General features: G+C 45.1%; 32 protein-coding genes. 11 read left to right on the forward strand and 21 right to left on the reverse strand.

The window, feature by feature from the left end:
• Positions 1 to 294 precede the first annotated feature (294 nt).
• The 3 genes from CIK89_RS05685 (at position 295) to CIK89_RS05695 (ending at position 2,956) form a co-directional block, all read left to right on the forward strand.
• On the forward strand, positions 295 to 858 hold the full coding sequence (locus tag CIK89_RS05685) for a LemA family protein (RefSeq protein ID WP_094390435.1): 564 nt from the start codon (positions 295 to 297) through the stop codon (positions 856 to 858).
• A 9-nt stretch (positions 859 to 867) separates the two neighbouring features.
• Positions 868 to 1,881, forward strand: a complete 1,014-nt coding sequence (locus tag CIK89_RS05690) for a M48 family metallopeptidase (RefSeq protein ID WP_094390436.1) — start codon at positions 868 to 870, stop codon at positions 1,879 to 1,881.
• A gap of 202 nt (positions 1,882 to 2,083) precedes the next feature.
• Entirely contained in the window at positions 2,084 to 2,956 is an 873-nt protein-coding gene (locus tag CIK89_RS05695) for an aldose 1-epimerase family protein (protein ID WP_094390437.1), read from the forward strand.
• A gap of 226 nt (positions 2,957 to 3,182) precedes the next feature.
• Here CIK89_RS05695 and rsgA read toward each other — a convergent pair whose 3' ends face one another.
• Positions 3,183 to 4,118 carry a ribosome small subunit-dependent GTPase A gene (gene rsgA / locus CIK89_RS05700; RefSeq protein WP_094390438.1) on the reverse strand — a complete coding sequence of 312 codons (936 nt, stop codon included), beginning with the start codon at positions 4,116 to 4,118 and terminating at the stop codon, positions 3,183 to 3,185.
• A gap of 4 nt (positions 4,119 to 4,122) precedes the next feature.
• Positions 4,123 to 4,683 carry a ribosome recycling factor gene (gene frr / locus CIK89_RS05705; RefSeq protein ID WP_094390439.1) on the reverse strand — a complete coding sequence of 187 codons (561 nt, stop codon included), beginning with the start codon at positions 4,681 to 4,683 and terminating at the stop codon, positions 4,123 to 4,125.
• 155 nt (positions 4,684 to 4,838) lie between these two features.
• Here frr and CIK89_RS05710 point away from each other — a divergent pair, with 155 nt between their 5' ends.
• From CIK89_RS05710 to nhaD, 3 genes are read left to right on the forward strand one after another with little or no spacing between them, the layout of a single operon-like run.
• On the forward strand, positions 4,839 to 6,005 hold the full coding sequence (locus tag CIK89_RS05710; RefSeq protein WP_094390440.1) for a glycoside hydrolase family 88 protein: 1,167 nt from the start codon (positions 4,839 to 4,841) through the stop codon (positions 6,003 to 6,005).
• Between the two features lie 28 nt (positions 6,006 to 6,033).
• Entirely contained in the window at positions 6,034 to 8,646 is a 2,613-nt protein-coding gene (locus CIK89_RS05715) for a glycosyl hydrolase (protein WP_094390441.1), read from the forward strand.
• 36 nt (positions 8,647 to 8,682) lie between these two features.
• Positions 8,683 to 10,014: a sodium:proton antiporter NhaD gene (nhaD, locus tag CIK89_RS05720; RefSeq protein WP_094390442.1), complete on the forward strand. Its 1,332-nt coding sequence runs from the start codon at positions 8,683 to 8,685 to the stop codon at positions 10,012 to 10,014.
• A 685-nt stretch (positions 10,015 to 10,699) separates the two neighbouring features.
• Here the strand turns inward: nhaD and CIK89_RS05725 are convergent.
• The 7 genes from CIK89_RS05725 to CIK89_RS05755 all read right to left on the reverse strand — a co-directional run bounded on the left by CIK89_RS05725 (position 10,700) and on the right by CIK89_RS05755 (position 23,127).
• The gene (locus CIK89_RS05725; RefSeq protein WP_158214977.1) at positions 10,700 to 13,471 is read right to left on the reverse strand and encodes an ATP-binding protein; all 2,772 of its coding nucleotides are present in this window, start codon (positions 13,469 to 13,471) and stop codon (positions 10,700 to 10,702) included.
• Between the two features lie 29 nt (positions 13,472 to 13,500).
• Positions 13,501 to 16,260 (reverse strand): histidine kinase dimerization/phospho-acceptor domain-containing protein, encoded by a 2,760-nt coding sequence (locus tag CIK89_RS05730; RefSeq protein WP_158214978.1) that lies wholly within the window; start codon positions 16,258 to 16,260, stop codon positions 13,501 to 13,503.
• Positions 16,261 to 16,430: 170 nt separating this feature from the next.
• Positions 16,431 to 17,378: a cysteine synthase A gene (gene cysK, locus CIK89_RS05735; RefSeq protein ID WP_094390445.1), complete on the reverse strand. Its 948-nt coding sequence runs from the start codon at positions 17,376 to 17,378 to the stop codon at positions 16,431 to 16,433.
• A gap of 20 nt (positions 17,379 to 17,398) precedes the next feature.
• The gene (locus CIK89_RS05740) at positions 17,399 to 18,691 is read right to left on the reverse strand and encodes an O-acetylhomoserine aminocarboxypropyltransferase/cysteine synthase family protein (protein WP_094390446.1); all 1,293 of its coding nucleotides are present in this window, start codon (positions 18,689 to 18,691) and stop codon (positions 17,399 to 17,401) included.
• Between the two features lie 287 nt (positions 18,692 to 18,978).
• A complete protein-coding gene (locus CIK89_RS05745; RefSeq protein WP_094390447.1) occupies positions 18,979 to 20,229 on the reverse strand; it encodes an L-rhamnose isomerase in 1,251 nt (416 codons plus the stop codon).
• A gap of 16 nt (positions 20,230 to 20,245) precedes the next feature.
• Complete coding sequence (locus tag CIK89_RS05750; RefSeq protein ID WP_094390448.1) at positions 20,246 to 21,727, reverse strand: rhamnulokinase family protein; 1,482 nt, start codon at positions 21,725 to 21,727, stop codon at positions 20,246 to 20,248.
• A gap of 98 nt (positions 21,728 to 21,825) precedes the next feature.
• Entirely contained in the window at positions 21,826 to 23,127 is a 1,302-nt protein-coding gene (locus CIK89_RS05755) for a glycoside hydrolase family 28 protein (protein ID WP_371593287.1), read from the reverse strand.
• Positions 23,128 to 23,352: 225 nt separating this feature from the next.
• On the opposite strand from CIK89_RS05755, the gene CIK89_RS05760 reads away from it, so the two are divergent.
• Positions 23,353 to 26,886 (forward strand): DEAD/DEAH box helicase, encoded by a 3,534-nt coding sequence (locus tag CIK89_RS05760; protein WP_158214979.1) that lies wholly within the window; start codon positions 23,353 to 23,355, stop codon positions 26,884 to 26,886.
• A gap of 125 nt (positions 26,887 to 27,011) precedes the next feature.
• Here the strand turns inward: CIK89_RS05760 and CIK89_RS05765 are convergent, their stop codons facing one another.
• The 9 genes from CIK89_RS05765 to CIK89_RS05805 form a co-directional block, all read right to left on the reverse strand.
• Complete coding sequence (locus CIK89_RS05765; protein WP_094390450.1) at positions 27,012 to 28,490, reverse strand: L-fucose/L-arabinose isomerase family protein; 1,479 nt, start codon at positions 28,488 to 28,490, stop codon at positions 27,012 to 27,014.
• A gap of 62 nt (positions 28,491 to 28,552) precedes the next feature.
• A complete protein-coding gene (locus CIK89_RS05770; RefSeq protein ID WP_094390451.1) occupies positions 28,553 to 30,139 on the reverse strand; it encodes a ComEC/Rec2 family competence protein in 1,587 nt (528 codons plus the stop codon).
• 34 nt (positions 30,140 to 30,173) lie between these two features.
• A complete protein-coding gene (glf, locus tag CIK89_RS05775; protein ID WP_094390452.1) occupies positions 30,174 to 31,319 on the reverse strand; it encodes a UDP-galactopyranose mutase in 1,146 nt (381 codons plus the stop codon).
• Positions 31,320 to 31,679: 360 nt separating this feature from the next.
• Complete coding sequence (locus CIK89_RS05780) at positions 31,680 to 32,834, reverse strand: ROK family protein (RefSeq protein ID WP_254046625.1); 1,155 nt, start codon at positions 32,832 to 32,834, stop codon at positions 31,680 to 31,682.
• Between the two features lie 395 nt (positions 32,835 to 33,229).
• On the reverse strand, positions 33,230 to 35,005 hold the full coding sequence (locus tag CIK89_RS05785) for an LTA synthase family protein (protein WP_144007359.1): 1,776 nt from the start codon (positions 35,003 to 35,005) through the stop codon (positions 33,230 to 33,232).
• Positions 35,006 to 36,160: 1,155 nt separating this feature from the next.
• Positions 36,161 to 37,228, reverse strand: a complete 1,068-nt coding sequence (locus tag CIK89_RS05790) for a transposase (RefSeq protein ID WP_094390455.1) — start codon at positions 37,226 to 37,228, stop codon at positions 36,161 to 36,163.
• Positions 37,170 to 37,580, reverse strand: coding sequence for a hypothetical protein (locus tag CIK89_RS05795; protein WP_094390456.1), 411 nt, complete (start codon positions 37,578 to 37,580; stop codon positions 37,170 to 37,172). Before CIK89_RS05795 ends, CIK89_RS05790 begins: the two co-directional genes overlap by 59 nt.
• A gap of 72 nt (positions 37,581 to 37,652) precedes the next feature.
• The gene (locus CIK89_RS14020) at positions 37,653 to 37,886 is read right to left on the reverse strand and encodes an acyltransferase family protein (RefSeq protein WP_094390457.1); all 234 of its coding nucleotides are present in this window, start codon (positions 37,884 to 37,886) and stop codon (positions 37,653 to 37,655) included.
• A gap of 322 nt (positions 37,887 to 38,208) precedes the next feature.
• Complete coding sequence (locus CIK89_RS05805) at positions 38,209 to 39,486, reverse strand: ATP-binding protein (RefSeq protein ID WP_094390458.1); 1,278 nt, start codon at positions 39,484 to 39,486, stop codon at positions 38,209 to 38,211.
• Positions 39,487 to 39,672: 186 nt separating this feature from the next.
• Between CIK89_RS05805 and CIK89_RS14025 the strand changes: the two genes are divergently transcribed.
• The 4 genes from CIK89_RS14025 (at position 39,673) to CIK89_RS05830 (ending at position 45,072) form a co-directional block, all read left to right on the forward strand.
• The gene (locus CIK89_RS14025; RefSeq protein WP_144007360.1) at positions 39,673 to 40,023 is read left to right on the forward strand and encodes a cellulase family glycosylhydrolase; all 351 of its coding nucleotides are present in this window, start codon (positions 39,673 to 39,675) and stop codon (positions 40,021 to 40,023) included.
• Between the two features lie 458 nt (positions 40,024 to 40,481).
• Positions 40,482 to 41,744, forward strand: a complete 1,263-nt coding sequence (locus tag CIK89_RS05815; RefSeq protein ID WP_094390460.1) for a sialate O-acetylesterase — start codon at positions 40,482 to 40,484, stop codon at positions 41,742 to 41,744.
• 1,364 nt (positions 41,745 to 43,108) lie between these two features.
• Positions 43,109 to 44,092, forward strand: coding sequence for a cellulase family glycosylhydrolase (locus CIK89_RS05825; protein WP_094390462.1), 984 nt, complete (start codon positions 43,109 to 43,111; stop codon positions 44,090 to 44,092).
• Positions 44,089 to 45,072 (forward strand): acyltransferase family protein, encoded by a 984-nt coding sequence (locus CIK89_RS05830; RefSeq protein ID WP_094390463.1) that lies wholly within the window; start codon positions 44,089 to 44,091, stop codon positions 45,070 to 45,072. The genes CIK89_RS05825 and CIK89_RS05830 overlap by 4 nt, the downstream gene beginning before the upstream one ends.
• A 3-nt stretch (positions 45,073 to 45,075) precedes the next feature.
• Here CIK89_RS05830 and CIK89_RS05835 read toward each other — a convergent pair whose 3' ends face one another.
• The 3 genes from CIK89_RS05835 to CIK89_RS05845 form a co-directional block, all read right to left on the reverse strand.
• The gene (locus tag CIK89_RS05835; protein ID WP_094390464.1) at positions 45,076 to 46,266 is read right to left on the reverse strand and encodes a glycosyltransferase family 4 protein; all 1,191 of its coding nucleotides are present in this window, start codon (positions 46,264 to 46,266) and stop codon (positions 45,076 to 45,078) included.
• 7 nt (positions 46,267 to 46,273) lie between these two features.
• On the reverse strand, positions 46,274 to 47,197 hold the full coding sequence (locus CIK89_RS05840; protein WP_094390465.1) for a DUF6625 family protein: 924 nt from the start codon (positions 47,195 to 47,197) through the stop codon (positions 46,274 to 46,276).
• Positions 47,198 to 47,201: 4 nt separating this feature from the next.
• Positions 47,202 to 47,985 (reverse strand): glycosyltransferase family 2 protein (locus CIK89_RS05845; protein WP_094390466.1); only part of this gene is annotated, 784 nt, incomplete at its 5' end.

Genomic DNA, 47,985 nt, shown 5'->3' on the forward strand with positions numbered 1-47,985 from the left:
TTGAAAGTATCTCTGATGGCAGAATTAACTGTGCCAATGCTAATAGTCCTTGATTGTTCATGGTGCAAAGATATAAATTTTCTGTAGAATCAAAGAATATTCCCCCCTAGGTTTATCGGGTGAGCCCATGTACCTCCCATCTTTCTCCTATATAAATTTGCTGTATCTCCTATAAATTATCAGTAAAGATGTAAACAAAGCTTAATTTTTTTGTCATTCTGCAACTTTGGCAGTATCTTTGATGTCTATAATAGAAAAGAATTATATTCATTTAATAGATTAATAGAAAAAACTATGAGTACAACACTTGTTATTATCTTGGCAGTGGTAGGAATTGCATTGATTCTTATCTTCTTCTACAACAATCTCGTGAAACTGCGTAACAACCGTATCAACGCCTTTGCCAATATCGATGTACAACTCAAACAACGATTTGACCTCATACCGCAACTCGTGGCAACGGTTAAGGGATATGCAACCCACGAGAAGGAACTCCTGCAGCGTGTAACCGAAGCCCGTTCTGCTGCCATGGGCGCACAGACCATCAACGACAAGGTACAGGCAGACAACCAGCTCTCTGCCGCTTTGTCAGGTTTGAAAGTTTCCCTTGAGGCTTATCCTGACCTTAAGGCCAATCAGAACTTCCTGCAACTGCAAGGTGAGATTTCGGATATCGAGAACAAACTTGCAGCATCACGCCGTTATTTCAACTCAGCCACTCGTGAACTCAACAATGCCGTACAGACATTCCCAGGCAATATCATCGCCGGCATGTTTGGCTTCCATGCTGAACCCATGTTTGAAGTACCCCAGGAACAGCGTGCGCAGTTTGAGAAAGCTCCCGAAATCAAATTCTAAGTGAGAACGATGAGATACGTTGGTATTCAGACACAAATCCAGCGCAACAATTTTTATACCCTCTTGTTGCTCTTGCTGTTTCCCGCCATTCTTTTAGGGATGGTATGGATCTTTCTGGCATTGGTCAGCTATTTCGGCACATATTATTATGACGAATATGGCAATATGGTCAATGTCTTCGATGCAGCAGTAGTCAACGACTATTTCCTACAAACCATTCCTTGGGTCATTGGCGGTGTGGCCGTATGGTTTCTCATTGCCTATTGCTTCAACTCGTCTATGGTCAGACAAGCCACAGGCGCACGCCCTTTAGAGCGCAGGGAGAATCCGCGGGTATATAATATTGTGGAAAACCTCTGTATTGCAGGAGGTATGGACATGCCAAAAGTGTGTGTGGTTGACGATCCGCAGCTCAATGCCTTTGCCAGCGGTATTGACCGCAAGAGCTATATGGTCACCGTCACCACCGGACTGCTGAAGGTACTCAACGACGAGGAACTGGCTGGTGTGATAGGTCACGAACTGACCCATATCCGCAACCATGATACCCGCTTGCTTATCACGAGCATCATCTTCGTAGGTATAGTATCGGCTGTGATGAGCATGGTGATGCATGTCATACAAAACATATTCTGGTTTGGCGGCGGCAACCGTCATGTAAGTAGTGACGACGACAATAAGAACAGCGGACTCTCCGTCATCATCGTGCTGCTCATCGGCCTGCTTTGCTCAGCCATTGCCTATGTCTTTGTACTGCTGACCCGTTTTGCCATTTCGCGCAAACGTGAGTTTATGGCAGATGCCGGTGGTGCCGAACTGTGCCAGAATCCCCTGGCCTTGGCTTCCGCCTTGCGTAAAATTTCCAATAATCCAGGCCTCGGACGTGTGGAGCGTGAAGATGTAGCCCAACTCTTCATTATCCATCCCCGTCGTCACGCACAGAGTGTGATGAGTATGATTAACGGCCTCTTTGCCACACACCCCAGCACCGAAGAACGAATCCGATTGCTCGAACAGTTCTGATAGCGGAATCTTCCCGCCGAACCATCGGTTATCGGTTACAACCGCAGTGTAGAGATTGTCCTTTGTGACATCCTACGCTGCGGTTGTTGTTTCGTTAATTTACACTAAAAGACTTACAGAAAGTTTGTCAATATCAAAAGTTTTTGCTACTTTCGTCATTCCAAACGAATAATGAAACATATCTAAAACAAATAACAACAATATGGTAGAACTTAAAAACGAACGGATAGCCATCAAGGTGGCACCGCTGGGAGCCGAACTCCAAAGCATCACAGACAACAACGGAAGAGAATACCTCTGGCAGGCAGATCCTGATTTCTGGCCGAGACATTCACCCATACTGTTTCCTATTGTTTGCAGCGTCAACAACGATACCTATACCGTTGATGGCAAGCAATATCATTTGCCACGTCATGGATTTGCCCGTGATACCGAGTTTACGCTGGTGAGACAATCCAAAGACCGCGTGACGTATGCCCTTCATGACAGTGAAGAGACCCTGAAGGTCTATCCCTATCATTTCAATCTCGCCATCAGCTATCGTCTTGATGGCAACAAGGTTGTTGTGACTTGGCATGTGGAGAATACTGACACCCAGGAGATCCATTTCCAGATTGGCGGTCATCCAGCTTTCAATGTGCCAGGCATGAAGAAAGGCGACGAACTGAAAGGTACCCTTGTATTGGACAACGCTCAGCCGATGACCAATCTGAAGAGTTTTGCCGATGGTAGTCATGAGATGACAGAGATTCCTGCAGAGACCGATCAAGGTGTGATTCGTTTCAACGATGAATATTTCAAGGACGACTCCGTTAAGTTCCATCGTTGCCAGACCCATCGTGTGTCTTTGCTCGACACCGACGGTCGTCCTGCTGTAACGCTCGACTACAAATGTCCGGTGATGGCTTTCTGGAGTCCCTATCAGAAAAAAGCCCCGTTTGTATGTCTTGAACCATGGTATGGATTGGGTGACCCACGCGGATGGGAAGGTGAATTTAAGGACAAAGTCTTAATGAACCATCTGCAGCCCGGTGCTTCATTCATGTCACAATACACCATTACAATAGGTGAGTAAAATGTGATATTTCAATATACCGTCAGTCGCTGTAGTCTCTGGGTTGCAGCGCCTGATGCTTTTTGGGGTATGCATGCCTGCTTCATCCCAAAGAACCAAGTCGTTAGTCAGTACTCTAAAACCTTAAAAACACGACACTCCATTGGAATATCGTGCTTCGATAGGTGTTATCTGGTGTTTGTCTGTAAGCGAGTGGGGGCAGAAGGCTTCTCGATAGCGAGTGGAGTCAGAAGGCTTCGCGATAGCGATTCTCATCCTTATCGTCAAGCATAGAGAGATAACTCTGATAACGGCTTTGCGCAATGTAGTGATCCTCTACCGCCTTGATAACGGCACATCCCGGCTCATGGGTATGTGTGCAGTCGCTGAATCGACACTGTTTGGAGTACTCGAAGATTTCTTTGAAATAACTGGTGAGCTCTTTGCGCTCCATGTCGAAGGTGCCGAACCCTTTGATGCCCGGTGTGTCGATAAGCCAACCGCTCTGATCGGGCAGACGGAGCATCTCGCTGAAGGTAGTGGTGTGCATACCCGTGTTGTGTGCATCGCTGATTTCTGCTGTGCGCAGATTGACATCCGGAAGGATGCAGTTGATGAGGGTTGATTTTCCTACGCCGCTGTTGCCGCTGAGCAGGGTAATCTTTCCAGTGAGCTTTTCGGTTAGTGCAGCTACCCCGTCACCTGTTGCAGCCGAAATGGCATGACACTCATAGCCCACAGTTTCATAGAGGCTGATCATCATCTGCTGGTAATGCAGTTCATCGTCAGCCAAGGTGTCGGTCTTGTTGAATGTCAATATCACAGGCACCCGATAGGCCTCTGCCGAAGCCAGGAAACGGTCGATGAAGGTAGTGCTTGTCTCCGGTCGTGCCACGGTAATGACCAGTAGAGCCTGATCCACATTGGCAGCGAGGATGTGGCTTTGTTTGGAGAGATTGATAGACTTGCGGATGATATAGTTGCGTCGGTCTTCAATCTCGGTGATGAAGGCAGTGCCTTCCTGATTGGTGATGATTTCCACGCGGTCACCCACCGCCACCGGATTGGTGGAGCGAATCCCCCGTAGTCGGAAATTCCCTTTGATTTTACAGTCAACAGTTGGTCCATCGTCCGTAAGAACGGTGTACCAACTGCCGGTGTTTTTTATGACGAGTCCTTTCACGGGCTTATACTGTCATGATTTCCTTGTTCTTGGCCTCCATCAAGTCGTCGAGCTTTTTGATGAACTTGTCGTGTAATTTCTGCAAGTCGTTCTCGGCATCCTTCTCCAGGTCTTCTGAGAGTCCGTCTTTGATAGCCTTCTTCAGTTTGTCTTTGATGTCGGCACGCACGTTGCGCACTTCCACCTTGGCTCTTTCAGCAATCTTGTTACACTGCTTCACCAAGTCGCGACGACGCTCTTCGGTAGGCTGTGGGATACCCAGACGGATGATTTCACCGTTGTTCTCTGGTGTGATGCCCACATCCGAGTCCATGATGGCTTTCTCTATTTCGCGAATCTGCTTTTTGTCCCAAGGCTTGATAGCTATGGTGCGGGCATCGGGTGTAGAGATGTTAGCTACTTGGTTCAAGGGTACTTTCGAACCATAGGATTCTACACGCACGCCATCGAGGATGGCGACGTTGGCGCGACCGGCACGCACGCGGCTCAGTTCTTCTTCTAGAAACATGGTTGCCATCTCCATGCGCTCTTCGGCTGCGGATAATGTCTGCTTAACGTCTATCATATTATATACTGTTATCGTTTGTTTCGACAAAGATACGGAGAAATTCCGAAATGACAAACAATATAGGAAATAAAATTTTGTATTTCGATTATAATGTCGTACCTTTGAACCTTGAAAACAAACAAAACTACTGATAAAACCAATTTAACATGAGAATGAAACGATGTACCACAGGGGTGGTCTGTGTCTTCCTGGCACTGACTGCCGCACAGTCCCGTACCTGCGAAAAAGCAGAAACAATGCAGGTTTTGCGTCGCGTCAACAACTATTTCATGGGACGCTATGCCGACCCGACGTTGCCTACTATGGTGAAACGCAGCCGCACGAGCAATCTATGGACCCGTGCCGTATATTATGAAGGACTGATGGCGCTCTACGAGATAGATCCCGATGCGCGCTATGCCGACTATACCGACCGCTGGGCAGCGTCCCATCAGTGGACTCCCCGCTATGGTGTGACCACGTGCAATGCCGACGACCAGTGTTGCGGTCAGACCTACCTGATGCGCTATCTGCAGGTTGGAGGCGATGAGAAGATCAGTAAGGTGAGAGAGAATCTCGACCTGCAGATGAAAACCTACAATCCTAAAGCCAACAATGCGCTCTATGGCTGGTGGACATGGATTGATGCTATTCAGATGGCCATGCCGCTCTATTTCCAGATGACAGCCATCACCCACGATCAACGTTACCAGCAACATGCCATGATGATGTATCGTTGGAGCAGAAACATGCTGGCAGGCGGACTCTTCAATGCCAAAGACGGATTGTGGTGGCGCGATGCCGACTATGTGGCGCCCTATCATGAGCCGGATGGTAAACCCTGCTATTGGTCGAGAGGCAACGGATGGGTCTATGCCGCATTGGTGCGCTGCATGCAACAGGTGTCGCCGAAAGACAAGGTCTATAAGGAACTGAAAAAAGATTTCCTGGCCATGAGCCGCGCCTTGCTCAACTGTCAGCGTGAGGATGGCTTTTGGAATCCCAGTCTGGTGTCCACCCATTATGCCATGCCCGAAACAAGCGGTACTGCGCTTTTCCTCTATGGCATGGCATGGGGCATACGCCAGGGACTCCTTGACGAACGTAAATATGAGCCGGCATGCCGTCGGGCATGGCAGGGGATGGTGCAACAGGCGGTTCACAAGGACGGCTTCCTCGGATGGATGCAAGGCACGGGCAAAGATCCTTCTGCCGGTCAGCCTTTGAGTTACGACCGCGTACCCGATTTTGAAGACTACGGCACCGGATGCTTCCTCCTTGGCGGAGTGGAGTATTACCGCATGATCACCAGGGACGAATTAACCCCGTGTGTGATATGAACGATGTATATGATTAAGGTGTGAAACAATGAAAACAAAATATATCCTACTGCTGATCGCCATGATGACTGCCATTGGCACGACCGCACAGACATGGCCTTCACCCAAACCCGAAGCACGTCCAGGCACCCGATGGTGGTGGCTGGGATCTGCAGTTGACCACCAGGGACTGGAATGGAACATTGGCGAGTATGCCCGTGTGGGCATTGGGGCAGTGGAAATCACACCGCTCTATGGCGTGAAGGGCAACGAAGCCCATGAACTCCCATTTCTCTCTCCGCAGTGGATGGCGGCATTGCGCGACGTGCAGCAGATTGCCGCCGCCCATCATATCGAGGTAGATATGAACTGCGGAACAGGATGGCCCTTCGGAGGTCCTGAGGTCACGATAGACGAGGCAGCCTGCAAGGCCGTGTTCGTTGACAGCATGATCACCTCCGACAAGCGCCCGTCCGACCAACACCGACTGGCAGTGCCTGCCAAGGAGCGCCCCTATGCCCAATGGCAATGCACCAGAGTCTATCCCACCAGTCAACCACGACAGTGGCGCGTCATCAGCGTCTATGCCTCACGCACGCGTCAGAAGGTGAAACGCGCTGCACCTGGTGGTGAAGGACTCGTCATCGACCATTTTGACCGTCAGGCGGTGGCACATTATCTCAATAGGTTCACCCAAGCGTTTGAATACACCAAGACTCCTTATCCCCATACCTTCTTCAACGACTCCTATGAGGTGTATAAGGCCAACTGGACCCCTTCGCTCTTCGACGAATTTCTCAAACGCCGTGGCTACGACTTGCGCGACCATCTGCCCGAACTTCTTGACGGTGGTGACGGTAATAAGGCGCTCCACGACTATCGTGAGACGTTGAGCGACCTGCTCTATGAGAACTTCACCCAGCAGTGGGTGGCTTGGGCACACCGCAATGGGGTATCGGTGAGAAACCAAGCCCACGGTTCTCCTGCCAATCTGCTCGATCTTTATGCCGCCGTAGATATACCAGAGATAGAAGGTTTCGGACGCTCCGAGTTTGGCATCCGCGGACTGCGCAGAGACCCCGGCATGACCCTCAAGAACTACAGCGATGTGTCGATGCTGAAATACGCATCGTCGGCAGCACATGTGATGGGAAAGCCGCTGACCAGCAGCGAGACGCTCACTTGGTTGACCGAACACTTCCGCACCTCCTTGTCGCAGATGAAGCCTGACATCGACCTGATGTTCTCCTGCGGCATCAACCACATCTTCTTTCATGGCAGTTGCTACACCCCGGAGCATGATCCATGGCCCGGATGGAAATTCTATGCATCGGTCGATATGAGTCCCACCAACAGCATTTGGCGCGATGCCCCTTTCTTGATGCAGTATATCGAACGCTGCCAGTCGTTCCTGCAAATGGGACAGCCCGACAATGATTTCCTGGTCTATCTGCCCGTCCATGACATGTGGCGCATCCGCGGTCCTCGCAATGATGATGCTAAGTCGGAGAGCAAAGACCGCAGGGGCGGGGAAGACCTCCTCATGCAGTTCGACATCCATACCATGGACGAGAAATGTCCGCAGTTTATCCGGAGCATCCTCCGCATCGACAGCCTCGGCTACGATTGCGACTATATCAGCGACCGCCAACTGGCACAGGTCAAGGTCGATGGCGGACAGCTCGTCACCCCTGGCGGCACACGCTACAGGGGAATCATCATCCCCACAGGTACCACCGTTGACGACAGACTTCAGAGCCTGTTACAGAACCTCACACCTTATATTATTTATGGTGAAGACCGACAGGCGATGGCGCATCTTGCCAAACCCGAACCATGGCGAATGAATCCCGGTGTGCGTATGATCAGAAGAAAGACAGACGACGGCTACATCTATTTCGTTGTCAATCTCTCGCCCCGCGACTGTCGCTTAAACGCAGCATGTCTCTCCGTACCTACGCAACACATCGTCTGCTACAATCCCATGACGGGCGACGTGAACCGTCTGCCTATGGTTGCCGACGCTCCTGTCGTCTGTCTTCAGTCGGGAGAGAGCATCATCCTGCAAACAGGAACAGCTGCCGACCGTCCCCTGTCAACAGGCCAATACGGTATGACATTAGCGACAGAGACCCTGCCGCTGGACGGCCCCTGGACCCTGTCGTTCATCGACGAGACTCCACGCGTCAGCGAAACCTACACCATGCCGACTCCGCAGACCTGGGAGACGCTTGGCGAATCCGCCTCGGTGACCATGGGCACTGGAGTCTATGAGACCGCCTTCTGCCTGACCAGAAAGCAAGCCGCCCAGGCCTGCATCATCTCGCTGGGCAAAGTCTATGAGTCGGCACGCGTATATATCAACGGCAAGTTCATCGGCTGTGCATGGGCAGTACCCTTCCAGCTCGACTGCCGCGACGCCTTGCGCAAGGGCAAGAACACCCTGCGCATCGAAGTGACCAATCTGCCAGCCAACCGCATACGCGATCTCGATAGACGTGGTGTGGAATGGCGAAAATTCAAGGAAATCAACTTTGTAGATATCAACTATAAGAAGACACGCTACGACGGATGGCAGCTGATGCGCAGCGGACTGCAGGGCGCACCCCTGTTGCACTTCTATCCCCAAACACCCTCCGCCTGGCCTTCAAAAGAGGAATAAACAATATAAAACAATAAATAGAACTATTACATCAAAATGAGTACAATTACAATGTTCATCATCGTCGCCTTTGTTGCAGGCTACCTCTGTATAGCCCTTGAAAGTCTGACGAAAATCAACAAGGCAGCCATTGCTCTGCTCATGTGTGTGGTCTGCTGGACCCTGCTGATGGTATCACCTGGAGCATACTATCCCGATGTAGCCTCTGACGGCGTACTCCACCACATCTCCGAAGTGATCGAACACCATCTGGGCGATGCCGCAGGCACCCTCTTTTTCCTAATGGGCGCCATGACCATCGTAGAGATAGTCGATAGCAACGGCGGATTCAATTTTGTGCGCGACATCATGAAGACACGCTCCAAGCGCAAACTCCTGTGGCGTGTGGCTATTGCCACCTTCTTCCTCTCTTCCATCCTCGACAACCTCACCGCCTCCATCGTCATGATCATGGTACTCCGCAAACTGGTACAGTCGCGTGAAGAGCGTCTCATCTATGCCGCATTGATCATTATCTCCGCCAACTCAGGAGGCGCATTCTCGCCCATTGGCGACGTCACCACCATTATGCTGTGGATCAAGGGAGTGATCACCACTCAGGGCATCCTTACTGAAATCTTCATCCCCTCGTTGGTATCGATGTTGGTGCCCGCCTTCATCCTGCAATATTCGTTGAGTGGAAAGTTTGACAAAGAGCAGAACCTCGTCACCGCCGAAATCAGCCAGTTCACCAAGGTGCAACGCAACATCATCTTCTGGCTCGGCGTAGGCGGTTTGGTCTTTGTGCCCATCTTCAAGAGCATCACCCATCTTCCTCCGTTCATGGGCATCCTCCTCGTGCTCGGCGTACTGTGGACCGTGACCGAGATTTTCCATCACAACACTAGCGAAGACGACACTATGGCAAAGCGCGTCAGCGACCTCCTGTCGCGCATCGACCTATCCACCATCATGTTCTTCCTCGGCATCCTCATGGCAGTAGCCGTGCTGCAGGAGATCGGCGTCCTCACCGCCTTGGGCACCGGACTCAACGAAGTCTTTGTCGGCAACTACTATGTCATCAACGGCATCATCGGTGTCCTCTCCAGCATAGTCGATAACGTGCCCCTGGTAGCAGGCTGTATGGGTATGTATCCCGTAGCCGAGACAGGTGCCATGGCCATCGACGGCATATTCTGGCAGTTGCTCGCCTACTGTGCCGGAGTAGGCGGTTCGATGCTCATCATCGGTTCTGCAGCCGGTGTTGTTGTCATGGGCTTAGAGAAAATCACTTTTGGTTGGTACTTGAAGCGCATCACGTGGATAGCCTTCGTCGGCTATCTTGCAGGCATTGTGACCTATTGGTTGCAACAGGCATTGCTGGCATAACTTCCAGCCCATAAGTCCACACTGTCCAATGCTGATATTGGATGATACCTCATCAGTTGCTGTAGCCAATGTGGTGCAGCGTCTGATGAGGTTTATTTATGATTTTCAAAAATATTCGACCACTCGACCACCGCTGAGACATAATGCGCTATTGCGCAATGCTTTAAGTGGTGGTCGATGACTTTATATTTACGTGTTTCGACCACACTTCGACCACCAGAGAATATCTTGCCCATGTTTATCAGAACTTTTGCCGATGCCTGATAAAAATATTATCCAACGTTTGATAAAGGTGTTATCTAACGTTTGATAAAGGTGTTATCTAACGTTTGATAAAGGTGTTATCTAACGTTTGATAAAGGTGTTATCTAACGTTTGATAAAGGTGTTATCCAACGTTTGATAAAGGTGTTATCCAATGTTGATAAAGATGTTATCCAACGTTGATAAAGGTATTTTCCAACGTTTAGCAAGTGTATTCTCTAACGTTTGGCAAAAGATATTGCCAACGCTTGGTATCGATGTTGACAAAGAGTTTGCTTGTATATGTGGCCGATAATCTAATAATCGACCGCTCTATAATAATCTCTATGTTAGTAAGTTACGTGGATACGTGGTCGAGTGGTTGAAATACTGTGAAAAACTATAACTTTGGTATATGAGAACGGGGTGAAGCGCCCTTACCTCTATTCCTTTTCAATAACCTCCACAGGAATCCAGAACCAGAATTTAGAACCATTATTCACTTCGCTCTCTACGCCGATGTCGCCATGGCAGGCGGTGACGATGGACTTGCAGATGGAGAGGCCGAGGCCTGTGCCCTGCACAAACTCGTTGAGCTTGACGAAACGATCGAAAACTGCTTTTTGTTTGTCGTGGGGTATGCCCGTTCCGGTGTCTTCGCAGAAGGCATAGATGCCCATCTGACCGTTGCGCTTCTCCAGGCGATAGCCTACCCAGATGCTGCCCTTCTTCGTGTATTTCAATGCGTTGCTCACAAAATTGCTGAATATCTGGCGCACGCGACCGATGTCGATCGATACTCTGAGCTTCTTCAGGGGTTTGGAGGTGACAAAGCGCAGATGGTGGCGCTGCACGCGGATCTCGATGGATTGGCAGAGGTATTCAAACTCTTCGGCAAAGTCAACTTCGGCGGGCTTGACGTCCATCGGGTTGTCGTTGATGGTGGAGGCTTCGAGGATGCCGTTGATGAGACGCACCAGGATGTCGCAATGGGTGCGGATGATGTGGATAAAGCGTTCACGCTCCCCGGCTGATTCTGCATATTTCAGCATGTCGGAGAAGCCTACAATGGAGTTGAGGGGCGTGCGCAGTTCGTGGGTCATCTGGGCGAGGAAGACGCTCTTCTGCTGGGCGCTGTTCTTGGTTTTCTCGCTGATCTCGACCACTTCTTTCTTGATATTCTCCAGTCTGGTGACGTCGTGGAGCATGCCGCTGTAGCCCAGGGTGGATCCGTCGTCGCCTTTGCGCAGGCGACCGTAGATGTCGTGGGCGCACGGACCTTTGCTGAATGCGGAGGAGTTGAGCTGCCGCTTCACGTGGAATGGTCCTTGGAAGAGGCCGATGCTCTCGTCGCTGATCTTGTATTCGTCGTAGAGTTCCGGGGGCAACTGTCTGAGGTATTTCTCAAACTCGATGACGTAGTCTGCATGTTTCAGCGTGTGGGAATAGTAGATCATCTTATTGCGTAGATCGAGATCCCACATCGTCCAGTCGGAGTGATTCAACATGAATTTCAGTCGCTTCTCGTTATAGTCGATGTATCGCTGGAGCGTATCACATTCGTGCTGACACATGATGAGATGGTGGTAGGTGTCGCTCTGGGCTTTGATGTCGTAAGCCATGAGGAGGTAGTTGGAGACACGGCCGAAGTAGTCGAAGAGTGGGACGACGTTGTATTCCACGCATGCCTCGCGACCCTGGTCGCTGTCTGCGGGGGCAAGGTGGCAGAGGAAGATGGGGTCGTGGCGACTCTCGTTGAAGGCGTCGGCAAACATCGGCATGTCGAAAAGTGAAGTCTTCTGCAGCAATCGTGCGTTTTTCGCATCAGCTTTACAGATGCGTTTCATCTCTTCGTTGCTGTTTTCTATCCATCCGTTTTGGTTATAGACTGCCATGGCCACCTTTGAGAATTGGAAGAACTGCAGGAACTTCCGCTCCATCTTGTTGGCTTCGTGGATCAGTCCTACGTTGTGGGTCTTATCGACTATGGTGGCATAGATGTTTACTGGCTGTCCGTAGGCATCCTGCTCGACGGCGAAGTGGCCGCGCAGGTGTTTCCATATCGGCTTGTCTTTAGTGCCGGCATTCCATCGTCCACTCAGTTCCACGTGTTTGTCCATGCTGCCGTCTCTCAGCTGTTCGAGCCGTCTCACCCAGTTGTTGCGTTCGGCAGGGTGGAGGCGCTGGCTGAAGTCGAACCACGACATACCCTCGTCGGGCAGCAGACTGCCGTACTGATTGACCAGTATGCGCGAGGTAAGGTCGTACTGAAATACGTAGTGGTAGCCCATCTGCAGGGCACGCGTCATCATGGCATCGAGTTCGCTGTTGCGCTGGCTCTTGGCGCGCACCCTCCCTCTCGCTATGCGGGTGCCCATATAGCACATCAGGGCAAACATCACCGCGCCAATCATCAGATACCCCCACATGGGGATGGTTTTCTTACGGATGCGCTCTGGATGCAGCCATTTGTCGTTGATGAGTGCCACCCGTCCGCGCTGTTTCAGTTGGGAATAGACATAGTCGATGTCTGCGATGAGTTTCGTATCGCGTCCGATGACATGGATCTCGCTGACGGGTATGCCCACATCGTTGAGGATGAGTCCCGACTTGTCCATATTGAGTTGTCTGATTTTCCATTTCAGCGGCTCTTCACCCCATACGTAGTATTTGAAGTCGTGTGCCAATACGCCCATAAGGGCTGTCTTGGGCGACTGAAATTCCAATTGGCTGAGATAGGATGAGTCTTCTTCAAGAAAATAATGTTCCGTATAGTCGGCTGGTTTCAATACCGTACCGGCTTCCACCAGTTCTTTGAGTGAACTGTTGGACGATGTTGTGCCGCAGGTGACTGCCACGATGCGGTTGTAGTTGATGATGTTGCGGGTATAGCAAAAAGGCGGTTTCCTGTAGCGTCCGACATTGGCAAGAATCAGGTCTGCATCGCCACGTTCGAAGGTCTTGAGGGCATTGGCCCACTCTTTCAGTACGAATTTATAAGGGATGTCGAGTTGGTCTAATATTTCTGTCATGATCTCAACATTGGTGCCGGCAGGCCTGCCCGTGTCGTCTTGGAATTCATAGGGCGGCTTGTCCCAGTCGCCCACAATGATGACGGGGTGGGCAGCGTCGTATCGGCGCTGGTACTGCGTCTTCTGTCGCGGTGCGTCTCCCCATGCCGTGCTGACGGTCAGCAGGGCAGCAATCAATGTCATGATATGTCTCAGAAAACTAACTTTCATGGTTAAATGAACTTCTTACGTTTGATAAGTGATGCCTGACAGGGAATGCTGACCCATACGATGGTGCCCTGTCCTGATTCAGAACTGATTTCCAGTGTGCCGTTCATCATCTCTGCCAGTTGCTTGCAGACGGGCAGACTGATGCCGATACGCTCGTCGATGCTGCCGCCGGTATGCTGCTTGATGAGTTGGAGTTCGCGGTCGCTGATGCCGTCGCTGGTATCTTCTACGGAGATGATGAGACGGCGACCGATATAGTCGAAACGCACTCTGACAAAACCGTGCTTCGTGTTGAAGGCGGCATTGCTGATGAGCGATGTGAGCAGATGGGCTATGTTGTAGCCGTCGATATTGAGAACCAGTTGGTCGTAGGGTATTTCCATGATGAAATTGACACCGTTGGGGTGTGCCATGTCCCATCCCCGCTGACAGTTTGTCTTGAAGAGTTCGGTAAACTCAGTGGGTGTCGGGGTGATCTTCACCATGTCGGAGTCGATGCGCGAATAGAAGAGTATCTCGTCTATCAGTCGCAGGAGGTGGTCGGAATTGTCGAGTATCTCTTTGGTGAATACATGCTCGTCCTCTGGGGTGATGTCGGTAGAGAGCATTTCGGCAAATCCCACAACGGCGGTCAGCGGTGTGCGTATCTCGTAACACATATTCTTGAGGAAGCTGTTTTTGGCATGCTCAATCTCGCGAGCGGTGCTGTAGGCTTCGTCCAGACGCAGTTGGTTGGCTTTCAGTTCGCTGATGTCGTAGCAGATGCCAAAATAGGCGTCTTTCTCTTCAATATCATCATGAACAGGTGTCATGCAGAATCTGAGCCACAACGGGTTCTCGCCCGAACGGATGACGGTCATCACCTCCATGCAGAAAGGTTCCTGCGAACGGTTGTCCATCTTGCTCAACAGGTGCATGACGCGTTTCTGCGAACGCTCGTGAACCAATGTCATGCAACGGGTCTGGGTCAGTTCGTACTGCACATGGCTGAGATTGTCTTTGACACACAGCGTATGGGTTTCTGGAGAATAGCGCACTATGCGCATGCCGCTGACCTTCAAGAGGTAGTTGGTATGGTCGATATAGTTGTCGAGCTGATGCTGCAGGTCTCGTTTCCTTGCCAATTTATCTTTCCATTGCTTCTTGATCTCGATGTGCTGGCGGATGTCCTCTACGACCACCAACAGATTGTTGGCGTGCTCGTTGGCTTCGTCGCAAGCCACCATCATGTGAATCTCAAAGATCTGTGTGCCGCTCTGGTTGATGATATGGCCCAGCTCCTTGCTGGTGAGATGATTGTCGAAGTCCACCTTCCGACACATCGATACACCGTCCAACGCTTCGATGTGATCCTCTTCGAGTTCGAAAAGTGTACGGAAAGAGGGCGACTGGCGGATGATGTCTTTCTTGTCGCACTGGAAGAGGCTGCATGCCTTTTCGTTGATATTGGTGAGCTGTCCTTCTGCGTTGAACACGATGATGCCGATCGTCGAACTGTCGAAGATGGTCTTGTAGCGAATGAGTCGCTCTTCGGCATCCTGCTCCATGCGGAGTTCGTCGGTAATGTCTTTCTTCGTGCCAAGAATGACAATAGGGTTGCCTTTCTTGTTGCGCTGCAGGACGGAGAGCTGTATCTGGAAGTCGTGTTCCTGATTGTCGCCTGTTTCGGCATCCATCGCCTTGATGTCAAGCGATACCTGTTCGTCGGTGATGCTCCCGTCTATGAGTTGCTCGATGACACGCATCAGACGGTTGAAGTCGCCAGTGTAGTAGCGGTGGGAGAATTCTTCAGCAGGATAGGTGATATAGTTCATGCTGTCGCGATCATACCAGTTGAAGGACTCGGTGTGGACGTTGTAGGTCCACATTCTTACGCCGCTGGCTTCAAGAATCAGCGACATACGCTGGTTCTTCAAGTCGTAGGACTTGGCAAGCTGCCTGTCTTTGCGACGGAAGTAGTATAGGCTATACAGCAATGGTATGGTCAGCAGTGTGGCAATGCCCATCAGCCACCATGCCCATGCCGGCATCTGCCATTCGCCACGATCGGGGTAGAACCATTTGTTCTGCAGCGGTTCGAAGCGGTCTTCGGAATTGAGCAGGGTATAGACACTGTCTATCTGGTTTAGTAATTGCTGGTTGTGGGATACAAAACGCGCCTCACCCAGGGGGATATCGACATCGGTAATCTGGATGTTGTCGAGGTCGTACGTCCGCTTCAGATACTCCAGCGACGGCTTGTACCAGATGACCTGCCCCTGTTCGGTATCGCTCACTCTGAGAATGGCCTCGTTGATGTCTTTCACGGGGATGGCATTCGCTCCCCATTCGTAGTCAATCATCAGGCGATGCACCATGCCGCTGTCGAGGACAGTGACCCGCTGCTTGCTCAGGTCGCTGAACGTATGGATGTTGACGGGTTTGTCGATTGGTGTTGCCAGACTCATGGTGATGAGTGATATGGAGTTGCGGCTATAATGGCCGAAGCGACTGAAGAATCCTGTTGATCTGACGACGATAAGGTCGGCATTGTCATGGTTGAGGTCTGCCTGGTTTTGTGTGGCTGGCTTTAATACAATGGTATAAGGGATTTTGAGCTTCTCAAAGATCATCTTAATGACCTCGATGTTGTAGCCGTCGGGCTTGCCCTGCTCGTTAAGAAAGGAGTAGGGGTACATATCCCAACAGTCTTCATAGATCAGCGGATGTTCGTTGGTGTATGTTCTTGTATGATTGTTGGAAGACGAAGCATTGGCAGCCATAGTGCTGAAAAGGACTATGGCTACCAATGTATATATGAACCTTTTGTTTGGTTTTCTTTGCATCTGTTGCTGAGAATATCTTTATAGTTATTCAGCCACAAAGATAACCAAAATAGGTTACATTACAAAATTTTATTATTCTTTTTTATCAAATAACGTCAATATGAAGCTTATAGTGGGTATTCGTCGAAAGCATAGAGCACAGTAGAGAGGTATCGCTCACCGGTATCGGGCAATAGGGTGACAATGGTTTTCCCTGCGTTCTCCGGGCGCTTGGCCAATACCGAGGCGGCATAGGCTGCTGCTCCAGAAGAAATGCCTACCAGAAGACCGTCCTGCTGTGCCAGTTCGCGACCTGTGCGGATGGCATCGTCGTTGTCGATGTCGAGCACTTCGTCTATCAGCGAGGCATCATAGGTCTTGGGCACGAAACCTGCACCAATGCCTTGAATCTTATGAGGACCGCTCTGACCACCGTTAAGAACAGGCGAAGAGAGGGGCTCTACGGCAACAATCTTTACGTTGGGATTCTGCTCCTTGAGGTATTTGGCAATACCGCTGACGGTTCCTCCTGTGCCTACACCGGCTACGAAGATATCTACCTTTCCATCGGTGTCCTGCCAGATCTCAGGACCGGTTGTGGCATAGTGGCGTGCTGGATTGGCACCGTTTTCAAACTGCTGCAGGATGACACTGCCTGGTATGCTGTCGCGCAGTTCTTCGGCGGCCTTGATGGCTCCTGCCATACCGTCCTTGCCACTGGTCAGCCGAACCTCGGCACCGTATGCCTTCACCAGATTGCGGCGTTCGATGCTCATTGTTTCGGGCATGGTGAGGATCAGTTTGTAGCCTTTTACTGCCGATACCAATGCAAGGCCTACACCAGTATTGCCACTGGTCGGCTCGATGATGGTTGCACCGGGTTTGAGGATTCCCCGCTGTTCGGCATCTTCTATCATCGCCAATGCGATGCGGTCTTTTACACTGCCGCCAGGATTGAAATATTCCACCTTGGCAATGATGGGGGTCTGCAGTCCATGGGAAGCAGAGAACTTAGTGAGTTCGAGTAATGGGGTATGGCCGATCAGTTCGGTCAGTTGTTTTGCGATTCTTGCCATAGTTATTTAGAATTTACGGTTTATATTTTGTCGAATGCCTGGGATAGGTCGTCGATGATGTCGTCGATATGTTCTGTACCGATGCTCAAGCGGATGGTGCTGGGGGTGATGTGCTGCTGTGCCAGTTCTTCGGGACTCATCTGTGAGTGTGTGGTGGTATAGGGGTGGATGACCAGACTCTTCACGTCGGCAACGTTGGCGAGGAGGGAGAAAATCTCCAGTGAGTCGATAAACTTCCATGCGTCTTTCTCGTCACCCTTGATCTCGAAGGTGAAGATGCTGCCGCCGCCTTGAGGGAAATAGCGCTTGTAGAGCTCGTGGTCGGGGTGTGAGGCGAGCGAAGGATGGTTGACCTTAGCCACCTTGGGATGCTTGCTGAGGAATTCTACCACTTTCAGCGCGTTCTCTACATGGCGTTCTACGCGCAGACTCAGCGTCTCCAGACCTTGCAACAGGATGAAGGCATTGAAGGGAGAGATCGTGGCACCGGTGTCACGAAGAATGACGGCACGGATGCGGGTGACGAAGGCTGCTGCTCCTGCAACATCAGCAAATACTGCACCATGGTATGAGGGATCCGGTTTGGCCAGTGTGGGATATTTATCGGCATTGGCTTTCCAGTCGAATTTTCCACCGTCAACGATCACGCCGCCAAGACTTGAACCATGTCCGCCGATGAATTTGGTGGCTGAGTGAACGACGATGTCGGCTCCATGTTCTATAGGACGGATGAGGTATGGGGTGCCGAAGGTGTTGTCAATGATGAGGGGGATGTTATGGCGGTGTGCCACTTCTGCTACTGCTTCGATATTGGTGACATCGGCATTGGGGTTGCCAAAGGTTTCGGCATATACTGCCTTGGTATTGGGCTGAATGGCAGCTTCAAGTGCATCAAGGTCGTTTACATTGACAATCGTGTTTGTCACACCTTGGTTGGCAAGTGTATGGGTGATGAGATTGAACGAACCACCATAGAGGTTATCGGCAGCAACGATGTGGTCACCGTTCAATACGATGTTTTGCAGTGCGTAGGTTACGGCAGCTGCTCCACTGGCTACAGCCAGTCCTGCCACACCGCCTTCCAATGCGGCAACGCGGTCTTCGAAGACTCCTTGGGTTGAATTGGTCAGTCGGCCGTAGATGTTTCCTGCGTCACGCAGACCGAAACGGTCGGCAGCATGTTGTGAGTTGCGGAACACGTATGATGTAGTCTGGTAGATGGGTACGGCACGTGCATCGGTTGCTGGATCGGGTTGCTCTTGACCTACATGCAGTTGGAGTGTCTCGAAGTGAAGTTTCTTGTTGTTGCTCATAACTTGTTTCCTTTCTTTTTAGTTTGTGTTTATATTGTTTTTTATTTTGTGTCGTTCTCTGTAACAGGTGATGGAATGTTATGCTGTCGCTTCATCCTGTTTGTCTGATTGACGATGCAAAGGTACGGCGAAATCTGCATACCCGAAATACCCTATATGGGGCATTCCGCATACCATGTTTGTGGTATTCTTCAAAAACAGCCTATATAAATAAGGTGAAACCGCCTCACTCTGATGCAGGGGGAGGCGGTTTGGGGTGATTTTTCGTGTTATCTCTGTGACAAATATCAGCGTTTTGATGTCACGTCTTTCTCGTATTGTTGCACGCAGGCCATATACTCTTCACCTACGGGCACGTTGTTCTTCATGTTGAAATAGTCGAATACTGCACCAAAAGGCATTGATTTGGCTTCTTCCATCAGGGCAAGGCGCTCGAAGTACTGGCCGTTGTCTTCATACTCACGGAGCAGGGCTTTGGGTTCAAGCAGTGCCTGGAGAATACATTTCTGTGTGGCGCGAGTGCCTACGATATAGGCGCCGATGCGATTGATGGAGGCATCGAAATAGTCGAGGCCGACGTGTGCACGGTCGAGCGCGTCTGAGCGAACCAGTTCTTTGAAGAGGTCGAGCGTCTGATCGTTCATGATGGTCACGTGGTCTGAATCCCAACGTACAGGACGGCTGACATGGAGCATCAGTTCGGGCACGTACATGAGAAGGGTCGATACAAAGTCGCTAACGTTCTCGGTCTGTTCGTAGTGACCGGTGTCGAGGGTGTACATCTGTTTGCGGGTAGCACAGTAGGCGGTATAGAAGTCGTGTGATCCTACAGTATATGATTCCAGTCCGATGCCGAAGAGTTTGGCTTCGAAGCAGTTTTTCACTCCATCGAGTTTCTCTGCCATGATTTGGTCGAGCGAGTCAGCCAACAGTTCACGGTATTTCTTACGCTGTACAGGAACATCCTTGCTACCGTCATGAACCCAGATGTTCATGATGCAGGGGTCGCCCTGTGCCTTGCCCATGGCATCGGCAATACGGCGACAGCGCTTGGTGTGCTCTATCCAGAAGTCGCGAATGGCTTGGTCGGGGTTAGACAGCGAGAGACTGCCGCTCTTGGGATGTGAGAATGATGTGGAGTTGAAGTCGAGCTTCATATTGTTGGCTTTTGCCCAGTCTATCCAACTCTGGAAATGTTCTACACCGCATTGGTCACGGTCAACGAACTTTCCACCGAAGTCACCATAGATTTCATGGAGGTTGAGACGATGGTTTCCTGCTATCAGGGTTTTTACAAATTCGATGTCCTTTCTGACCTCGTCAATGTTTCGGGCTCTTCCTGGATAGTTTCCCGTGGTCTGTATGCCACCGCTCAAGGCATCGTTGCGCTCAAATCCCACTACATCGTCAGCTTGCCAGCAATGTAGTGAAATCTGTTGCTTTTCGAGTAGTGCAATAGCCTCGTCTGTATCTACACCGATGGCAGCGTAGCGCTCTTTCGCTACGGCATAAGCCTTTTCTATCAGATCTGTTTTCATTGTTTTGTTAGTTTTATTATTGTTGTTTTGTAATTTTCAAGAATTTCGAGTATGCGGCATCCCATGCGTCTTTGTCTTTAGGTTCGTAGCGTTGCATCTCGATGGAATCGGCTATGATGCGTCTCATCTCCCAGATAGTAGTCACACCTCCTGTTGCTTGGGCTTGCATCATGATGTTGCCGATGGCTGTACCTTCCTGCGGTCCTGCTATAACGGGAATGCCTATGGCATTGGCTGTCATCTGATTCAGATGCTTGTTGAGTGATCCTCCGCCGATGATGTGGAGCACGTGGATAGGACTTGTCGCAAAGTCTTTCAGCCATCCGAATACCTGTCGGTAGCGAAGTGCCAGAGAATCGAAGATACAACGGCAGATCTCTGCTGGGGTTTGCGGTATGGGTTGGTTGGTGTTGCGGCAATAGTCCTGTATGGCTGTGGTCATACTTGTTGGGTTGGCAAACGAGGTGTCGTCCGGATTGATGAGCGAACGGAACGGCGTCTCTTTCATGGCCAATGCCTGCAGTTGGGCGTGTCCCATCTGTCTGACCTCTTCACCCCATTCCTTTCTGCAGCGTTCGTAGAGCCACATGCCACAGATATTTTTGAGGAAACGTGTCGTATGTTCTATGCCGCCTTCATTGGTGAAGTTGTATGCCTGACTTTGTTCGTTGATGATGGCCTCTGGTGTTTCTATACCCATCAGACTCCAGGTACCGCTGGAAAGATAGGCAAAGTGCTTGTCAGTGGCAGGTACGGCTGCCACGGCACTGGCGGTATCATGTCCTGCTACTGCCACTACGGGTATGGATCCCAGTCCAGTGAGGTGCTGTACCTCTTCTGTCAAATGGCCTACGATAGTGCCTGGTTCTACGATGTCGCCAAACTGATTACGTTGTAATGCCACAGTTTCTAACAGTGCGGGGTCGAGGTCTCCAGTCCTTGGGTTCAACATTTGTGATGTCGATGCGATGGTACGTTCACAGATGTTTGTTCCTGTCAACATCCATGTTAGGGCATCTGGAATGAAGAGAATCTTTTTGGCGTGACTTAGCGCTACATTGCCTTCCTGTCGCATGGCATAGAGTTGGAACAACGAGTTGAAATTCATGAATTGTGTTCCTGTTGTCTCATATACCTGTTGTCTGCTGCACACTTGCTCCAAGTATTCCTCCATGCGTCCTATAGTATATGGATCGCGATAGGATAGGGGATTGCGCATGATGGCATCATCTTCGCCCACGAGTACGAAATCCACACCCCATGTGTCGATGCCTATGCTGACGATGTTGAGTTGTCGTTTGGCAGCTGTTGTGAGTCCCTTGATGATTTCCTGATAAAGGGCGAAGATGTCCCAATAGACATGTCCGCCAGTGGTGATGAGCGGATTGTCGAAGCGTATCAGTTCCTCTTGTTGTAGCTTGCCGTTGGCAATGGCACCGATGATGGTGCGTCCGCTTGTTGCTCCGAGGTCAACGGCAAAGTGGTATTGTTGTTGCATTGTCTTTGGTTTCTTGAGTCAGTAGATGATATGACGGTTTTCTTAAAAGAAAGACGGATGACCGCTGTTTCTGTCATAGGTCATCCGTCGTTTTTTTGTTAGAATGTCATGGGTTTCCCGTCAAATGTGAAATCATCAAGTATGTATTTGTCGGATGGCTTCACATCGAACATATCTGGTGTTTCTACCTTTATGCGTTGCATGGAGATGTTGTTGCATCGGGATGGAGGCAGATCACGGTCTCCTTTTTGGAAGAACTGTGTCCATGGGTGGATGAATAGGAACCGACGGCAATAGCCTGTAATGTCTTCTACCGTCACATATTCATAGTGCTGAGGGGTGTCGAGTCGCATCTTGAGCCACAGCACGCGGTTGGCATTGTCGGTATGGCAACGGCGCAGTATGATGTTGCGGTCGTGGAGAGATTCTGATCCTAGCGTCAGACATCCATGAACAGTACCATAGTGGCAGTCTTCTATAAGAATGCGTTCACATGGACCGTTGGTGGAGTCACGGTCGGCCCATGTTCCCTTTCCGCCTTTCAATACCACGGCATCGTCACACACATTCATATAGCAACCGCTAACTAAAATATCGGTGCAGGCATCAATGTCAATGGCGTCTGAACTGGGGGCACCGCGTTTCGGATCTGGAGGATAGATGCCACTTGTAGGAGCATAGATATAACAATCGAGGTAGCGCACATGGTCGCTTTTGTAGATGTGGTTGGTCCAGAAGGGACTATTGATAAGTCGCACATCCTGAATGGTAACGTTGCGGCAGTTGGATAGATAGGTCAGTCGTGGGCGTTGCTCATCCTTGTTGGTGCATTTGGCATTCCATGACCGACGTGTCCAGAATGCCTGCCAGTAGCGCAGACCATTACCGTCGATAGTGCCGTTACCTGTGATAGTGAAACCGTCGAGTCCGTCAGCATTGATGAGGGCAGGGAAGTATTTGCAGGTTTCTCCTTCTATGCGGGTGGTCAGTACAGGGAAATCGATGATGTTGTCTGAACCTTTCAACTTTCCTCCTTGTTTTATATGCAGATGTGTGCCTTGACGGAAAAAAAGTGCGCCGGTGAGGAATGTGCCCTCAGGTACAACTACCACACCGCCTCCTTCCTTAGCGGCCTTGTCTATGACCTTTTGCAAGGCTGTTGTTTGTACGATAGTACTGTCGTTGTTCACGCCGTAGTCAGTAACCATATACTGTCTGCCGAGTGTTTCCGGATTGATCTTTGTTTTGTTTGTAAACCATGCGTCCATGACTGTTCCGTCAGGCCATGTGGCTGGTGTGGCTTTCTTTTTGGCTTCAACTGTTATAGTGGTCAGAAACAGTGTGACCATGATGATGAACTTAAAGACACCGGATGGGTAAATGTTTTTCTTGTTTGTCATTTTGTTTATGTAGTTTGTTTTAGTAGATAATCTATTACATCCTTAGGGGGGATCTTGTGATGTGTTTGCAAAAATAAGCAATTCTTTTGAAACAACCAAGCGAAAGGCTACCTTTTCTATTTTGTTTTTGTTTCCTTGTGTCATGATATCCTGTCAATGTGTAGGACTTGTGAGATAGATTTTGTATCTTTGCACGTCGAAGGATATGAAAGAAATGCCAAAATTATGAAATATAAGGTGTATAGTCAGAAAAAATGGGAACGAAAGGTAGGGCAAAACCATACAGCAGTAAAAACCATAGGTCCGGATACTGCTTCATCGTTCTATCTGCTGCTAGAAAAGGCATGCACCACTGCCGATCCCGTCAATGTCAGATATGATATGGTCAGAGATGTGTTCCGACGTGTTGTGGAACAGGGCATTGCTGACTGCCGCATCGCCTTTGTGGGAGCATTTGCAAAATTAGACTATTGTATCAAGGAATATCAGATACCATATCGGGTGGCATCGCTCATACAGTTGACGCGAAAAGAACTCTTCCCTGAATATAACAGAAAGGGCATTCTTACGGAGTCGAAGCTGGCAGATGCTTTTCCTCATAACCTCAAGGCAACTGCATTGTTGGTCTATCATATCTGTGGAAAGAAACCGTTGCCGGAATCGTTAAAGCGGTATTTCCCCATTGCTGACAGAAAAACCACTTGGGGAAAATTCGATGAGCGTGTCATGCGTGTAGTTGTCGAACGGTGGGACGATGATTATATCTGGGCAACGGATGAGATAAACAACAGTACGCTGAAGATTTGCTATGGTAAAGACAATAGAATATTGACGCGTGAGGGAAAGTTTGATTGGGGCTATTTGAAAGATGCTTTATGGGATGGAGCACAGCTCAATCTGGTGCGTCTCCGTAAGGACGATAGGGGTGAAATATATTATCCAGAATTAATAATCCTAGAACCTGACTATCTGGTCAATATCACCAATATTGCCAACTGTTTCACCACTTATGCAGAGTCGGCTGTCGTCAACCTCATCAATAAAATCAAACCACAGTCTAATACACTTGCCATCCATCTCGGCCTTCTGGCTGGTCGTATGCTTGACGATACCATTCATGGTCGCCATGTGTCTGTTGATGAGAGTGTCCGTGAGTTCGTTAAAGATAATGTGTTGGCGCTGATAGCCTGTAGCGAGGTTAGGCAGGGTTTCGCACAGTTTAAAAATGATGTTGCCGTGCAACAGCGGAATATCGATAAACTCATTGGGCATGATTTGCCTCAGGCTATTGGTGAATATAACAGTAATGATGTCATGCTCGAACCGACTTTCTTCAGCGATGTGCTCGGCATACAAGGTCGTTTCGACCTGCTCTATGAAAAGGATGGGGCATATACCATTATAGAGCAGAAATCAGGAAAAGGCGAGTTTGTTGGCTATAATACTCCTGGTTATGATCCCGATGTGCCACGAGCTCGTGAATGCCATGCTGTACAGATTATCCTGTATCGTGCACTTTTTCAGTATCAGTTCAATAAATATGCCGAACAACTCAAACATCTGATGCTGCTCTATTCCAAGTATGAAAAAGGTCTGCTCATGGTACCGCAAAGTCCCGAACTGCTGTTGCGTGCCATTAAGATACGTAATATGATCGCATGGTCGGAAATTATGTATGCCCAAGAAGGTATGGATATCCTAACCCAACTCACCCCCGATATGCTAAACAGCAAAAAGTCGACTACAGGATTGTGGGAAAGATATACACGGCAAGAACTATCGGACTTGCTTGATCCCATCGGACGAGCTACAGATCTTGAACGTGCTTACTATCTTCGATTCATGCGATTTATCGAGAATGAGACTCTCCTCTCAAAAGTGGGTAACCGAGAAAAAGAGGACTCTGGGTTTGCCAATATCTGGCATGCCACTCTTGAAGATAAAAAGGCGGCAGGAAATATTTTTGATAGCCTCAGTATCGATAGTATGGAGAGTAATCAAATAGGTGTTTGTAGTGTCACTTTCAAGTTCAACGACACGGAGTCGGCTGATGCAACCAATTTCCGTGTGGGCGATATCGTTATACTCTATCGTTATGAGAAAGAACAGGTGCCTGATGCCTGCCAGCAGATGATTATCAGGGCGAATATCGAGGATATTGGTGAGCAACAGATACGTCTTCGACTTCGTTATGCCCAGAATCCCAGAATCTTTGATGACCATCAAGATGATTGGTGGGCGATAGAACATGATATGTTTGAATCATCTTCCAATGCATTATATAGCGGTATGCATAGTTTTCTTTCTGCGACCAAAAGTCGGCGTGATCTGATTCTATTGCAACGCGATCCTAAGATTGATACTTCGTGTGTGTTGAAAGGCAACTATGGTAACTTCAATACCTTGACTCTTCGTGCAAAGCAAGCACGCGACCTCTTCTTGATTATAGGACCGCCAGGAACTGGAAAAACTTCCTATGGACTCGTCAATCTCCTCAAGGAAGAATTGTTGGAAGAAGGTACCAGCGTGCTGTTGTTGTCATATACCAATAGAGCGGTTGATGAGATATGCAGCAAACTGGTGGAAATACGTGAAGAGAATGCTGATTTCGATTTTATACGTATTGGTAGTGAACTCTCTTGCGCCAAAGAGTATTGTGATTATCTGCTCAGCAATAAAGTCAAGGAGAAAACAGGAAATGCTGTCAAACGGTTGATAGATACTACAAGGGTGTTCTGTGGTACAACAGCGGCATTTAACGCCAGTCTGTCTATCTTCTCTCTCAAACATTTCTCGCTGGCCATTATCGACGAATCGTCACAGATTCTCGAACCACATCTCATAGGATTGCTAAGTGCGCATGATGGTCCTAAGGAAGCTATAGATCGCATCGTAATGATTGGTGACCACAAACAGTTGCCCGCTGTTGTGCAACAATCGGAAAGAGAGTCGGCTGTCAGCGAAACCATACTACATGATATTCATCTCACAGACTGTCGTAATTCGTTGTTTGAACGCTTGCTGGCTCATTTCAAGACCGCAGGTGGTTATGATTCACGATTTGTCTATATGCTTACCAAACAGGGACGTATGCATCGGGATATTGCCGATTTTCCAAACCATGCCTTCTATGGTGACAAACTCGATGTAGTGCCGCTCGGCCATCAGTTGTTGCCACAGCTCCAAGTGAACTCCGATAATGGTATTGTCAAGATGTTGGCAACACATCGTATCGCTTTCGTGGCAGCTGAACGTCCACGTCTGTCTCCATCGGTAAAAACAAATGCTATTGAGGCACGGATGATTGCTGCAACGGTTTTTCAGATCTATAAACTGACGGAACATTCGTTTTCTATAGAAGCGACTGTTGGCGTCATCGTACCCTATAGAAACCAAATTTCAACTGTGCGTAATGCAATCGATCAGTACGGTATCTCCGTCCTTCACGATATTACCATCGATACGGTGGAACGTTATCAAGGTAGTCAACGCGATTATATCGTTTATGGTTTTACTGTTCATCAGCCCTATCAACTCAACTTCTTGACCAATAATGTTTTTGAAGAGAATGGCGTGATTATCGACCGCAAACTCAATGTGGCTATGACTCGTGCTCGGTTGAATCTGATTATGGTTGGCAATCCTGCTTTGCTCAGCATGAACCATACCTTCAGTCAGTTGATGGAGTATGTGCGTGGAAAAGGTGGTTATATTGATGTGAAACCAAATGACTATTGTCTGGGACGTTTCCAAATATAGAAATGATTTCTGTTTTATAGGCCTTTCTGTAGATGTGGGCTTAAAGATTGGAAATAAAGAAAACGGCTGCCATCCGATATGGAGGCAGCCGTTGCTGATTTTATTTGGGAATTGTTACTTTCGTATTATGCCCATGGATTCTCTGTGGGATAAGGCAGAGACTTAGGCTGGTTGTAAGCGATATCCTTCACGCCGAGATACTTGAATACCTCGAAGAGGGTCTTGCCAACGTGGTCGAAGGCAACGGCTCCGTGGTGAGGATAACCCTTCTGGATGAGGACGTGACGATAGAAACGACCCATTTCGCGAATACCGAAGATACCGATACCACCGAATGAACGTGTGGGAACGTCAAGTACTTCACCTTCTGCAATGTAGCTGCGAAGGTTGCCCTCTGAGTCGCACTGCAGACGATAGAATGTGATGGGGCTTGCAGCGATGTCGCCTTCCAGGGTACCACGTGTGAAGTCGGGTTTGCAGCCGTTCTCCAACAGACGGTTCTGGATGAGCTGGAACTTGATGGCGCGGTTTGCACACATCTTGCACTGAGGAGTGTTACCACAGTGGAAGCCCATGAAGGTATCGGTCAGTTTGTAGTCGTATTTCTTCACGATGTCCTCGTCGTAGATGTACTGAGGTACAGAATTGTTGATGTCGAGCAGAGTAACGGTATCGTCAGAAGCACACATACCGATGTACTCAGAGAGTGCACCATAGATGTCAACCTCACATGCTACGGGAATACCGCGGCTGGCGAGACGGCTGTTGACATAGCAAGGCTCGAAACCGAACTGGCTTGGGAATGCAGGCCAGCACTTGTCGGCAAATGCAACATACTTGCGTGAACCCTTGTGAGCTTCAGCCCAATCGAGCAGAGTCAACTCGAACTGTGCCATACGACGGCTGAGGTCTGCATAGTAGCGACCTTCACCCATTTCCTTAGCCATATCCTCGCAAACGGCATCGATGCGTGGGTCGTTCGCGTGCTCCTTATAGGCAACGAGCAGGTCGAGCTCAGAGTTCTCTTCAATCTCAACACCCAGTTCGTAGAGACCCTTGATAGGAGCGTTGCAGGCGAAGAAGTCCTGAGGACGTGGACCGAAGGTGATAATCTTCAAACCCTTCAAACCAATGATGGTACGAGCAACGGGAACGAAGTCTGCCATCATCTTGGCAACTTCTTCTGCAGTACCTACAGGATACTCAGGGATATAGCCCTTCAAGTGGCGCATGCCAAGGTTGTAAGAGCAGTTGAGCATACCGCAGTAAGCATCACCACGGCCGTTGATCATGTCGCCGTCGCCTTCTGCTGCTGCGACAAACATGCAAGGACCGTCGAAGTTCTTAGCAATCAAAGTTTCAGGAGTCTCAGGACCGAAGTTGCCGAGGAATACAACCAATGCGTTGCAACCTGCAGTTTTTACTTCTTCAATGGCCTTAAGCATATCTTGTTCGTTCTCTACTGTTGTCTGGCAGTTGAAAACTTCGCCTTTGTAGGCTTTAACGATGTTTTCACGACGCTGTGTTGACAACGCAATGGGGAAACAATCACGGCTAACGGCTACGATGCCGAGCTTGACTTGAGGAATGTTGTTACTTGTCATAATGAATTTGTTGTTTAGTACTAATATTGTTTTTTTTGTTTTATGGTTACAAAAGTACACAATTATTTGATAATACAATGCATTTTAAGATATTTTATATATAAAATAAATGCAAATCCCATGAGTATGTAAATAAATAGTGTCAAAACCACACTAAAAGGCTCAAAATTGAGGTGGCTGTATGGTATTTCTGTGACTAATTGAAGTAGGTGGTTCATGGTTTTTACCACGAACGAAAGGGCTATGACAAATAGGTCGGATAGCCACGGAAACCATATTGTTGTCAAGGCGAGGATGGTGAGGATAATGGTTAGGGTGGCAAGGGGTATAAGAAAGAAGTTTGCCAACAAGGCGCAGGGGTTGAAAACTCCGAAGTGATAAGCCACCAAAGGGGCCGTTCCTATTTGTGCTGCAAGGGATACAAGGGTTATGCCCCATATCCATTTGACTATCCGATGGTTCATGAGCCATTCGATGGGGATGACTTTTTTAAAGAAACTGTTTCCTAATAGTATTGCGCATACGGCAACGTAGGAGAGTTGGAAGCTGACGTCGTATAATGCTAATGGATTGATTATTAGCATGACAATAGCTGTGAATGATAATGTGTTGATAGGGGCAGAGTCACGACAGCCAACAGAAAGCAAGGCATAGACAGATATCATGAATGCCGAACGTGTGACACTTGGCGATAGTCCTACCAGTAAGGCATAGGCCCATAATGTGGTCACGATGATGGCTTGGGAAATGAGTTCCGCTTTTCGCCAGTTCATCAAAAGGTTGATGATGAAGAAAATGATGGTTAGGTGCATGCCGCTCAGCGCGAGGATATGGGAGGCTCCAGCCTGAGTATAGGTGGTTTTGACGGTAGGAGAGAGGTCGGAGCGGTCGCCTAATGTCATGGCTTTGATGACTCCTTCTGTTGCTTTGTCCAGTTTCCATTCTTGGATATGCTTGAGCAGGATGTTGCGATAGGTCATGAAGCGCAGCCGTAGACGTTCGATGCGTGAGAGGTGGCTGATATCCACAATTCCCCAGTCCCAATCAAAGGGGCGTACGTATGCTTCGCCTGTGAATCCTCTGCTTGCCATAAATCGTTGATAGTCGAAGGTGCTGTGGTTTTGGTTTTTAGAATGATTTTGTTGTTTCAAATGATCAGAAGCGATCTTGTTAGAATCTTGGCGTGTTGTAGAATGGTGTAAATTGGATGTTTTGTTTCTAATCTCATGGATGTGTGTTGTCAGAATCAGTCCGTCGCCAACGGATATTTCTTGGCTGTCGTTGCTTTTGGCAATATGGCAACGTACCTTTTGTCGGGAGTTTGCCAGCAATACATCAACCGTCATGGTCTTTGTTTTCTCTATCGGTTCGTCAATTACTACAGCTTGCCATTCTGCAGGATATTCCGGCCAACAGACTTTCATGTTGTTTTCTTGGTATTGTCGTATGATGCAACCGAACAGCGTTACACATATTAATATAGTAGTGGTCTGCCAACGGGGATGATAACGGAGGAAGAGTGTTATGATAAGTATTCCCGCCATTGCGGCGAAAACCACTATTGGGGCTTTTATCCACTCGCCTATGACGATGCCGACTATCAAAGCAATGGCTACGGGAAGTAATGGTGCTTCTATTCTCAACATCATGTAGCCGTTGTTTTTGAGTTTTGTAGTTAAGTTGCTATTCTCTTTCAGAGGCAAATAGTGGCAAGTTCATGACTTTCTCCACGATAGGTGCCATGTCGTAGTATTTGTATTCTGCCAAACGACCACCGAACATCACGTTGGCTTCTTGTTTTGCCAGCGTTTCGTATTGTAGGTAAACAGCAGTATTTGCTTGGTCGTTGATGGGGTAGTAGGGCTCCATGTCATCTTTCCATTCTGTGGAATACTCTTTGGAAATAACTGTTTTGGGCAGGTCATATACGGCCTGTCCGAACATCTCGAAGTGCTTATGCTCAATAATTCTGGTGTATGGTACGTCGCGTTCGGTATAGTTTATTACGGCATTACCTTGGTGGTTGGGAGTGTCTAAGGTCTGATGTTCAAACCGTACGGTACGATAGTTGAGCTTTCCGAATCGGAAGTCGTAGAATTCATCGATTCTTCCGGTAAAGAGAATTTTGTCCGCTTGCGCTTCCCAATATTCGCGATTTTCAAAGAAGTCTGCGTTGACTTGGGTGTCGATGCCTTCAAGCAGACCGTCAATCAGTTTGTTGTATCCTCCGATGGGGATACCTTGGTATTTGTCGTTGAAATAATTGTTGTCGTAGGTCAGTCGGATAGGTAGGCGTTTGATGATAAATGCGGGCAGTTCTGTACATTTCCTTCCCCATTGTTTCTCTGTATATCCTTTGATGAGTTTCTCGTAGATGTCTCGGCCTACAAGCAATTGTGCCTGTTCTTCCAGATTACGAGGTTCTGTCACTCCGTCGGCTTTCATCTTTTCTACGGCTTGCTGTTTCTGCTCGTCGATAATGTTTAAAGCCTCTTCAGGTGTGTTGATTCCCCACATTTCGTGGAAGGTATTCATATTGAAAGGCAGGTTGTAGAGCTTGCCTTGGTAGTTGGCAATAGGTGAATTGGTGTATCTGTTGAATTCTACAAATGAGTTGACGAAATCCCATACCTTCTTGTTGGATGTATGGAAGATATGTGCTCCATATTTGTGGACATTGATGCCTTCTATATTTTCGCAATAGACGTTTCCACCCAGTTGTGGGCGTTTATCAATCACAAGGCAGCGTTTTCCTTGTTGTTGGGCAAAGTATGCGAAGGTGCATCCATATAGTCCAGCTCCCACAATGAGGTAATCGTATTTCTTCATGCTCTAAGTTTTTTGTATTGATACTGCAAATTTACATGTTCTTTCCCGAAATTCCAAACAATTGTCGGATGAATTGTTATCTTGTGTCGTTTTTCGTCTCAAATCTAAAGTGCGGTTTGTGCTTGTCGTCCAATGGATTGCTCTCTCTATGTCTTCGGGATGCGTTCGGGTTATAACTATCCTTTTTATGTGCGTAGTTCTTCCCAAGTAAGTCCCAAGTAAGTCCCAAGTGAGTCCTCAAAAGATGCTCATTTATGGGAGACAGGTGGGAGTGACTTCCCGTCTGCAACGTTTTAGACTATTTGTACAAGTTGACGGCTGCTTGCCGGAAGCTTTTTTGTAAACAAAAAAAGTGTTTATTTAGCCTTTGATACTATCATTCAACAGTCTGTGTCTTGCCATGAGGCATGCTCCTGTAATGCCGGCAAGTCCTTTTAGACTTGAAGTCACAATCTGCGAATCTTCATTTACAATATTGAGAGAGAATTTCTTGATGCCCATTCTTGCAGGGAGGGTGAGGTAGTCGCCCGTTGCCGACATTTCGCCGCCGATGACCAGCATTTCAGGATTGAAGATGTTGATGACACCAGCCAGCTGTTTACCAAGTTCGTCAGCGATGTTCTGTAACGTTGCAAGGCTGAGCACATCTTCTTTGTCGATGGCCTCCAGTAGGTCCTTTAGTGTGAGTTCCTCTTTTTGGTTGAGCACTTTATCCGAGAGAATAGAGGTCTTGCCATTTAAGATTTTTTCTGTCAGTTTTCTCTTGAGTGCCCTTCCTGAAACTTCTGTTTCTATGCAACCGATCTTTCCGCAATGGCAGATAATATTATTATTATAGGCTGTCATGTGGCCAAATTCGCCAGAATATCCCGACTTTCCGTAGTAGAGTTTGCCGTCAATAATAATGCCGATGGCTAAGCCCCAACATACGTTGGCAAAAATGACATTCTTCAGTCCTTTGCTTCGTCCCTTGATAAACTCAGCAAATGTCATGCTTCTTGTGTCGTTTTCGATGCAGACGGGAATCTGAATAAGTTTAGTGAGTTTACTGGTCAGCGACTCCTCAAGGAAGGTAAACATGTTGTAGGCATTTCCCTCAAAAGGATTCACACGCTCTGCAATATTCACGCAAATTTGGAGGATTTCTTCTTTAGCGTAAGGAAGTGTAGCAATGAAATCGTTGATAATTTTAGCCATTTGCTCCAGATTCTCAGGAGTGTTTTCGTATGTATAAGGGACTCTTACCTTTTCTGTAATCAGATTGCCGCAGAAATCGCTTGCAGCAAGAGCAAGACAGTCCATTTCAGGGTTTACACCAACAAAATAGCCTGCGTTAGGAACAAGATCATAAGCCATAGGAATGCGACCGGAAGAGATGTCTTTTTTTCCGACCTCTCTTACGAGTCCTGCTTTGATGAGTTCGTTGATGGCGCTTGTCGCAGTAGGAAGACTAACGCCAACAGCCTTTGACATTTCTGGAATAGTAAAAGTACCTTGTGATACAAACTGTTCCAAGATTCGACCCTGAACTGATGATTTTTTATTTATGTTCCTAATGTGTTTTAGTAACTCGTCCCTCATATATAAAATTTTTGCTTATACAAAAGTACTCTATTTTGTGTCCCTTTGCAATAGTTTGAAAGTTAATAAAGTTTAATATTGCGAAAAATGCCTCATATTTTGTGTTTTTAAGTATAATATCGACTATCAAAGCTCTTCATGTTTCTATGTGGATGGATAACAGACTCTCTATTCATTTAAGATTATCAACACAGATCATGTCTTTCCCTGGAATGAAGTATTGGTACAGCTCTATGAAATAGAAATCATACCCATTGGCAGAATTAAGTATGCACTAAATTAATTCCGCCCACAGGTTATGTATTCTTATCGTCAAGCGGAATTACACCCTATTTCCGTGATGGGAAGTAATCTCCATTAATAATCCATTCTGAGACACGATATGATGTAGCATCTACAGAACTCTTATAATGAGGATTCAGGAGTGTATGTCCAAGTCCTTTCCATTTGCTATCAATATTCAGTATATCAAGAAGAGTAGTAAAGACATCAATTTGATGGAAATCTTTGCCCCATGCAGATTGTTTGTCGATATCCCCATTTACAATAAATAAAGGCGTGCGATCTGATAGCTTTCCTTGCATTTTCAGCATATCAACATGTGCATAATGATCAGATGCGATGACAATTAGCGACTGATGGTATAGTCCTTTTTGTTTGATAGTATCGAAGAATTTCCTTAGCTGACTGTCCGTATAATGGCAAGTGTTCAAATAATTTTTGTATTCAACAGGTAGTGTTTTATTTCCTGCAAGATAATCTTCCCCATGATATTTGTCATAGGGACTATGCGTTGACAAGCTCAATATCAAAGAGAAAAATGGCACATCATTCTTATTTAATGATTTCGAAACGAAGTCGAAAATCATCTCATCGTCAACATCGCCGTCTTTGCCGTCTTTGATGTCTTCAATAGAATATGAATAATCTATTCCATAGACATGGTTCATGTGTGCCTGTTGCCAAAGATTCGGAGAAGTGGGAAAGTAAATCTCTGTACGGCAATTTTTCCATGTCTTTTGAAGAAGTTTTGGAAGTGAAGGCAGAGCTTTGTCTTTTATTTGCCCGATAGTCATCTGGGTTTTGAGAGGAAGGATTCCGTTCATATATATGAATTGGCCATCACCTGATTCGCCACACCCTATATCAGATTTCATATAACCATTATAGAAGACATTCTCCTCTCTCTTTAGCTGATTGAGAAAAGGTGTTATCTCTTTTCCATCAACCACTAATCCTATCGGTTCTGACAAGAAAGATTCAAGCAAGACAAAAATGACATTACGTATTTCAGGATTACGTGGATGATGGGTCGTGCGTAGAGAATAGTCGGTTGCTACATCATTTATCTCTTTTTTCTCTTCGGAAGTCAAATTAGTGGTCTTCAGCAAATCATATATTTCAAAACAGGCTACGCGTAAAGATCCCGTCTGGAAATGAGCCAAATTGGGAGTCCCCCCACAACTGGAGTCATAGAGCAATTCTTTTATACGAAAAAAATACAGGTCGCTGTTGTTTCGATAACGGGGGTGAGCAAAATGATATGCGGAATATGCCACAATAGAAATGACGACAGACATAAGAGGTATCACGATAAGACGGACCATTACTTTTATATCAATTCGTCTGTCTGTAGTCTTTTTGTATATGAGGAAAAAGCAAATAGATGTAAATATGAAATAGGAATCATACCAATGGAATTCAGGCAAAATACTGTTAATGACGAGACTGTTGCCTAGCCCAGATGTCTCTTGAATGACAGACAATGGCAGGTATTGAAAGAAAAAACGACCATAAACAACGTTGACAAATGCCCAAGCCAACGTAACAACTTGAATCATGAGCAAAGCCAACTTCATATTTCGTTTTACGACCAGAAGACATAAAAGAAACATGACAGAAACGTCAAAAGTGATGGCACAGAGATTGATAACTTTCGAATAAAGCCATGTCCATTCTATAAAATTGTTTACGTAAAAATAATAATGCATGAACAACAGGTTCATAAAAGGGAAAAACATCAGTAGTGATTCCTTCTTATAGTCATGCCGGATTATATTTATGAGGCCTTTTCTCATATCACTTAAATTGACTTTTAATTTCACAGCACATTAGTTTTCAATATTTTTTTTAGCGATAAGCAATAAAAAAATGTTATTACAAACGACAAAGGCGACAATCAAAACATCATTGTAGTGATTTGTCACGTACGCAGGTGTTTTCTACCTGTGGCTTATCGATCCTTACGGCAATTCCACTCCATAATCCACACAAAACACAGATGGCTGACTTACAAAATTCCGCCAAGGCCCAAAAGACACACAGAAAGCAAAGATACCCATAAGCACCACTTCGCATTTGCAATTTTTTCCTTATACATAAAATAAAAGACGATACCTACAATAGGAAACAAGAATGATACTATCAAATTAAGCATGCAAACCGCTTTCTTACGTAAATTTCTCATATTTTATTTATTTTTCATATCACTACTGACCGGTTAAGTTTCACCATAGCGAAACTTGGCGATCATCTTCCAGATTTTGATTAATTGTCGTCTCGTCAAATAGTTCATCTACCCAACAAATTACTGCAGGTCATATGTATAAAAGCAGATGCAATGCCCCTTTCATTGCCCAACGACTTACTCCTGCTAAAGCGACAAAAGCAACAATCCTAAAATTGATTAGACATTTTGTTCCATATGCAATATTCCTTTGTACGTCCCCAATACATTTTTTATTAAGTTATAGGTTTCTTTTGGACACAAAAGAGGCGTGGGAACTTCCTATTGTCTATTCCACGATTCAAGACGCTAGCATTGCCTGTTGTAGTAGAACAGACAACGTTAGAGCCCACGCCGATATGATTATCGCACCAAATGGAAAGCCCATACGCAGGGTATAAGCCTCCACTGGTTGCAACATAATCACAACCATGAGCATCTACCGTTGCTATGTTCATGACTACAATACTGGTAATTTGCTAGATTCCGATTCGTCAAGAACAAAGCGTCAAGTAAACGCCTTCCATATGTCGTATCTCCACCCACCCCTTTTCCACCTTAAAGACTTCAATCTTAGAGGCATGGTATGCGCAGAGACTTAGACTCGTTTCCTTCGTGCAAAACACTCCGTCACGATGTCCGCTGCAAAGATAACGATTTATTTCATAACGACAAAAATTATCGACTTTTTTATTTAAACTTTCGCAAGCAACTATTCTGAGGATTTTTCTGGCTCACCCGTAAAATCCTGTGTCTACCCAAAGATCATAGACAATCTATAGAGAAAAAAGTCAAGATCTACAACCCCTCTGAGCTGAGCTCTAAATTGCTTTATCTTTGAGTTGAGTGACTCGGCAGATGCATTTGTTGCACGGTTGATAAAATAGTTGAGTACTTCATCTTCCCTGTCACGTATAGTGTCAGCAGCAGTGTTGAAAGAGTCATTGGCAAAGGCCTTGCCCTTCTCGTACCATTTCTGCATGCTCTCGTATGCCGAAATCCATGTCGTTTTTGGATTGCTGAATATCATGCGTAGAGAGTGTACGATAGAATAGGCTTCTTTGAGGTCTGGATAGCGCTCGAACAAGAGAGAGATTCTTTCCTTCTGTGTCGTTGTCCATTTTTCTCCAGAAACCATAAGTGGATAGCGACTGCGAGAGAGCAGTTCCGGTATAGTGTCACCATTAGAGAGTCTCTCTGGCACAAAGGCCTTATTCTTACGAATAGGCTTGCGTCCACGCTTGTCCTTCTTGTTCTTCTTTCGACGTTTGAGGCTTCGCTCATACTTTTCCTTGAGCTGTTCCTTGAAGAGTTTACGCTGTTCGTTCTGGAACTTCTGCTCCTCCTTCTTATGTTTGAGACGGAGTTCTTGCATGGCATCACTTACAAGTTGCTGCATATGGAATCTGTCAAGTGTTATGGTAGCACTAGGGAAACATTCAAGTACAATCTGACGCATACCTTCCGAGAAGTCCATCGTGACTTCACGCACTTTACAACGTAAGTACCAATGTATCTTTTGTATGGCTGCTACAACATCTTCCACCTTCGTACCCCTTACGATGGATACTAAAGCCCCTTTACGGCCATGGGCATCCTTATTGGAGATTACAGTGTATAGATCTCCATTTGTGAATGCTGTCTCGTCTATGCTGAGGTTTGGCCCTATGTTACGAGGAAATATGAGCCACTTCTGTGCATGAGACTGATGCTTCCAGGTACGAAAGTCGCTAAGGTAATCCTTGTATGCACGTCCAAACTCGTCAGCCTTTATGTGATATGGTTTCTGGAGCGATCTGGCAGTAATCGGGGATGTATCCAAGGAATTCTTTTAAAAAAGCCGCAAACTCCTTTGAGTAGCGGGTTCCTTTGGCAACCATATGCCAGTCTTTTGATATGCTCTTGCCTTCCACATTCTTCCATCTGCGACGACGCACATGGAGTACGGTGCGATACTCGCGTATAGGAAAGTCGTTAATACACGATTCTTCATAGAACCCATTAGGTATAGCATCCGGTGTACCCTCAGGCTTAAGATTCTTCTCGTCAAGGTAAAGATGAAGACGATGTTCTTCACCAAACCGATCTGATTCAACCTTGGTTAAATCGAAATACTCTGTCATCTCACCGGGAAGAATGAACTTAGCTAACGTCATATATGGATTATCTTTCATACTTGTAACTTTCATTAGACACATGCAAAAGTACTAGCAATTTTCGAGAAACAAGCATTATCTATCAAGTAATCAGACACAGGGTTTTACTAGTGACCCAAAAAATAGTCCGGAAAGTATAAAATAAAGGGGCATCATGAATAGATTCAGAGTGTTGAACGTGTTTCCTGCTGATTCTCCAAATACATGAAGTAGCACAACTAGGCAAATGCAAAATCCTTTTGTTAGGTCAACAAACTCAATCCTTTTTGTTGATGCTTTATTTGTATTATGTTGTATGTCGTTTGTATGGAAATCTGTATTCATTGTTTGTTTTATTTATGGTGCAAAGTTATTAATATTCAGTGAGATAAGCAAAATTGTGGAATAAAAATTGTGTAATATGTGTTTCATCCTCCTAATAAACTAGGAAATCTCTTGATTAACGTCATTATAATCATGTGTTGGATATGACATCAAAAGGTGCGAGAAATGGTAAAGTCGTGTGGAAAATGTGATGATTTGAATATAATCCATTGAAAATTAGTGATTCTGCAAGAAAAATAAGATGAATGAATAGATTACTTCTAGAAGAATTGGAAAATTATTACATCAGTCCTGTTCAAAATGTTCCGTAATTTGTTAGGTGTTATTCTTTTAAACATCCAATGGGAACGACATAAACTCCGTCTTCTCTTCGAATGGCGTATTTTGATACACCGGTGATAACCATTAGAAAAGCTGGGGATTTCATCTTGCTGGAATCAATCTTTGATGCAAGAGAAAGCAGATTCTTTGCACCATCATTGATGTTTTTCTCTCCACCGAGTTTGATCTCGATGAGTCCGTAACTGCCATCACGCAGATGAATCACGGCATCACATTCCAAACCGTTGCCATCGCGATAGTGATAGACGGTACCATTTAGTGCATCAGCATAAACACGCAGGTCGCGAATGCACATTGATTCAAAAAATAGCCCCATGGTGTTGAGGTCGTTGACCAAGTCCTTTGGTCCGATGCCTAATGCTGCCACTCCTATGGATGGGTCAGAAAAATAACGTGTGTCGGAAGTACGTATCGCAGTTTTGCTTCGCAGATTGGGATTCCATGCTGCAGAATCTTCTAAAACGAAGATTTTTTTTAGCGCATCAATGTAGGATGCTACTGTTATGCGATTGGTGGGTGTTGTGTCGTTGTTTTCGATATCGGCACAAATGGTATTGATGGCTACTTGTGTGCATTGGTTTCTTGCGAGCGAACGCAAGATTCTTTTTGCTTTTTCTGCATCACGATTCACGTTGTCAATGCGTGAGATGTCGGTATTGACCACTGCTTCATAGTAGCTATAAGCCATGTCTAAGGCTACTTCTTTATCTACTATTGTTGCTTTTGGCCATCCTCCACGACAGATAAGCCACGCAATGTCATCGATATTATGGTTGTTGGTGGCGAAAATATCAAGGTTTGGATGGTCAAATAAATCTTTTAGACTTACTTCATTGCTGGAATCTCCAGATTCAGAAAGACTCATCGTTCTCATTGTTAACCACGAAAAGCGTCCTGTACCAGTGTGATGAATGTTGCTGTTGTCGGCAGGAACTGCTGATCCCGTAAAGATAAATTGTCCCAAACCATCTCGATGGTCAATCTCAAAACGTGCAGCATCCCAAAGTTGTGGGGCAAGTTGCCATTCGTCGATAAGGCGAGGTGTGGCGCCTGCAAGCAGGTTTTTGGGTGAAAGTTTGGCCAATTCAATGTTCTGTGCAATGAGTTCTGGGTCGTCCATATAGACCACACTTTGTGCTTGTTGCTCTGCTGTGGTGGTCTTGCCACACCATTTAGGACCTTGTATGAGCACGGCACCAACACTTTTCAGTCTTCTTGATAGTATTTTGTCTGCAATTCTTGCCTTGTATTCTTTCATAATTGGATTTCCTTTTTCGGTTGCAAAGTTATTAATAATCTGTGAGATATGCAAATTATTAAATGGCTATTATACAATTTGTGGCATTTTTACTATACCGTTTGAGGGGAATCTACTATACAATTTGTGGCTATTTTATTATGCAGTTTGTGGAAAAACGGTGATAACATTAGGGGGTGATAATTAGTGAACCCTATATTAAGAGGTGGACAGCAACTTATAGACTGCGACCCATTGCACAATATTTTATTTTCTGTCCACATGTATGGTTCCTGGAATGACTCCCAAAAAATTATCAATAAACTGACAGAAGTCAAGAATAAACAATTGCCTTTGATTGTTGGTGAGTTTGGCTACAACTATAACGACGGCAAGAATAATCTTGGTTGTAAGGCCGACCATCGTACAATCCTAAAAACATGTCATCAACAGGGTTATGGTTTTATGCCCCGTTTTTTTAGAGGTAAAGATATAATGCGTATCTATATACAATGCAAATATACGCAATTATGTTGGAAAAACATAATTTGTTCTTAAAAAGTTATTGTTTCTTGTTTTTTACTTAATCGCAATTTAGATAAATGACGTGCCGTGTGATGACCAAGGTATGTTTATTGAATAACAATTTTGAGCTTTCTGTGTAAAATGCTTGTATGTTAATGTTTTTTTGTGTATATTTGCGGAGAAAATTGCATTCGTTCACTAAAAGTGGACGAGTTTGTACTTGAATTAATTAGGTTCACGTGAATCGCTTTGTTCTTTGTCTTTTTTGAATATAGCTAAAAAGGGGGCTTTTATATTTGTCAATGACATGGTATCTGAGAACACAAAAACAATCAAATGTACTAACTAAATAAAATTTAACTTGTTTGTTTCCTTTATCCGTTTGACATTAAAAATGCGACTTTAAATTGTCGCGTGATAAAAGTATCCGGTACCAACTATATTTCAAGAGATTCGAGGAAGTAAGATGACTTTAGTGAACTACAAAGGAGATGAAAAAAATGAAAAAAGACTTGTTTTTTGTTTTCATACCAATCGTGTTCTCATTTCTGGCTTGCCAGAATCGTAATGATGACAGTAAGGTTGTAGTTTGTGTGCCTGTCTATGGACAGAGCTTGGCGTTAGGTGAAGAAACGCAACGAATTACAAATCTCGATAGTTTGAATGAACTTTATGACTATCGAATAGTGGGTGAGAATCTGAAAAATGAATTTGGCTATTATGACTGCAGTCCTGTCAAAAGAAAGATCAAACGTGTTCTAAAACTATCCAAACGTGATTTTGAAGTGTCTGTTTATGGTATGGCAGAGGCTTTGGTGAACGAGTTGGGAAAAGACACCATGGTCTGTGTCTTTGCTGGTGGACAAGGAGCAACACCTATCAATGGTATAAGTAAAGGCACTGCTCCTTATGTGCGTTTTCTCAATGATATTAAGAATGCGAAAGAGAAAGCAGATGAGAAGGGAATGAAATTCTACGTTCCCGCAATATGTTGGATGCAAGGCGAGTCAGACATGTATGACTATACAAATGTTGATTACAAACAAAAGTTGAATCAGTTTAGTATCGATATCAATAAAGATATAAAGGCAATTACTCATCAAAAGCAAGATATCAAGATAGTATCTTATCAAACGAATATGTTAGCTTTGTGCAATGAGTTCTGTCAGAATGAATATAGTTTATATGAGACAAGCATACCACAAGCACAGATGGAGTTAGTTCGTGACAATTCTTTCTTTGTTGCTGGAACGCCTACTTATTTTTTGTCTTTTGCCCGGGAACGTATGCATATAAATGCAATAAGCCAAAAACGTGTTGGTTATTATAATGCGGAATCGGTTATAAGCATTATAAGAAATCAAAAACATCGTGGGTTGTATCCAAAGAAAATAATTGCTGAAGGAAGAGAGGTAAAAGTTGTTTTAGATGTACCTTGTCCTCCATTAGTAATAGATACTATAGAAGTTAGCAAAGTAGATTATTATGGGTTTAATGTTGTTACAGCCTCTAATGAATCTATTATTAAAGATGTTGTGGTACATGGAGATACCATTTTGTTGAAATGTTCACAGATAGTGAAGGGTGCTAAAGTAAGGTATGCTGTAAATGGTCAGAAAGGAAAAAGTGGTTATTTAAGAGGAGCTCGTGGAAATCTTCGTGATAGTCAAGGTCTTGTCAACGCTGCGATAGTCCCCAAAAAGATATACCCAATGCATAATTGGTGTTATCAATTTGACATACTTGTTGAATAGATGGTGTGTTTTTGGATGACATGCCAAACCAAGTTACAGTGATTCTATATAACATGGTACGCTTTTGCGTTTTTCTTACTTAATTCTTGTAAGATATTGTTTTTTGGGGGAAGAATCACACTTCTTCTCCGAGGCTTTTGAACGCTTTTCGTATTTCACTTATCACGCATCTGATGTATTTAAGATTTTACTTACCACGATTTCTGCGACAATAAAAATCCATGGAGAACACTATACGAGTTTGAAAACAAAAATATCTATAATAAAGTTAAATAGTGTTAAATATCTAATTAAAGCTGCCAAAACTCTTGCATTCCGGGGGTGTCATGTTGTATCTTTGTATTTCAAGCCGAGGATGATTTCTAAAAATAAGAAAGATACCCTTAAACCAAAAATCAAACAAATAATTCAACAATTAAAATACTGATTATGTTTACAAAACCAACAGATTTACATGCCATCAGGTCACGACAGAAAGCCCACGGTTTCTCGATTGCTTCTCGTTCGGTTCTCGTTGACTTCTCGTTAGGTCCTCGTTCGTCTCTCGTTCGTCTCTCGTTGCTTAGTCGTTAGTCTATCGAAGACCGAACGAGAACCGAACGAGGAACAAGCGAAAAACGAACGAAAGAGCAACGAATGTCGATCGAGTAAATAGCGAGAATCTATCGAAAACTCGACGAAATGCCACCATCATGGCTGGTGGTACACCCTTCAGCAACCACAAACCAACACAATGCCTTTTGTCTCAAATCTGCCGAGGTAGAACCCCGCATTTCCAGTCCACACTGAGCATTTTTACGGCGAATAAAACCATTTCGTCCATTCCGTGGGTCACTATGATTCAACCCTGTAGAAAGCCCTCCACGGGCTTTTAATGCCTTGTTTTCCACCTAAATAACCGAGTTATCCCCCACATAACCAACAGAGATAATCCTCTGTCCACCCCAAAAACAACCTGGAACACACCAACAGTCCCATCTTCATAGGCTCAACTACAGGTCAAACCATAAAAATCATGCAAAGCCACAGCAGAGTCCTCCATATCACCATTTTGTGTAATATAAGTATAATAACCTTACAATATTAATAAAAGACGTGTTTGATATATTTACAGAATGATATTCTTGCCTTTGAGTCTAATTAACGTTTCGCTTTCCACATTCTATCCTGTCCCAAGAATAATTGTTGTAATACCAAGGCGATTGCTGACTCCAAAATTTCTTATTGTCAATTACATCAAACAGAAGTATTTATAAGGTAGAATCGTATTAATTGCCCAAAATTTTTTTATTTTCAACCTTTTTCGTAAATTTGCAAAATAGAAATAATAAAAAAGATCACAATCAAGATATTTTTCTGAAACAATGAAGTCAATACTGCTAACCATTCTAATGACAATTCTTGGTGTTGATGGTCATGCGCAAGAATACTTTCATGTCCAAAAAACACAACTGATTGATGCCGCAGGACAACCTTTTATTATTGCGGGTGTCAACAACCCGCATGCCTGGTTAGGTGAAAAAGCCTATCAAGCACTTGATGATATTGCTGCTACAGGAGCTAATACGCTACGTATCGTATGGCACACAAGGGGGCAAGCCGCAGAATTGGAACGCGTCATAGAGCGTTGCATAGCCCTGAAGATGATTCCGATGATGGAACTTCACGATGTAACGGGAAACTCGTCGGGCGAACGGCTGCTCGATATGGCGCGATACTATGCTCGTGAAGATGTCAAAACTGTACTGATGCGTTACGAACGCTTTCTGCTCATCAATATTGCAAACGAGTGGGGCGCTCATCGTGTTACCACGAAACATTGGCAGAAAAGCTATGAAAAGGCTATCGCATTACTTCGTGAAGCTGGCTTCAAAACGACGTTGGTCGTTGATGCTCCAGGTTGGGGACAGAATATTTTACCCATATTAAAAGGTGGTCAGCAACTTATAGACTGCGACCCTTTGCACAATATTTTATTTTCTGTCCACATGTATGGTTCGTGGAATGACTCCCAAAAAATTATCAATAAACTGACAGAAGCCAAGAATAAACAATTGCCTTTGATCGTTGGTGAGTTTGGCTACAACTATAATGATGGCAAAAATAATCTCGGTTGTAAGGCCGACCATCGTACAATCCTAAAAACATGTCATCAGTTGGATTATGGTTTTATGCCTTGGTCATGGACAGGAAATAACCAAGAGAATGCTTGGCTTGATATGGTAGATCATCGTGATTGGAAGACGCCGACAGCATGGGGAACTGATGTGATTGAAGGTGCGTATGGCATCCGGCAAACAGCCATTCCCGCCAAAGTGTTTGAGAAAGATAAGGCAAGAGAAAAATGAAGAAACGACTTGAATTCATAGATATTGCAAAAGGTATTGGTATTCTTTTTGTATTGTTAAATCATGTAGAAAGTTATCAATGGGTGACTTTCTCCTCTTTTTTTGTGATTCCAATATTCTTCTTTTGTTCGGGTTATACGTTTTCATTCAATCAAGAAGAGAAATTTCGGTTTATAACTGTCGTTAAAAAGTTGCCAAAATTACTTAAACCATACTTCTTCTTTAGCGTATTGTTGCTGTTGATATTTAATGACTTTTCTTTGCGAGCTATTTCTGGTATTGTTTATTCAAGGTATTGTTTCTTTCCAATTGGAACGGATGATATTTATAGACTCTTTATAGTAGGAAACTTTCCGCTGTGGTTTCTGACTTGTATGTCACTATGTTATTTGCTCTATGCTGTTTATCTTCGTTTCTTTAAATATAAATATATTGTTCTGGCTGTTTATTTTCTGGCGTCTGTTGCCATGTCACATTTACCAGTACTATTACCATGGAGTATAGATACTGCACCACTTCTTACTATCTTTATGATTCTTGGATATGAAATTAAAGTGCGAAATTTACTTACAGAAAAGTGGCTGGTGTTAATATGTGCTATTATTTATGTTTTTGCTTTGAGATTTACTGAAGGTGTGAATATTTCAGTGAGAGAATATGGCAATAGTCTATCTCTTTTTTTAGTAGCAGGTTTTGCTGGATGTATGATTCTTACTAATTTGGCTTTGCTGCTTGAAAAATCGAAAGTGTGTCGGATTCCTCTTGTCTTGTTAGGAAGACATTCCTTGACGATTTTCTGTATGGAAATACCATTTATTGTATTAGGAAAGGACATCGCTCATCGTATGGCGGCTTTTTATCCTATATTTGAGAACACGAGCGTTGTAAGTATATTACAGTTTATGTGTGCTTTGATTGGTGGCTTTGTGTTGTCATGGCTTTTGAATAAAAATCGAATGGTAAAACAGATAGTTTTTTGAGGTTTATGAATAACAATCGATAGTAGCAAAGAATTGTTTTGCATATTTCTCTTTGTCAAACAGTTTTGATTGCCTTATTGAGGCTTTTGACATTTTTGCTCTCTGTTTTGGATTGTTATATAAAGACAGAATACTGGTCGCAATATTATCTGGTAACTGGTCGTTCTTGTCAAGTACAATTGAACAATCTGGTGTTAATACCTCAGGAATACCTCCCTGAGATGTCGAAACGATGGGAAGCCCCATTGCCATGGCTTCTACCAATGTGAGACCAAAAGGTTCGTTCCAGATAGAAGGAAGAACAGCAACATCTGCCAATGCTAATATGGACGGAACGTCATGATATGGCTTAAATCCTGTAAATATAATCTTGTCTTGAATGTTGTATGCTTTTTCTTTTAATTTTTTGACGAACATGTTATCATCCTTGTTTCGTCCATAAAATGATCCTCCCACAATTAGAAGTTTGATTTTAGAGTACTTGGTGAGTTTATGGAATGCTGTAATCAACTGAAGAATACCTTTTTCTTCAGTTAGTCGTCCGGAAAATACAACGATGAAATCTCCTTCGCTTATACCAAAATCTTTTCTTTCATACAAAAGTTTGTTGCAATGAGAAAAACTAGATAAATCAATTCCATTATGTACAACAACACTTTTGCTGTCAGAAGCATTTATTGTTAGTATTCTCATTCTTATATAGTCAGAAACGGTGATAATACTTGTGGCAAGATGATACAACTCTTGGCTTTTGTATGTATTGCTATTTAAGTTATCGTTATGAAGATGATATATGAGTTTTGAGTCTGTTAGCTTTTTGAGTTTTAGAGCATAACCAGGTCTGTTCTCAAGAATAATAGCATCGTAATGATTACGACGAATATGTTTTATGGATTTGTATAGGAAATACTCTATATTGTAATTGTAATATTCATTTTTATGGTTGAATAGATGATACATTCTTTTGCATATTTTAGCCCAAAGCGTATCAGTTTTGATGAAATGATAATGATTATTGCGTGAAGATAGAGCGCGATGACCGTGCACTTGTTGATCATCTATACTATATACTGTAATATCGTGCAAATGGTGAACTTCATTGTATTCAAGGTAAAAATCAATGAGGTTTTCCACAGCTCCTCCTCGTACGGCAGGAACAGGTAAGATACCAGAAGTAAGTATTGCTATCTTCATTAGTTGTTTATTTATAGTGTCCTAAGTTTAATTTCCATATAATGCGGTCTTTCCATTGTGCAAGTTTTGTCCTAAAGGTTCGTTTCCTGCTATAAAATAACAAATGGAATTTTATCATGTGTTTGGGAAAATCAATCATTGATGTAGGGGTAATCAGAAAGTGATTGTAATCTGAAATTTTATCTTTCATGAATGCCCTATGTTGGAAATGTGCATAGAGAGACTCTTTCTTTTCGATTTTCCCATTGACTATGCGAATCATGTACAAATGTTGACCATCGTGTTCAAACAATACTTGTTGCCATCCTCGCGTTAAACTGTTGAAATGAAAAGCTTGTTTGGGCTTTGAGACGTTGTCAAATGGAGTCTCTAGCCAACAATCATTTGGGCGGCATGCTTTCCATTTGTCGCTACACCCCATATGGTCAAACTCATCGAAGAATGTAATGTTTCTTGTTGTATATGCATCAGTATATTTTTGGAAACCATTTTCTTCTTTCATAAAATATTCATTGGTGTCAGAATCATTTCTGAAAAGAGAAAGATGTCCCCATCCTAATATAAACTTGTATTTTAATACCTCATCAGTAATAAAAGTGCGTATATTTCCATATACAAGGTCTAAGTCACCAAATCCCCAAAAATCATATTGTTTGATGTAATCTTTTAGGATATAGCCATAAGCTGGTTTATATTCGCAAAGCTTGTATGGCCTATCTAATATAATCTGAAAATCGAATGCCTTTTGAACAATTATACGAAAGTCCTCAAATCTCATTTTGTGGACGATAATATTCTTATATGGTGCTATTTCTGCATCGGTAAAGAACATAAAGTCAACACTTGGATTGCGTATAGCTGACGCCCTCCAAATATCGTATTGTGGAGGTAACTTTCCGAAATAGGGGAATATAACAACAATAGATTTCATGGCTTTATTTGAAGAATTTTGATATACGATAAATCACTTTGATACAGAATCTAATCATCTTGACGTTTTTTTCTTCATTACAGAGAGAAAAGAATTTATATAGGGTTGTTTTGTCAATCTTAGATAAAGATGCGTAGTCTTTATACACACCAGGTGCAAGGAAATTCTTCAGATACTGCTGCTTTTCTTCTTGACTTTTTGCGTTTTGACGTTCTGTGATACCTCCAGCTTCTCGTTTACAGATAATGTCTGGAATAAAGATTACTGTCTTTTCTTCTGCTACGATTTTTCTTAAATAGAAAATCCAATCTGAAACGAATTTGTATGATTCGTCATATTGATATTCTTGAAATAAACATTTCTTAAAAAATGTACTTTGATGGGCAAGTGTTTCTTCGTAAAACGTAATCATGGAAAGTCGCATGGGCTCCAATGATACATGACCAAGTTTCAGATCTTCATTATAATGGTAATCATGACCGACAATCATATCTTTTTCAAGATGATAATCTGCCACTTTCTGTAATACATCATTATTATAAAAACAATCTCCAGAATTCATGAAATTAAGATATTCTCCATTGGCAACCTGAATACCCTTGTTCATGGCATTGTAGATACCCTTGTCAGGTTCTGATACCCAATACGTGATTTTGTTGGCGTATTCTTTTATGACCTCAACGCTTCCGTCTGTTGAACCACCATCAATGATTATGAATTCGTAATCAGTATATGTTTGATTTACAATACTTTTGACAGTGTTGCGGAGACCTTCCAAATCCTTTTCG

It is taken from the genome of Prevotella sp. P4-119, assembly GCF_002251345.1.
Lineage (GTDB): Bacteria > Bacteroidota > Bacteroidia > Bacteroidales > Bacteroidaceae > Prevotella.

What these genes read in the sequence shown, in the direction of transcription:
- CIK89_RS05835 (WP_094390464.1), bottom strand. Translation starts at nt 46,266, where the DNA reads ATGAAGATAGCAATACTTACTTCTGGTATCTTACCTGTTCCTGCCGTA.
- glf (WP_094390452.1), bottom strand. Translation starts at nt 31,319, where the DNA reads ATGAAGAAATACGATTACCTCATTGTGGGAGCTGGACTATATGGATGC.
- CIK89_RS05730 (WP_158214978.1), bottom strand. Translation starts at nt 16,260, where the DNA reads ATGGCTGCCAATGCTTCGTCTTCCAACAATCATACAAGAACATACACC.
- CIK89_RS05710 (WP_094390440.1), top strand. Translation starts at nt 4,839, where the DNA reads ATGAAACGATGTACCACAGGGGTGGTCTGTGTCTTCCTGGCACTGACT.
- CIK89_RS05765 (WP_094390450.1), bottom strand. Translation starts at nt 28,490, where the DNA reads ATGACAAGTAACAACATTCCTCAAGTCAAGCTCGGCATCGTAGCCGTT.
- CIK89_RS05745 (WP_094390447.1), bottom strand. Translation starts at nt 20,229, where the DNA reads ATGAAAACAGATCTGATAGAAAAGGCTTATGCCGTAGCGAAAGAGCGC.
- cysK (WP_094390445.1), bottom strand. Translation starts at nt 17,378, where the DNA reads ATGGCAAGAATCGCAAAACAACTGACCGAACTGATCGGCCATACCCCA.
- CIK89_RS05770 (WP_094390451.1), bottom strand. Translation starts at nt 30,139, where the DNA reads ATGATGTTGAGAATAGAAGCACCATTACTTCCCGTAGCCATTGCTTTG.
- CIK89_RS05795 (WP_094390456.1), bottom strand. Translation starts at nt 37,580, where the DNA reads ATGAAAGATAATCCATATATGACGTTAGCTAAGTTCATTCTTCCCGGT.
- nhaD (WP_094390442.1), top strand. Translation starts at nt 8,683, where the DNA reads ATGAGTACAATTACAATGTTCATCATCGTCGCCTTTGTTGCAGGCTAC.
- CIK89_RS05695 (WP_094390437.1), top strand. Translation starts at nt 2,084, where the DNA reads ATGGTAGAACTTAAAAACGAACGGATAGCCATCAAGGTGGCACCGCTG.
- CIK89_RS05715 (WP_094390441.1), top strand. Translation starts at nt 6,034, where the DNA reads ATGAAAACAAAATATATCCTACTGCTGATCGCCATGATGACTGCCATT.
- CIK89_RS05805 (WP_094390458.1), bottom strand. Translation starts at nt 39,486, where the DNA reads ATGAAAGAATACAAGGCAAGAATTGCAGACAAAATACTATCAAGAAGA.
- CIK89_RS05755 (WP_371593287.1), bottom strand. Translation starts at nt 23,127, where the DNA reads ATGACAAACAAGAAAAACATTTACCCATCCGGTGTCTTTAAGTTCATC.
- CIK89_RS05750 (WP_094390448.1), bottom strand. Translation starts at nt 21,727, where the DNA reads ATGCAACAACAATACCACTTTGCCGTTGACCTCGGAGCAACAAGCGGA.
- CIK89_RS05830 (WP_094390463.1), top strand. Translation starts at nt 44,089, where the DNA reads ATGAAGAAACGACTTGAATTCATAGATATTGCAAAAGGTATTGGTATT.
- CIK89_RS05690 (WP_094390436.1), top strand. Translation starts at nt 868, where the DNA reads ATGAGATACGTTGGTATTCAGACACAAATCCAGCGCAACAATTTTTAT.
- frr (WP_094390439.1), bottom strand. Translation starts at nt 4,683, where the DNA reads ATGATAGACGTTAAGCAGACATTATCCGCAGCCGAAGAGCGCATGGAG.
- CIK89_RS14020 (WP_094390457.1), bottom strand. Translation starts at nt 37,886, where the DNA reads ATGAATACAGATTTCCATACAAACGACATACAACATAATACAAATAAA.
- CIK89_RS05725 (WP_158214977.1), bottom strand. Translation starts at nt 13,471, where the DNA reads ATGACATTGATTGCTGCCCTGCTGACCGTCAGCACGGCATGGGGAGAC.
- CIK89_RS05740 (WP_094390446.1), bottom strand. Translation starts at nt 18,691, where the DNA reads ATGAGCAACAACAAGAAACTTCACTTCGAGACACTCCAACTGCATGTA.
- CIK89_RS05815 (WP_094390460.1), top strand. Translation starts at nt 40,482, where the DNA reads ATGAAAAAAATGAAAAAAGACTTGTTTTTTGTTTTCATACCAATCGTG.
- CIK89_RS05825 (WP_094390462.1), top strand. Translation starts at nt 43,109, where the DNA reads ATGAAGTCAATACTGCTAACCATTCTAATGACAATTCTTGGTGTTGAT.
- CIK89_RS05840 (WP_094390465.1), bottom strand. Translation starts at nt 47,197, where the DNA reads ATGAAATCTATTGTTGTTATATTCCCCTATTTCGGAAAGTTACCTCCA.
- CIK89_RS05685 (WP_094390435.1), top strand. Translation starts at nt 295, where the DNA reads ATGAGTACAACACTTGTTATTATCTTGGCAGTGGTAGGAATTGCATTG.
- CIK89_RS05760 (WP_158214979.1), top strand. Translation starts at nt 23,353, where the DNA reads ATGAAATATAAGGTGTATAGTCAGAAAAAATGGGAACGAAAGGTAGGG.